This is a genomic window from Microcystis sp. CS-574, from assembly GCF_028329095.1.
Classification (GTDB): Bacteria; Cyanobacteriota; Cyanobacteriia; order Cyanobacteriales; family Microcystaceae; genus Microcystis; species Microcystis ichthyoblabe_A.
Window position 1 is genome coordinate 1 of the sequence record NZ_JAQMSY010000242.1, and the last position, 48,987, is coordinate 48,987.

Consider the following 48,987-nt stretch of genomic DNA (forward strand, 5'->3'; position numbering starts at 1 on the left):
CCCTAAATCCCCCTTGAATTGGGTTTGATCCCCCTAAATCCCCCTTGAATTGGGGGACTTGAATTGGGTTAGATCCCCCTAAATCCCCCTTGAATTGGGGGACTTGAATTGGGTTTGATCCCCCTAAATCCCCCTTGAATTGGGGGACTTGAATTGGGTTAGATCCCCCTAAATCCCCCTTGAATTGGTTTATATCCCCCTAAATCCCCCTTGATAAGGGGGACTTGAATTGGTTTAGATACCCCTAAATCCCCCTTGATAAGGGGGACTTAAGAAGGTTGAAATAGACCCAAGGAACAAATAATCTGAGGTTCTTGGGTGGATTCTTGTGGGTGAACAATACAGAGACGGTCATCTTGATATAAAGATACCAGTAAGTCTGCCAATTGTTGGTCACTGATGCCGGTTCTTAAACAACGATTTAAGCGATCGAGAGCCGACTGTCTAAGGGGATAATGATACAATTGGTCGAGAGCCTTGCATAAATCCTCATGAGCAAATAGATCATCCTTACTATCTTGAGAATACCTTTTTAAGCGCTCGTAGGTCTTAAATTTTGCTCCCGTCAATCGTCCCAATTTAGATCCGGAGTTGTTTTCCTCCTCCGCAATTAATTCTGTACCTTTTTGTACTAACTGATGGTGTTGGGGATGGGGGGGAATGGCCGGGGTTTGGGGATGACAGGCAGCCGACCGTAAAATAGTTAATTGGGATTGAGTCACACTATTTCCCTGCTTATCAATCCATGCTAAAGCATCATTCCCCCCGGCAGTTTTTAGATAAACCATGACTCCCTCTGGATGGGTTGCTGTCCCACTATGGCAACGGGTAGAATAAACCACCGGCGGCAGCTCCTCTATGGTATGTTTTAAACTAGGGTCAACTTCGATCGCATTTTTCCAAATTTGATACGCTTCCGAGGTTAAATCCACTTCTTGATCCTCCTCCTCATCGATAACCTCAGATTTTTCATGATACAGATCTAATAAAGTCTGGTTATCCATCTCCTCCTCAAAAAATACCTCATCGGTCCCCACCACGTCCGCATTCTCTCGCAGTCTTTGAGATAGTCTCGTCCGCAGTTTAATAATTCTCTCCACTCCCTCCGCAGGTAAAAAGGAATAACAGAGAATCTGACTTGCTTTTTGACCGATTCTATCTACCCTTCCGGCCCGTTGAATCAGGCGAATAATTGCCCAGGGTAGGTCATAATTAACGATAATGGCACAATCCTGTAAATTTAACCCTTCACTCAAGATATCCGTCGCAACCAAGACTCGTATTTCTTCCCCCACTTGCTGAGAATTACTGCGGGGACTAAAACGATGGACAATTTCCGCAGGATTAGCAGAGTTTCCCGTCACTCCCGCAATCTTATCCACTCCCCGATTTTGCAACTGAGTGACTAAATAACTGACTGTATCGGCAAATTGGCTAAAAATTAACACCTTTTCTCTGGGATGATTCTCCTCTAACAGCTGCCATAACTTCTCTAGCTTTTCGTCGGTCTCCGGCTGCCAGGTCCCACAGGTTTGCAATAATGCTATTAAAGCCAAGGCATCAGATTTTAGGTCTTTTTTCAATGCGGGTTTAAACACCTCGGGGTTAATCCACTGAAAGCGCTTGCGATAATCACCGCTATACTTTTGATACACTTGTTCGGCTCTTTTTTGATACTCTTTTTCTAACCCGGTTATCCCCCCAGTCTCCTCGGTTTCTATACTTTCATCTTCTCCCTGAGTGACTAAATCCTCATCCAGATAACGAGTGTCTAACAAAGCTGGATCCTGACTCCCGATGGGAAGGGGTAAATTCTTGGCCATGGCATGAAGGAAAATATAGTTACGGAGAATATGACGGTCAAGGGATTGCAGGAAAGCATACCCTCCACTCTCCAAACGTTTAAATAAATTCGTCCGACAAAAACCCATTAATCTTTTACCCGCACGGGATAGACTTTTTAAGATGGTTTCTTCCTCTCCTGTCCCTTGGCATCCTTTAATTAGATAATTTCCCAATCCGTAACGGGGTAACTTCAATCCGTTGAGAGTTATCACCACTGCTTCCGAATATAAACGCGCATAAACCGAGTCTTGCAGGTCAAACTTGATTGTCTTTAGTTGTCGTTGGGGAAGATAAACCCTCGACCCATCAGCAAATTTTAGATACCGACGACCCTGTTCGTCTTCTGTAGCATAATTATTTTTGATAAAACCGCGAGTCCGTCTAATCATATAGAGACGCATTAAGTCTCTCCAGTCGTCGGGAGAGTCACTTTTTTCAAAGGCTGCTAGGGACCTAACCGCAGATTGGTATCTGCGATTAAATTCGATTTCTCCTCCCAGAGATTCTAGTAGTCTTTCGGGACGAATTCCGAGATTAGTATCCTCTTGAATGAATAAACGCAGTTGATTGGACAGGTCAAGATAGTTTTTATTGTAGGGAGTCGCAGTCAAGAGAATACAGCGACTTTCATTGGTGTTAATGTACTCCTGTATCACCCGATAACGTTTACCCTCCCGATTGCGTAGGTTATGACTTTCATCGATAATTACTACCCGATAGCGCCGCAGATTGGGTAATTCCTGTATAACCTGACTTAAGGGGATAATTTTCGCTCTTAATTTGTATTTATAGCTGTAATCCTCCCACATGGTTAGGAGATTTTTCGGACAAATAATTAAGATTTCTAAATCGTAGTCTTCCTGCAAAATATATGCTAGAATGGAAGCGATGCGCGTTTTTCCTAACCCCACCACGTCGCCAATTAGTACCCCACCGCGTCTTTGCACATAACGAGCGGCAATTTTAATGGCCGATTTCTGAAAATCTAGTAAGTCTTGGTCAAACTGTCGGGGAATTTTGTATTCCGCTAAACCGGCTCTCGCTTCAAAGGAAAGATGGTAAGCTATTTTTAAATAGATATGATAGGGGGGAATAAGACTTTCTCGGGCCCAACTTTCGTTAATCACCTTGACAATATCCGAGGATATATCCCAACACCAAGCATCGAACCAACGATCATTAAACCACTTTTGTAATTTGGCACAAGCATCGTGGTCAAGGACATCAATATTTAATTCTCCCTGCTGTTGTAATCCCGCAAAAGTTAGATTACTACTACCCAAAAATCCCACCGTTGGGTTATTGACATCCTGTCGATGAATAAGGTATAATTTAGCATGGAGATTATAGCCCAAAAATAAGCGAATTACTAACTTACCCGCTTGAATTTGTTTTCCCAAACGTTGCAAAGCTGCCTGATCTCGATTACTAGGATTCCCCCAAGTTAATTGTTGGCAAAAATCCTGAACAATTTGTTTTCTTAAACGAGCGCAAGTAGCCTTATCTATATCATTTGAGCGCTTCAATAAAGACAGGGATTGCTGTAGTAATTCCTGGGGTGCTTGCTGCATACCAATCAGCAGACGACAACAGGACAAATCACCCCCGAGAAAGTGATCAATATAGGTATCAATGGACTGCCAACCGCGCAAATTAAAATAACCCACGCAAAAATCAGCGCGTTGGGATGCTAATAAACTTTCGCGTAAAATTGGCAATAAATGGGACTCAATATTATCAATAATACGCGGCATATTTTTATAAAAAGATTAAGTTAATATAAGGCTTTTCTAACTGATAACTGATAACTGATAACTGATAACTGATAACTGAATTACTTAATCCAAACAGTTTTAACGTTGACAAATTCGCGAATACCTTCCACACTTAATTCGCGACCAAAACCGGAACGTTTAATCCCCCCAAAGGGTAAACGAGGATCGGATTTAACCATACCGTTAATAAACACACAACCGGCCTCAATTTCGGTAATTAAACGCTCAATTTCTGCGGGGTTATTTGTCCAAGCACTAGAACCCAAACCAAAGGGACTATCATTAGCTAAAGCGATCGCTTCCTCGATATTTTTGACTCGAAATAGTAAAGCCACCGGTCCAAAAAATTCCTCTTTTTCCCCCGGAGAACCGACAGGAATATCGGTTAAAATCGTCGGTAGATAGAAGTTACCTTTTCCCTCTAAACGTTGACCCCCCACAAGAACTTTACCACCCATAGCGACGGTTTTTTCCACTTGAGCGGCAATTTCCGAGACGATCGATACCGTGGCCAAAGGACCAATATCAACAGTTTCATCGAGGGGATCACCAACTTTTAAAGCTTGGAATTTAGCCACCAATAACTGTTCAAATTGATCGGCGACAGTTTCCATAACAATAAACCGTTTGGCAGCGATACAAGTCTGACCATTATTTAACAATCTTGCCGTCACTGCCGTAGCCGCTGCCACCTCGATATCGGCACTATCTAAAACGATAAAAGGATCACTACCTCCCAACTCCAAAACCACCTTTTTGATCTGTTTTCCTGCGGCGGCTGCTAAACTGATCCCCGCCGGTTCACTACCGGTTAAAGTGGCAGCTTTTACCCGTTCATCGTTAATTAAATCACTAACGCGATCGGCCCCGATCAAAAGAGTTTGAAAAGTGCCTTCAGGAAAACCAGCTTCTAATAAAATTCTTTCCACCGCTAAAGCTGATTGGGGGACATTAGAAGCGTGTTTGAGTAGGCCGACATTTCCGGCCATCAAAGCGGGGGCAGCAAAGCGAAATACTTGCCATAAAGGGAAATTCCAGGGCATAACCGCTAAAATTACCCCTAAAGGTTGATAACGGACGAAACTGCGACTAGCATCGGTGGCAATCAACACATCTTCCAGATAACCGGCGGCATTATCGGCATAAAAACGACAAACCAAGGCACATTTGAGAACTTCTGCGATCGCTGATTTGATCGGTTTCCCCATTTCTAGAGTCATGGTTTTAGCCAATAGCACTTGATCCCGTTCCAAAATATCCGCTGCTTGCCGTAACCACTGTCCTCGTTGACTGATGGGGATCTGGCGATACTGCTGAAAAGTTGTCTCAGCTAGGGCCAATTTCGCCGCCAATTCCTCCGAGGTTAGAGGGGTAAAAGTCTTGAGAATTTCGCCAGTGGCAGGGTTAACTGAAGCGATACCCATATCCAATTGTCTCCTATCGAGCGCTATATCTCTAGTTTAGTTCTCTGGTTGTACCGCTGCTGACATAATTCGATCGCTAATTGGATCGCCGCTTGCATACTCTGGGCCCTAGCGATGCCAAGGCCGGCGATATCAAAAGCCGTCCCGTGGTCTGGAGAGGTGCGAACAAAAGGTAAACCGATGGTAGTATTAACAGCACAGTCAAAAGCCATTAATTTCACGGGAATTAGACCCTGATCGTGGTATAATGCCAGATATGCGTCGGCGGTTTGCCCTGCACCGCTAAACCAAGCGCGTCCCGGTTCCACCCAAAGGGTATCGGGGGGGACAGGGCCGATTAATTGGGTTTGTGGGTATTTTTGTCCCATTGACTGCAACCAAGGCTGTAACCAGTCCTTTTCTTCCCTTCCCAGTTTTCCCGCTTCGCCACTGTGGGGATTAAGGCCAGATATGGCGATTTTTGGGCGATCGATGCCGAAATCTAGCTTTAAAGACTCGATCAATAGGTCTAGTTTTCGGGTCATCAGATCGGGGTTAAGAGCATCAGGAACTGCTCGCAGGGGGATATGGGTAGTGGCGAGGAGAGTGCGTAAGTTATAGCCGGTGTGAGGGGATTTAGCGACGAATAGCATCCCATAACGGTTAATTCCCGCCATGGTAGCTAAAACCTCCGTTTGACCGGGGAAATCATAACCGGCCAACTGCCAACAGGATTTAGCGATCGGACCGGTGACAATACCGTCAAATTCGCCCTTGAGGGTGCGTTTTATGGCTTCTTGCAGGTAAAGAAAGCTAATTTCACCACTATGGGCATCCCCACGCCCGCAAACGATTTTTTCTTGATGGTAGGGCAAATCGATCAGAGAAAAGCGATCAAGAAGATGGGGATCGTGATAGGCTTTTTCGAGAAGCGTTCTGGTGCCAATTAGAGTAATCTGACAACCGGACGAGATTGGGGAATCGGCGATCGCTTTTAACACCACTTCAGGACCGATCCCGGCGGGATCACCGACGGGGATAACTAGACGGGGAATAAAAGAGGCGGATTCCATAAATTTTGGCCGTCAATATTGCTAATTCTCCCGATTAATCTCATCGTTGACAATTATCAGGAGGGAATAAATCAGTAAACAATCTTCAGTTTACCTAAAATGTCGGATGAATGCCCCCGCTAAATTTTTTGACAAGACATCAACCTTTGCGGGGGATGAAATCCGACCAGGATATTGACTGCGAAGCACGATTTTAATTCTACCATTTGTAGGTAAACTGTGTTATACTTAATTGATCCAGGGTCGAGGATTAATCAATGCTAGTCGTAGAAGCCAAGTTAAAAAACGGGACACCAGAACAATACCAAAGACTTGATGAAGCAATTAGAACATCTCAGTTTGTGCGTAACTCTTGTGTTCGTTATTGGATGGACAATAAGGGGACAACCCGGAATGATCTTCAAAAACTTTGTGCGATACTAGCTAACAATAAAGAGACACCATGGGTTAATAAATTAAACTCTCAAGCTCGTCAATCGGCTGCTGATAGAGCCTGGCAATCAATTAATAGGTTTTACCAGAATTGTCATGCTAAGATACCGGGGAAAAAGGGTTTTCCTAGGTTTAAAAAGCATAGCCGTTCGGTTGAGTATAAACTAACGGGTTACAAACTATCTGATGATAGACGTAAAATCAAGTTCACTGATGGTTTTAAAGCAGGAGAATTTGATTTATGGTGTAGTCAGAAAACCTTAGTTTATTATTCAGAGCAACAGATTAGACGGGTAAGAGTTGTGAGACGTGCCGATGGTTATTATTGCCAGTTTTTGATTGACGTAGAACGGCAAGAATACCATAAACCAACGGGACAAATAACAGGAATTGACTTAGGGTTAAAGGAATTTTATACCGACGCTCAAGGCAATATAGTAGAGAATCCACGTTATTTAAGAAAGTCAGAAAAACGACTAAAAAAAGCACAACGACGATTATCCAAAAAGTTTCGTAAAGGAAAGAAACAGTCTAAAAACTATCACAAGCAACGGGGAAAGGTTGCCAAGCTTCACCTTAAAGTATCAAGACAACGTAAAGACAAAGCAATTAAAGACGCTTTGGCGTTAGTCCAGTCTAATGATTTGGTAGTCTATGAAGCTTTAAAGGTAAGAAACTTAGTCAAAAACCGTAAACTTGCCAAGTCGATTAGTGATGCTTCTTGGTATCAATTCACTGAATGGTTGAATTATTTTGCCAAGATTTATCGGATTGTTTGTGTTGCTGTTCCTCCCCATTTTACTAGCCAAGATTGTTCAGTTTGTGGGACGAGAGTTCAAAAAACCTTAAGCACTAGAACTCATCAATGTCCCAATTGTAAAACAGTCTTAGATAGGGATCATAATGCAGCAATAAATATTCTTAAAAAAGGGTTGCAATATTTGGGAAATCATCTCAACGGTACTGTTGGGCAAACAGAAACCGACCCAAACGCCTTGGGAGAGTCCGACCTCTGGGTTTTCAGTGGAGACATTGAGAATCTAAGTTGTCTCGTTGAACAAGGAATTTCCGATAGTGATATGGAAAGAATCCCCCGTCACAGCGTAGCTTGACGGTGGGAGTATGTCAATGTAATCTCATGGCGATAGATAGTAACTTTAGGCAAATTAAATTTTTTAACTTTTCTGTTTTCTTATTGCCCAAACTAGCCAGATTGTTGTAAGCTTATGACCCAACTACAACCGGATATATTCGTTAACCACCGTCCTGATACCGATGGAGACGAGGAAGAAGACTACTTCGATTATTTTTATGATGAACCGGGTAGTGAACCAGGGACATTAATTATCGAACCGGATGCCAAACCCTCGCGGATTATTTTAATTGACTACGATGAAGATAACGCCGTTCGCAAGGTGGATATTACTCCCAATGCTTGCGCCCCCTATATTGGCACAAATACCGTGTCTTGGATGGATATTCAAGGGTTAGGGAGTGAGACGGTTTTAAAACAGGTGGGAGAAATTTTTAATCTGCATCCTTTGTTATTAGAAGATGTGGTTAATGTGCCGCAGCGTCCCAAGTTAGAGGACTATAACAATCAATTGTTAGTGATTTCTCAGATGGTGCGACTGAAAGAAGATGAAAGCGGTTTTGATACAGAACAGGTGAGTTTTGTACTAGGAAAACGCTATCTTTTAAGTTTTCAAGAGGAGGAATTACAGGACTGTTTTGAGATAGTCAGAGATCGAATTCGCACTTCCCAGGGACGAGTACGGAAATCGGGGGCGGATTATTTAACCTATTTATTATTAGACACGATTATCGATGGTTATTTTCCCGTGGTAGAACACTACGAAGATCGGATTGAGGCGTTGGAAGATATGATCATTAGTAATCCCGATCGAGATACAATGCAGGAAATCTATGATGTCCGTCGGGAATTATTGGCACTGCGTCGCTTAATTTGGCCGATGCGAAATGTCCTACATTTACTGATGCGTGACCATCATGGTATAGTCAGCGATGAAGTACAAATTTATTTTCGTGATTCCTACGACCACGTCATTCAAATTCTGGAAATTATCGAAGCTTATCGAGAATTAGCGGCGAGTTTGATGGATGTTTATATGTCCACTATGGGCAATAAATTAAACGAAATTATGAAGTTTTTAACCGTAATTTCGACGATTTTTATTCCCTTAACTTTTATCGTTGGTGTCTATGGCATGAACTTCGAGAATATGCCAGAATTAAAAGGAGAATGGAGTTATTTCCTGGTCTGGTTAGTCATGTTAGCCGTAGCGGGGGGCTTAATTTTCTACTTCTGGCGCAAAGGTTGGTTTAAACCAATTTATTCCCTGAAAGAGGAAGCAAAAACTTAGTTAACGAAGGCAGGAGTCAGGAGACTCCGAGACAGGAGACAGGAGATTATTTCTATTTATTCTTCCCACACCCCACACCCCACACCCCACCCCGACGACAAACTTTTTCAGCCAACCCTAATTATTCCACCACAAATGCGAGGATTTGGCCTTGGCAACTGCCGAAGCGAATCTGTAAACCGGACTCTAGGGGAACTTCTTGGTTATGTACCTGCTTCCAGTGGCCATCTTGGTAGATAAAAGTACCAAAACGGGAGAAATCTTCGAGAAAGTATTGATAGTCTGGATAATCGGCATTTTTACGGCAAATTATCCGACAATGGTTTTTACTAACCCATTTTTCAGTAATCTGTAGATCATTTTCCATGTCCCGTCCTATATTCATGGCACCACCACGGATTGACCATTTTCTTTCGGGACGATCAAGATAGTATAAGAAAGCGGCGGGCATGGTTCCGGAGATATTGGGCATAACCGTCGGTGATTGAGTCTCATCAAGGGTTTGCAGCAATTGCCCGTCGAATTCTGGGTGCATATAGAGAATCGGCAAAGTCCAAGCGGGTTGATTGTACTTGTAGAGGGTTAATAATTGCTGCCTGGCGATACGAACGGCCTGATCGATAGGGACTCTCGGACCGGGAAACAACTTGGACATCTGCGCTTCTTTGTCTTTGAACCCGAAGAGGGTGCGGGTAAAAACTTCGATAAAACTCAAGGCCTCTCGATCAGCGATCGCATCTCGCATGGCCAAAACTGCGGGAACGCCATGGTGAATCAAGACTTCCGCCAGACTGCTGCGGGGAATCATCTCCTGACCCGATTTAGCGGGATAAGCCCCCCAACAGGCATTAAAAACCGCTAAAATAACTTGATTTCTCACCAAAGCTTGGGCTAACTCCGTCCCGTTTAGCTGTTCCCCCGGCCGCAGAAATAGGGAACCGCCATTGGGGGCGGCGATTCCGTGACCAGCGTAGAAAAAAGCTTTATATTTACCCGTATCCAAGGCCTTGGTCAGTTCTTCGGCCCCCGGTCGAATTAGGGTATCGACTTTGACTTTCACTCCCCAATTCTGGAGGGAACCACTGCCCCCAGGGGAGATAGACCGGATGAGATTGGCGGCCTCGGATTCCAGTGCCTGGTCGGGATTAGTTTCTCCATCGGTATTAATGGCGGTGAGGTTGAGGGAACTAGCGGCGGTTTTAATCTGTTTTTCGCCGATAACTAAGAGAATATTGAGACTATTACTCGGTTTTATCGGTGGTAGTGGTTCCACATCGCTGGTGGTCCGGCTAAAGAGTATATTCGGATGCAGAGATATAGCCTGTTTACCCGCTTGCTGCATAATTTCCCAGGGCAGCAGAATTAAATAGGGATTGCGACATTCCAAGCGAATTCGCAGGGGCTGATTTTTGCCGAGAGCGATTCCCTGACTTTGGGCGAAACTTTGACCAATTGATGCTTGAAATAACCATTGCCAGAGACTAATACCTAGTTTCTGCATTAATCGACCTCCATAACTGCTGCCTTCTCCCGAAAGAGTCAGTTTAGGTCGGGAATTTCCCTCTAATTGCTCTAACATCGGCAAGGTCGGCATTTTTTCCAGACAGAACATTTCCTGCCATGCCATCCATTCCGTGGCTAGACTCTCGGTCCATTCACAGTCATGATGCACATATCCCCCCGGTAGGGGTGCTTTCGTCACCCAACGGGCGAAATTATTACTCGTGGCTAAACTAGAGATGGCTAAATTTAGACTAGGGATGGCATCATCGGTCATTGTGGTTCTTGAGAAGTCTCTAGAATCTTATTCTAGAGGATTTCTGAACAGCAAGGAAGAGTATTAAGTAGCTGGTTATAATTAAATCAAAAATAGATTTTAGGTTCGATCCCCCCTGCCCCCCTTGATAAGGGGGGTGCCGATAGGCGGGGGGATCTGAAAGTTTTTAATACCTACCTACTTAAGTCACCAATAAACAACAAAGTTCAATAATTTTTGTTTGCAAAGTTGCCAAAGGTTCTGCACCCCGCTTGAGACGATATTCTAATTCCAGAAGTATGGGCAAGGTGGCGAGAAGTTGCTTAGAAGAAAAGGATTGTATCTCTTTGCGAATGAAATATAGTCGCTTGGGATTGGCAATTTCGGCGGCGGCGGCGATATTTTTCTCGTCTTTTTCTCCTTCTTCAATTTTTAATTTTACTATTGCCCAAGTGCGAAATTGACCCCCTAGGGTGGCGGTGATAGCCAAGGGGTTCTCGTTACGATTTAATAATTCATTGACTAATTCGAGGGCCTTGCCTGTCTCCCGTTTTAAAATCGCACTAGCTAACTGTAGGCTGCTTTGATTGCTGGCATTGACTAAGCTTAAAATGTCCTTTTTGTCAATAGTTCCCGCCGAATTATTTTTAAATAAACGCAGTTTTTCTAACTCCATCCACAACAAGCGGCTGTTATTTCCCACTGATTCTGCTAAGAGTTCGATCGCATCGGGGGTTAATTTTACCCCCACTTCTTTGGCAATTTCCCTAACTCTTTGGGCAATTTCCTCGACTTTCCAAGGCGGAATTAGTTCAAATTCTTTAACCTCTGCCTGATTTTGGATAAACTTGCTCGATTTTAAGCGGGAGTCGGGTTTTTTGGCACTGGTTAATAACAGATAGGAATTTTCGGGTAAATTGGGCAAAGTGCGCTGTAATTCCTTAAAAATATCCTCGGAACATTGTTGACAAATAACCGTATCGGCTAACCAAACTAAACGATTTCCCATGCCGAAAACTGGAGTCATCGCTTGATTGAGGGCCTCGATAATTGCCTCATTGCGATCACCATTAATTTTATCATAATTAAACTGTATCCAATTGGGATCAAGAAGTTTTGCTTGCAGATTTTTCACCGCTTGGTTGATAGCAAATTCATCTTCTCCCCAATAAAATATTGTCGGCATGAGTTTCTAATTATAGCAGTTAAGTAGGTAGGTGTTAAAAGTTGTCAGACACCCCTCTGATCAAGGGGGGACTAAGGGGGAATCGGCACCCCCCTTATTAAGGGGGGCAGGGGGGATCAGAAGCGAAATTTATCTTCAATTTAATTATAACTACTTACTTATCTTGAGGTGTCACTATTACCCATTTTGCCAGATTTTTACAGTTTTGTCAGCACTACCAATAATTAAATATTTACCATCGGCACTAATTACTAAAGATAACAGTTTGTCTGTGGGTTGATCAAGAGTTGCTAATTTTGCTTTGCTTGTTAAAGACCAAAACTTAATCATTTGATCCGAAAGCTTGTTTAATCTGATCAGCACAAGCAGCAGAGGATAAACCCAGAATTTCCTAATATTAACGCTGGCTATTCATAAACACAGGTAAAGACTATCTGACTCGATAATTTCCCAAATTAATCAAAAAATAGACTCGATCGACCCCAAATAACGCACAATAAAAAAGGAAATGTCAAAGGAGAATCGCAAATGTTGCCCTATATCCTAGCGGTCGTGGTGGGATTAAGTAGTCTCTACCTCCTCACCACCGCTTTTATCGCCCCCGATCGCCACCGTCAAGATGATTTTCTCTGGAGTGCGGTAGGATTATTCTATGCCCTTGTCCTCTGGTTGTGCGCGGGAAGGATTACAGGCGCTATCCTCCTCGGACAAGCTGCCGCAGCCATATTATTTATTGCTTTTGCTTGGCAAACTCTCAAACTCAGACAAGCACTTTTTTATCCCGACAAACCGGTTAAATTATTTACTATTGTCGGTTGGTTAGGCAATCGTCTGGGGAAAGTTACTCCCTCTCAATCTCCTAAAACTAAAGCTAAACCTGAGAAAGTAGCAGCAAAAGTTAAAGAAAAGGTTAAAGAAACGGTTGATCCCGTTGTCGAAACAGCGGCAGCTATCGGGGAACCTATTACAGAATCAGTGACAGAAATTGCGGAAAAAGCTCAAGAAACGGTTGCCCCCGTTGCCGAAAAAGCCGCAGCTATCGGGGAAACTATTACAGAATCAGTGACAGAAATTGGGGAAAAAGCCGAAGAAATTATTGATGATGATGAAACTTTCGATGATTTCGATGATTTCGATGATTTTGATTTGGCAATAGAAGAGATCAACCCTTCCGAAAATGCCCAAGAAATTCCCCCGACTGAACCTGTCGCAACTGTTGAAGTCGAAACTATTGCCGTTAGCGAAACGGTGATTATTGAAGTTACCGAGGAAGACTTGTCTCCAGAAGAAAATATCGAAAAAGATACTCCCCCAGAAACTCGCTCAAAAAGTGAAGAAAATTCCCCCCCAGAGGAAGATTTGCCCCCAGAAAAAACTATCGGAGAAGATACTCCCCCAGAAACTCGATCGCCAAGCGCAGAAAATCCCCCTCCATCGGATTAAAAGTTAAGACTATTGAGCGGGTAGGTTAGGCAATAATTACCCAAGAAATGGTTCTTCGTTACTTGGTATGGTTTGATAGGGGGGCATAAATCGACTAAATCCTTATCTGGCAAGAGACTTAATTGATTAGTTCGTTCTAGATCGAAAACAATTGACAAAAATTGCCAAATGTCTTTCTATATAAGGGTTACATTTATTATAAACCCCGTCCATTGCATAACACAAACCGAAGAACCAAATTTTTATTAAAAAAATGTAATAGGAGTGAATTAATTATATTTACTTGAGCTATAAGAAAGAAGAATCATCTTCAAAAACATTCCATTTGCTTAAGTTACCCTAAAAAGGAGGAACAAGGTGAGTGACCTACTCAAATCTGGACAGACAGTCCATACAGAATCTTCTAAAACCCCTTGCACGGTAGAGCAATTACTTGGCGGTGGCGGTCAAGGAGAAGTCTATCGAGCTAATTTAGCCGGTCAGCCTGTAGCGCTGAAATGGTATTACTCCCACTCCATTCAGGCAGATCCTCGCCAGTACGAACGGCTTGAGGCGGCGATCCATTCTGGCGCACCGAGTGATCGCTTTCTGTGGCCTATAGATATTGTATCAGAGCCTGGCATAGAAGGGTTTGGCTATGTCATGCCATTGCGAGAACTTCAATATAAAGGCTTTGTCGATCTAATGAAACGGCGCATTAAACCAGAACCCACCTTCAGAGCTTTAACAACCGCAGGATTTGAACTGGCCGATGGCTTTTTTCAACTTCATACCAAAGGGTTATGTTACCGCGATATCTCTTTCGGTAATGTTTTCTTTAATCCCAACACTGGGGATGTTTTAATCTGTGATAACGATAACGTCACCATCAATGGGGATCAAGAAGGTGGTGTTATGGGAACACCACGCTTTATAGCACCAGAAATCATTACTGAACAAGCGAGACCGAGTACGCAAACGGATTTGTACTCTTTGGCAGTTTTACTGTTCTATATGTTAATGATCCATCACCCCTTGGAAGGAAAGAAAGAAACCGAAATCAAATGTCTGGACGCTCCAGCGATGAATAAGCTTTATGGGACTGAGGCGGTGTTCATTTTTGACCCCAAAGACAATTCCAATGCACCAGTACGTGGCTACCATGATAATGCCCTTGCCTTCTGGCCTATTTATCCACAATTTCTCCGCGAACTGTTTACCAAGGCATTTACCAAAGGTATTCAAGACCCAGAAAATGGCCGCGTCAGGGAGTCAGAGTGGCGGGGAGCAATGGTAAACTTGCGCGATTCTATCATCTACTGTCCTCACTGTGGTGCTGAGAACTTTTACGATCCTGATGTAATAAAAGCATCAGGCGGTAAACCTAACCCTTGTTGGTCATGTCAGAAAGAAATTCGCTTGCCCCCTCGAATTCGCATTGACAAAAATATCATTATGTTGAATCATGATACCAAGCTATTTCCCCATCATATTAATGTAAAATTGTTTGACTTTTCTCAACCAGTCGCTGAAGTCACTCGACATCCCAATGATCCTAATATTTGGGGAATTAAAAATCTTATGCAAGAAAAATGGCTCTGCACTACGGCTGATAATCAAGTTAAGGATGTCGAACCAGGACGCAGTGCAACTATGGCTGTAGGAACAAAGATCAACTTCGGCAAAGCAGAAGGTGAGATTCGTCTTTGAAATGTTATTCCCTGTTTAGAAATCCACTTTTTTTACTGAATCAAGGAGATATTGAATATGCCACTACCAGGTGAAGGGTTGTCAAGCCGCCCCTTACATTTTATCTGGATTTGTGATTGTTCTGGTTCTATGTCTGTAAACGGCAAAATCCAGGTTCTCAATACAGCCATTCGTGAAGCAATTCCCTTAATGCAAAAAGAAGCAAATGAGAATCCCAATGCACAAGTATTAGTTCGCGCCCTTAAATTTTCTAGTGGAGCGCAGTGGCACATAGCTCAACCTACACCAGTTGAAAATTTTAAGTGGACAGATTTGACCGCTGATGGTGTCACAGATATGGGTAAAGCCCTCTCTATGGTTGCAGACCAACTTAAAATACCGCCCATGACTGACCGGGCGCTTCCCCCTGTTTTAGTGCTGATTTCTGACGGTCAGCCGACTGACGACTTTAGCAGTGGACTGAGACACTTGATGGAACAGCCTTGGGGCAAGAAGGCTGTACGAATTGCAATCGCAGTTGGTGGAGATGCAGATCATGAACCATTGCAGAAGTTTATTGGACACTCAGAACTAAGGCCTCTTCAATCTAATAGTCCCGAAAATCTAGTCAAACAGATTAAATGGGTTTCTACTGTTGTTTTAAAAGCTGCGTCTTCTCCTAGCAGTCAAGCCAAAAACTCTAATTTGGGAGGCGGAAATGTCCCAATTCCAGTGCCTCAAAATGTTATCGATAGTGCATCTGATGTCTGGTGAAATGGAGGACTCATGAAAGAAAATATACCCCAACTAAAATGGCGGTGCATTGGTGAATCTGTCAAAGGAGCCTCTCATGTGCGTTCTGGATTGCCCAATCAGGATGCCATTCGCTGGTTTCCAGAATCAGGCATCGGTCTGCCATTGATTTTGGCTGTATCAGATGGCCATGGCAGTGCCAAAAGTTTTCGCAGCGATAGAGGCTCTTGTTTTGCTGTTGAAACGGCAATTAAAGTAATTCAAGAATTTTTCTTGAGCAGTCAATCGAGTGATCTTAATTTCTCAGCACTCAAAGATGCAGCCGAAAGACTTCTACCACCGAGACTTGTCAATGAGTGGAGAAAAGCTGTCAACAAAGATTTGGGTTTGTCAGAAAATGATGAAGAAAAATTAACTAATAAACCCAACTTTACTGATGAAGAGAAACAGATTCTTGTTGATAAAGATGGAGAAGCTGCTTGGCAAGCCGTTGAAAATAATTATTTTCTCGCTTATGGGGCCACCGTCTTGGCAGTTTTAGTGACCGAGTTTTTCATTGTCTATATTCAGTTAGGTGATGGGGACATTCTTGAGGTGGATTCTAAGGGAAATACGACTCGACCTTTGGAGCGGGATCCCAACCTAATTGCCAATGAGACAACTTCACTCTGTATGAATAAGGCATGGAATGAATTTCAGGTTCACCTAGAACAGTATCCGAAAGGTACGCCCAAACAAATGCCTGCTTTAATTCTGGTTTCTACTGATGGCTACTCCAATTCTTTTTCTACTGACGAAGGATTCTTCAAAATTGGTCAAGATTATCGACAGATGTTCAAGTCAAATCTGACTGAAGAAGTCCGACAAAAATTAGAAGGATTTCTTCAAGAGACTTCAGAAAAAGGCAGCGGAGATGACATCACTCTAGGCATGATTAAAAGACTTGAAACCGATGATCGGGATTATCTAACAGACCGTGTAGAAGATTTAGATAGGAAAGTTATATTAGTTGAGGAGTCCAACATGAGACAACAAGAGAATATCTCGGTATTTGAGAGTAAGGTAAATGATCTAAAACAACAACAATACACAATTCAAAAAGCCGTTTATTGGGGTTTTATATGGGGCTTTAGTTTAATAATGGGTACTTTTTTAATTAGTAATGCCTTCAGTAGTTACCTTTTTTTTCGTCTTAATAAGGTTGAGAAGATGTTGAATGAACTGAAAGAGCCAAAGAGCGGAGAGGAAGGTCAATCTCAACCTCTCAATAGTCCTTCCAATACCTCCTCTCCCCCACCAGAAACAACACCATCCCAAGTACCAACACCTATTCCACCGTAGTAAGCATAAATAAGTTTTACACTTAATCATGTTTCAGCTTTTCTCAAAAGGGTAGAAAGAGTTTTATCTGTAAAGTTTATTTATTCTTAAGGCCTAATGCTAGAGACTGAAAATGAGAGAAACCCCATGACTACTCCTAATATCGTGGTAGATGATACTTATCGGGTTTGTTCTTACTGCGAACAAAAGAGCTTTGTTAAATGCGGGAGTTCTTTATTCTCTCGCTGTAATAAAGTGTCTTGTGGAGGGGAACAGGATACTCATACCTGTCCTTGGTGTGGAACTAAAGCTCAAATTAGTTGTTACATCGAAAACCTGAGCGCAGGAAAAGACCTATGAACGAGTTACCTCGACAAAAGCTTTGTGAAATTATTACCGAGTACGGACAGGATGTTTCTGACAACCCTCAACGCTGTGAAGGATTACTAAGGGACTTTTGTGGGCAATATAGCAAGGAAGTCTTTCTTTTAGTGAATGCTCTTAAAAAAGGCGTGGCTACCGAGTTACTAAAATCCCAGAATCAGATTCCTCAAGCAGTTATTTTATCCAAGCTTACAAAGCGATTACAAGATGAGCTAGGAATAGCTGAGGAATCTGCTTACTGGGCTGTAGATTCTTGGGGATTAGCATTAGGGGTGATTTCCCAACCACGAACTAAAAATGACTTTCAGAGTCAACAACAATTAATTTTAGAACGACAACAACAAGCAGAAAAAGAGCAAAAACAAAGAGAAGAATATAAAAAAAAATTAGATCAATCTCAGCAAGAAATACAGCAATGGAAACAAGAAGTAGGCAAGCTAAATGAGGCAATAACAACAGCCAGACAACAGCAAAATATTAATCAGAAATCAGCCCATAAGTTTGCTGCCAATTTTGTTTCTATATTGGCTGGCATCTCAGCATTAGCAGCTTTTTTGCTTGGAATTTATGCTTATCAAAAAAATCAACAAATGGTCAATCTTACTGAAAATTTGAACAATCTTACAATTGAGTATAATCAAAAAAATGAAAATTTGATAACTGAACATAATAAAAAAATCAAGAATCTGACAACTGAACATGATCAAGAAGTTGAGAATATTATAACTGAACATAATCAAAAAGTTGAGAATATTACAAATAAGAGAAATTTGCTTTATAATCAAGTACAAAATTTTCAAAATACTCTAGAAAATGTTGAGAATAATCTGGAGAATAATCTTAATATATCTGGAGATACTTATTTAAACCTTTGCAATCAAACTTCTAATGACATAATTGATGCTGCAATTATGTATTGGGACGGAGACGGATGGAAATCAAGAGGATGGTGGAATATTAAAAAAGGAGAATGTACAAAAGTTTTGGTAGATTTTAACGAGCGAGGAGATATCTACATTCATGGACAAATAAACAATATTAAGTGGGAATCTGATGATTTTTCATTTTGTGCTACCAACACAAGATTTGAATTTGAAAAGTCTGATGAAATGGAATGCTCTGGTGATAATTATAAGGTTAATGCCATTAAGTTTTTGGTTTTCCCAGGAGTCAATGACTATAAGTTTAAAGATTATAAAAATTATACAGAATAATCTTCTATTTCACTATTTCACTAATCTTCAATTGAGTGTTAAAAAATATGAACAACTTACCAGGACAAAAAATCAAAGAAATCTTTACCCAGTACAGTCATTCAGTTTACTACGATCCTAAACTTTGTCAAGCTCTACTCAAGGTTTTTTGTGGGCAGTACCGGAAGGAAATTTCTGTCCTTAAATTAAATTGTCGGCTCTTCTGGTTTCTGTATGGAAACGAGGTCTATACTGATAGTCTCTTCGACAAAATAGTCCTAAAAGTGTTACCCGATAAGTATTTCACGATTCCATAAGCAAAAATTATCACACAAAGTCGAGAAGAGCCAATTGTCCTTTGCAGCCATTACCAATTTTTTATTTATAAAGAAATACCTCACTTACCTCAATGAAAATAGGCAAATCCAATGACACAACAACCTCAGTACAACGCTTATTTAAGACAAATTTACCCTAAAGCAGCCGCTCACACTGCCCCTACTCATCATCCCTTATTAACTAATCAATCTCTTGTCATTGGACGAGAGCCAAACTGTCAAATTGTTCTCAACTCCACCAATTATCCAGGAGTCTCTAACCGCCATCTAGAAATTCGTCCCGTCATGCCTTCAGGAAGTCCCCCTTCTTGGCAAATCTGTGATTTAGGGAGTTCCAATGGCACTTATATTAATAACCAGCGACTGCAAGGTTGTCGGACATTACAATTAGGCGATCGCATTTCTCTCGGTCAGCAGGGTGTAGAATTCGTCTTTGAATGTCAAGTTAGCAATCCAGGACTTCCTGGTCGTCCTTTAAATATCCAACCTGGCGACTCCCTTCATTTAAGTCAAATGCTGCCCATCATCGCAACAAGGCAGGATTTATTTAAAAAAGCTTACCTGATACCAGGTGTCCTTACCGTCTTATTAGTCGTCGGACTATTTGCTGCGATCGGTAATCCTGACCTATTCAATGCCCTATTAGCAGTCTATCTGATTGGGGCAGGCTACTACTTCGTCTATCAATTGGGCGGCAAACAAAAACCCTGGTGGTTGCTGATAGGATCGGCAATAACTACCGTTTTACTCTTGCTCAGTCCTATTTGGTCGCTATTTATCTTGGTTTTCCGTCAAATCCTGCCAGGAGAAATACCGACAGAAGGAACAGAAATAGGATTTCTTTCTTCGTTTATCCACTATTTTTTTGGTGCAGGCATGGCAGAAGAACTCCTCAAAGCCATACCTGTCTTCCTTGCGCTGGGGATAGGACGAATGCTCAGAACCCCTTGGCGAGAGCGAGTGGGTGTCTGGGAACCCCTTGATGGCATTCTCTTAGCAACTGCCTCTGCTGCTGGCTTTACCCTCCTAGAAACCCTGGGACAGTATGTGCCTGGAGCGATTCAGCAGGTAGCAACTCAGGCAGGGGAAGGCGCAGGAGAATTAATCGGGATACAATTACTCATTCCTCGAATTATTGGTTCTGTAGCCGGACACATGGCTTATAGCGGCTATTTTGGTTATTTCATTGGCTTAAGCGTCCTGAAACCGTCTAGACGTTGGTCAATCTTGGCTATAGGCTACTTGACAGCATCAGCACTGCACGCCCTTTGGAACGCTTCTGGTGCTATCAGCAATCTCGTCACTGCCTTTGCCGGAATTTTAGCTTATACCTTCTTAATGGCAGCCATTCTGAAAGCTCGGCAACTTTCACCAATTCGTTCTCAGAATTGGGCGACTCAGTATTACAATCCACCTATCCTACCTCAAGCTCCCTTTTCGCTGCGGATTCAGCAGAAGACAATTCCTTTAACTGTCGGGACTCGGTTGCAGGCAGGGGAAATTCCTGGGTTGGTGGCGCAAAGTGCTAATGGAATAGTCGCTGAAGTGAATGCTAATCCCAAAGATCCCAGCATTTTAGGGTTGCAAAACTGTTCCAATCAATTTTGGATAGCTACTTTACCTATCGGGCAGCAAAAGCAAATCGATCCTGGGCGCAGCATCAAGCTTGCGGTTGGCACGAAAATTAACTTTGGTTCAGTTCAAGGAGAGGTGCGATCATGAGACAATCATCAAGTTGGAAAAAGGTTCTCTTATTCGGCTTATTAGGGGCTTTTGGTTGCCTAATCGGATGGTTATTGGGTGAATGGTTCTTATCTTGGACAATGCTGCCACAAACACAACAAGAAGCCTCGACACCTGCACTTGTGTTTAATCCAGAACTGACTAAACGACTGCAAAGAGAGGGAGCTAAAACAGGGGATGTTCAGCTTTCTCTGTTATGGAATAACTACAACGATTTAGATATACATTGTATCGATCCATCAGGAGAGGAGATTTATTACTCGCACAAGCGATCGCAATCAGGAGGCGAACTTGACGTTGATATGAACGCAAGTGGACGGCAATCAAAAGAGCCAGTAGAAAACATTTACTGGCCTGCTGGAGGCGCACCAAAAGGAAAATATCAGGTGTTTGTCAATCATTATGCCAATCATGGCGATGCTGACCCAACTGCCTTTACGGTCGGTGTATTAGTAGAGGGGAATAGTCAAGAATTTTCTGGTTCTATTTCTCATGGTCAACCAAAGCGACCCATTTATGAATTCACCATTGAAGCAAAACCAGCACAACAGCAGCCTAACGCCCAGCAGTTTTGGTATATGGTGTTTATTGTCGGTCTATGGACAGCCTTGCTTGCCATTGGCTTATCTCTTGCCCTAGCAATCGGGCAAAACTTCTATCTTCATCGTCCGTTTTTATCCACTCGTCAAGGCACTATCTTACTTGCAGGAGGGCTATTAGCAGGCCTCGTTTCTGGTGGTTCTGCTCAAGCACTGTTGAGTTTAGTTGCCCAGTCAGAAATCCTCGCTAAAGCTGGCTGGATCGCTGGCTGGACGCTTTTGGGAGGGCTTTTGGGAAGGGGGATGGGCTTTTTCATCTCTAACCTACAAGCAAAACGAGCGACTATTGCTGGCGCGATCGGCGGTTTCTTTGGTGCTTTAGCCTTTTTGTTGGTTTCCCAGAGTGCCGGTGATGCCTCTGGTCGTTTAGTTGGAGCGGTTATTTTAGGCTTTTTTATCGGCTTAATGGTCGTTTTCGTTGAAGTCGCTTTTCGTACAGCTTGGCTGGAGATTCAATACAATCCCAAAGAGAGCCGCACAGTCAATCTGGGAGCCGAACCCGTCAGTATTGGTGGCGATGCCAAAGCTTGTACTATTTACGCCCCGAATGCGCCACCTGTTGCCCTGCGTTACCGACTCAGCCAAGGTCAAATCCTCTGCGAAGATATCGCCACTGGGGTAACTCAGCCACTCCAACCAGGGGATAATCAGCGAGTGGGCAATCTTACCGTCTTTGTTCGCAGTGCCGATGCACCAGATCAATTAGCCTACCGCGATCTTAATCGTGCTTCTCCAGAAGCTTATCAGGATAGGTCTTCCCCTTCCTATTCTCAACCTCAGACTCAATTTTCCTTGCACATTAAAAGACAAGTCATTTCTCTAACGAATGGAACTCGCTTAACTGCAAGAGAGATTCCGGGATTAGAACCTCAAGGTGCTGATGGTGTGGTAGCACAGGTGAATCCTAATCCTAAAGATCCTAGTGTATTGGGGCTACAGAACTGTTCCCATCGAGCTTGGACTGTAACTTTAGCTAACGGTGAGCAAAAGCAAATCGATCCTGGGCGCAGCATCAAGCTTACGGTTGGCACTAAAATTAACTTTGGTTCAGTTGAAGGAGAAATTTGCTGATGAATGATTTACCACGTCAAAAACTCAAGGAAATTATTATTCAATATGGTCGTTCTCTATGTGATGAACCACAACGCTGTGAGGGACTGCTACGAGACTTATGTGGAAAGTATCAGAAGGAAATTGCCGTTCTCGTAGGCGCACTGAAAGAACGAGTCCCCGCCGATTTACTGGCCTCGCAAAATAGTACGCCACCAGTGGTATTTTTAGCACGACTAACCAAAAAACTGCAAGATAATCTGGGGTTAGCTGAAGAGGCCGCTAGATGGGCAGTGGAATCCTGGGCTTTAGCTTTGGGGGTGATTTCAGAAGCAGATACCGCACCAGTTGACTTGTCTTCTCCACCTCCTCAAGTTCCTCCTCAATATCGGCAAGAAAATGTCAAACAAATACCTATAACTTCCAATAATTTGTCTTCTCTACCAAACAACATTGTTTCGAGGAAAGAAACAGATACAGCAGCAGAAAATACCTTAGGTTTAAAAAAAGCTAACAACCAAATTAAAACCGCTTGGATAACTGGCACTATTTCGGGAGTAATGACCTTGCTTGGAACTTTATTCTTGAACATTCCAGATCTGTTTATAGATGTTGTCTTAACTTTTGGACTTTCCTTCGGGATTTATAAAAAAAGTAGAATTTGTGCTGTTATTATGTTTGGTTATTTTATTTTTAGCAAAATACTTTTGTGGGAAATATTAAAAGGAGATCCGCTAGGTTTAATAGTATCTATTGCCTTTATTTATTTTTTCTGGCAAGGAGTTCAAGGAACTTTTGCTTATCACAAAATAACCAAAATGTAGTTTTGAATTAAATGAATTAGGAGGAAAGACAGCCATGAATAAAAATATCATAGCCGGATTCGGAAAAGCGATACAGTTTGCCATCTGGGGTGCAGGGGGCGGAGCTATTGGTGCTTTAATTGCTGAACCTTTTTTTGTTCTGATGATACAGCAAGCTTATAACTCCTTAAGCGCGAAAGTTTTTACATCCAGTATCTGGTTTGGACTGATTGGTGCGGGCATTGCTATTGCTTTACTGAGTGCCTCTTTTCAGTATCTCAAACGAGGACTACAACTAGGCAAGGCTATCCGAGATGGTATCTGGGTAGGTTTCCTAGCAGGAGCGATCGCAGGGGGAATCGCTGAATACCTCTACTCCAGTATTGGACCGACTGAATTCTTACGAATTATCTGTTGGGGCATCGCCGGAGTCTTACTAGGACTGGGTTTGAGTTTCCGCATCCCCAATTTAGGGCAAATTCGCGGCATGGGAGGCGGTTTAGCGGGCGGTATATTAGGTGGAGGTCTATTTGTCCTGTTAGCTGTCGTCAGTGGGAGTTCCGAGACAGCAGCCCGCTTGTTGGGCAGTGCTGCCATTGGCTTTTGCATTGGTTTGATGATTGCGATTATTGAGACAGCTTTCCGAGAAGTGTGGCTGGAAATCCGTTATAACCCCAAAGAAAGTCGAACAGTCAGCCTTGGCTCTGAGCCTGTCAGCATCGGTGGCGACCCCAATATCTGTACCGTTTACGCTCGCAATGCGCCACCTGTTGCCCTGCGTTACCAACTTACTCAGGGGCAAATTCTCTGTGAAGACATCCCTGCTGGGACTACCCACACAGTGCGACCGGGAGACCAACAAATGGTGGGAGCAATTGCCATTGTCGTTTGTGCTGCAGCTGCTTCACCCCAGCTTGCTAGCAGTTCCCCAGACTTAGCGTCTCAATATCCTTCCCAGACAGTCTTGCAATCTCAGAATCAATTTTCCCTACGCCTGAACCGCAGAGTTATTACCTTAACAGATGGGACTCGATTAAGCCCACAGGAAATTCCAGGATTAGAACCTCAGAACGCTGATAATATAGTGGCTGAAGTCAGTCATAATCCTAAAGACCCAACGATTTTAGGCTTAAAAAACTGTTCCTGTCGATCTTGGATAGCAACACTTCCAAGTGGAGAGCAAAAGCAGATCGATCCCGGACGCAACATTAAATTAGCGGCTGCAACAAAAATCAACTTTGGTTCAGTAGCAGGAGAAATTTGCTGATGAATGATTTACCCCGTCAAAAACTCAAGGAAATTATTATTCAATATGGTCGTTCTCTATGTGATGAACCACAACGCTGTGAGGGACTGCTACGAGACTTATGTGGACAGTATCAGAAGGAAATTGCCGTTCTCGTGGGCGCACTGAAAGAACGAGTCCCCGCCGATTTACTGGCCTCGCAAAATAGTACGCCACCAGTAGTATTTTTAGCACGACTAACCAAAAAACTGCAAGATAATCTGGGGTTAGCTGAAGAGGCCGCTAGATGGGCAGTGGAATCCTGGGCTTTAGCTTTGGGGGTGATTTCAAGCAATGACCTTAAAACCAACCCTTCATCGGATCCACCAATTCCTACGCCAGTTCCTACGCCAATCCCGACTCCTGTACCAGATTCTGCCGGGCAACCAACTTCCTCTTTCTCGGTTTCTTCAACTATCCCCGTGCAACTGCCTGTCAATCCCGTCACCATTCCTTCTCAGCCAGTACCCCCGCCAACGCCTCCTTCACCTTCAAACAATTGGACAAAGATTGCGATCGCTATTAGCTCAGTGGGAGTTTTGGCATTAGCGGGCAGTGTAGTGCATTTTCAAGAACAGCAAAAACAGGCGAGCGATCGAGAAATAGCCGAATTGAAAGCCAGAGAAGAACAACGTCTAGAAGCGGAACAGCGCCAACGAGAAGAGGCCGAACGTCGAAGAAAAGAGGCAGAACAACAACTTGCAGAAGAACAAAGAAGGAGACAAGAAGCAGAAGCCCGACTGGAAGCAGCGCGTCAGAAATCAGAAACTTTTGTTCCTAGTGAAAGTGTCAATCAAGATATCAACGAAGGCGAAGCGATATCCCTGATTGAAAATCTGTACTATGCGCTTTCAGAAAAAAACTTCGATCAGGCAAGGTCTTTATATAGCCCACAATTGGCAGAGTCATTTTCTTCTCCTAGCTTCTTCAGTCAATTTAAAAGAGTAACTGTCGAAGATTTACAAGTTACTTCGAGAACAGATACTTCGATAAACTTTATAGGACAAAATACTTATGTTTATCCCGATGGTTCAACCCAAAGAGAACTCAGATCGTACACCGTGAGAAACTTGGATGGAGAGTTAAAAATTACAGCATCTGAATTCATTAAAGTGACAAAGTTTAGATAAAATTCTAGCGTTAAAACCAAAAATGTTGGGTTCTTCGTTACTTGGTATGATTCTATATGGAGACATAAATCGACTAAATCCTGATCTAGCAAGAGATTTAATTGATTAGTTCGCTCCAGATTGCAAACAATTGACAAAAATTGCAGTAATGTCTGTTTCTATAAGGGTTTCATCCCTTATAACCCTGTCCGTTGCATAAGACAAACCGAAGAGATCAAGAAATTAACTAATTAATTTAACCTTCACCCCCCACCCAGTCAAACCAAGTTTAAAAGGTGAATGGTTTTATTTTCCCAGTACAGGGGGATAGAGCTTCTCGTTTTTCGGGACGAGTCCTGAGATAATCTTCTAACCAAAAACAACCTCGATCGAGCAATTTTTGTAAATAATTATATTCTGTTTCTAAGGGCCAGCGATGCTTTTGACCATCCCTAGAAATAATCACAATTTCTTGACCATCAGGACTAAAAGTGATCCCATAGACGATATCTTCTTCTATTTTAAACTCGGAGCGCAAATTTCCGTCAATGTCCCAGCGTCTAGCTGTACCATCCCTTGAAATAGCAGCGATTTTCTCACCATCGGGACTAAAACTAACTCCATAAACGGGAAAAGAATCGGTTTTAATCTCCTTTAAAAGATTGCCCTGCAAATCCCAAATTTTAATCTTTCCCCGAGTAGCGGTAGCAATTTTTTGATGATCGGGAGAAAACACCAAATCATAGATAATACTATCATCAACTGTCCAAGAATTAATTAATTGAGGCCGATAATTACCTAAATGCCAGTATTGAACTTTTCCCTCGCTTGTTCCCGTGATTATTGCTGTTCCCTCTCCATTAAAAGCAAGACTATAAATCGGTACTTGACTAGCAGTAAATTCTTGAAGCATTGTTCCTTTTTGACTCCAGATTTGTACTTTTCCATTTCTTCCTGTAATCGCTATCTGATTACCATCAGGATGAAAAGCAATACTATAGATTGAGCGCATTTTTGTGGCAAATTCTCTAATTTTTTTTCCCTGGGAATCGAGTAAAGTAATCTGACCATCTTTGTTAGCAATAGCGATAATATTGCCCTGGGAATTAATGCTAACGCTGGTATTATCGACCCTAGTTTTATTTAAATTGTTCAGCTGCCAAATTTTAGCCGTTTCATCACTCGATCCAGTTACCACCTCTTTTCCATCTTGACTAAATACAGCAGTAAAAACTGATTCTTGATGTCCTCTGAGAGTAGTTATTTCTTCCCCTTGCATTCCCCAAATTTTAGCACTACCGTCACTAGATGCAGTAATTATAAACTGTCCATCAGGACTAAAATTAACACTGTTGACAAAATCTTGATGTCCCCGGAAAGTAGCTATTAAATTTCCCTCTAAATCCCAGATTTTAGCAGTTTTATCGGCCGCTGCCCCGGCAATTTTTTGACCGTCGGGACTAAAATTAACACTATAAAAAGCCTCAATATTTTCTTGACCTAAACTCAAGATAATTTTACCTGATAAATCCCAGATTTTAATCGTACCATCCCGGGAAGCGGTGGCAATTTTTTGACCATCGGGACTAAAACTAGCTGCATCTATCGATCTTTTATGTCCCTTAAATACCTGTAAAGTTTCACCTGATAAATTCCATAATCTAGCGGTTTTATCCCTGGAAGTGGTGACAATTTTTTGACCATCGGGACTAAAACTAACACTATAAACTGATTCTTGATGGTCAGGATAGGTGACTAAATTTTGCCCTTGCAAGTTCCAAATTTTGGCGGTTTTATCTTCGGAAGCAGTGGCGATTTTTTGACCATCGGGACTAAAACTAACACTATAAACTGCTCCCTGATGACCTGTCAAAGTTTGAATATTCTCACCTTTTTGATTCCAAATTTTTACCGTCCCATCTTGGGAAGCAGTGGCTATTTTTTGACGATCAGGACTAATACTAACACTATAAATAGTTCCCCGGTGTCCTTGCAGTTGGTTTTTTTCTTGAATACGATCTAAAATTTGTTGTAGGGTAATAATTGGACTTGTAGCAGGATATTTACTCAAGGTTTGCCCATCAGTAACGATATTTTTTAAACTATTGACTGCTTGCATGGCCGCAATTAAAGATTCTAATTGTTCAAATTGAAATTGTTGCCAATCACTATCACCCTTGCGCTGTAATTGAATACCTAATTGAGCGGTTTCTACTTGCTGCCACGCTTGTTTTACCTGAATAAAAGCTAAGAGAGAACCCAAAAGAGAAGCAATTAAAATTACCGAGCCAATTTGAATTCTTTTCGTAGCTTTTTGGTGAGCAATTGCTAGAATTTTATTAGCTTGTCTCTGAGTTTCTAGACTAATTTCTGCCTCTCTTTTATCAAGATTTTGACTAGCAGTTAAAAACTGATAATCAAGATTACTTAAGCTTTTTCCCTGAGACCAATCGAGGGCATTATTTAAAGCTTTTCCGCGTAAAAGCCGCGATTCATCGGTATAATTAGACTGTTGCCAAGCGGCGATCGCTTCTGAGTAGGGACGCAATTGCTCTAATTGTTTTTCCACCCAATTGAGATTAAATATTTCTCGATAAATAGGATTATAAACTACTAATTTATTATCCTTTTTTACCACCAACCCCGATAACCTTAATTCCCCTTGTTCTGGACTATCATCGCACAGGATTGATCCCTTTTCTAAAATTTGTTGATAGATGCCTAACAAACGACCCGCTTTGTCTTGATTTCTTAACAAGCGATCGGCAATAGTTCGCAGATGCACTGGTTCATCTTGAGATTCCCAATTATTAATAATTCTTTCTTTGATCAGCGTCTCAATATCTAAATTACTTTCCCGCAATAGCTGACAGATTTTCTGGGTTAAAAATGGCTGTCCTCCCGTCCAAAAAATAATTTTTTCTAAGCAGTCGGGTTGATAATTACTTTGACCGGATAATCCCGCAGCTAGAGGAGCAATTTCTGCAAGATTAAATCCCGTTAATTCGATCGCTTGGCCGATATTAAAAGATGTTTGCGTCTTTTCGCGAATTAAATCTGCTGGGGTAGCCACACCGAATAAAGCAAAAGTAATTCTTTCATACTGGGAATTTTCCGCTCTTTGGTTATAACAATAACGAATCAGGGAAAAAAAGTCATCTAGAGAAAACTGTAAACTGAGAATTTTATCAATCTCGTCAATAAAAATATATATTTTCTCTCCCCGACAATAAACTAATAAAACTTCCTCAATAAATTGTCCCAAACGCTGCACGGGGGGTAAATCCTCTCGCTCGCGCAACCAGGATTTAAGATTAATTTTTCCCGTCAGATTAAATCCTAAAAACAAACGGGTGATCACGCCGTTATACCATTGGGATAAATTATCATTGCTACCAATACTGGTTATATCTACGGACGCGCAATCCCTGCCCAATTGCTGTAAAATATGAGTTACTCGTACCCTTAAACTGGATTTGCCCATCTGACGACAGTTAAAAACGTAGCAAAATTGACCATTTTTCAACGCCGTTAACAGTTCTTGATCGGCATTTCTCTCGATATAGGTAGGATGGTTATAAGCAAGACTACCCCCGACACGATATTGATAATTCATGATTCTTAAACAAAATTATTTCAATGTCACCAAAAGAAATAAAATAGACAATTGTGATTTAGATATCTATAATGCAAGGATAATCGCTATTGACAACCTATCCCCAAGGCAATTATGAAGAAAACTTTTTTCACCTCCATCGCCGTCAGTGCCACCCTCGTCAGTGGTATTGTTTTAGGTACTCTTGATGCCGGCAGCGCCTCCGCTTGTGCTTTCTCTCAAGCTAAAGGCATTTTGGGCAGCAATACCACCTTCCATGTGGATCCTAACAAACTTATTTTAGGGGTTGCCGCCGCTACAGGAGCAATCACCCTAGCTGGTGTTTTAAGCTACCGTCGTTTTCACTCTGCGCAGCCTCCTGAAGATACCACCGGTAACCTGCCGGCGGTATTTCCTATCCCCATTCCCCCCGCAGCTTTAAATCAGGCAGTGGAAGTGGAAGAAGCGGCAGAAACCAGCAAAATCTCCTAAAAATCCGCTAGATTTCCTCAAAAAAGGTGTTGGCATCCCCGCAGCTTTCCCGCTAGGCAACACCTTTTTCTGGCTAATTGTGTCCCAGTTATCAGAATTTCCAGCCATTTTTAAGTTATGTTAAAAGGTGCAACCCTACCACCAGAGGTAAAGATGGGCAACTCCACCACATTTTCCGACACCCCACTTCACAAAGATCATCACACTTGGGAGCATTTAAAACAAGCCATCGCCGCTAGTTCCGGTTTTCGGCGTTGGCAGCAAGAACAACTAGAATCAGGTAAAAATAGAGACGATGCTGATGCTCGCATTTGTTCCTATCTACGCGAAACTTTAGAAACTTTAGCCTACTAGATTGATGCTCCCCAGCTATGACGGCATGGGGACTTTTTTTGTCCGTTTAAGCTAATTTGCGGGTCTTATTTTCTGCGAGCTTCGTAACCCAATAACCAGACAAAAGCGACAATTAAAGGCAGGAAATAATAAATAGCTCGATAGGCGATTAAAGAACCGAAAAGCTCGGCATTAGATACATATTCGGGGCGTAATCTCAGCATGATAAACTCAAAAACACCTATTCCCCCCGGCACATTGCTTAATACCCCTGCTGTCATGGCAAATACATAGAGACCGAAAAATCCTAAAAACGAAGTATTATGGTTGTCTGGGAGTAGAAGATATAGAACTCTAGCGGCTAATATCCAATCAATAAAAGTCAACAAAATCAAAGCCAAGGAAAGAGTCCAAGAGGGTAAATAGATATTTTCTTTGCCGATTTTTATCGGTTTTTTATAAGTGAGAGTCAAGAAAAAATAGCCCGTAACCAGCAATAAAAAAATTACTCCTAAAGGTTTAGTAGTTAAAAAAGGTAATTTTAAAAGTTGAGGAATCCGTTGGGGATCAACGAGGAAACTTACACCACCAATCCCTAACATTCCTAACCAAAAGCTTAAATGGGTAAAAGTGATGACTTTGGCAATATCCACCACCCCCACCCCCGCAGGAGTATAGAAACGATAACGGATCGCTGTCCCAGAAAATAAGGTTAAACCAATGGTATTACCAAGGGCATAACTGATAAAAGCAGTACGGATAATAGTGCCTAAAGCTAAGGGATGATTGATATAATAAAAACCTAGGCGATCATAACCCGTCATCGACAAATAACCCAAAGCCATCCAAAAAACAGCTTCTAGCTTACGACTTGTGGTAATATGATCCAAACTAGCCAAGAGTTGGGCAAAAGTGTAGTGTTTAAATTCTTGACTAATTGCCCAGACCGCTAGAATAAACAAACTCAAGGACAGGATAATCGGAGCAAAACGCAGGATTTTTTTATACATCTTATTTTTTACTAATTAAAATGAGAAAATCAAAGCTAGATTTAGCTAACCATTTAAATCGATCCCGAAAAAGGAAATATAATAAATTCTTGACTTCCTCCTTATATTTAACAACTATTCTGGTTTTATGTTATCTAGTTTATCTCAATCTTCCTTGGTCTTTCCATCTTTTTGTGCGTTGGGCGACTAAAGGGGGTGATTTAGACAAAATTCCTGCCAAATTTTATGCAGAACTTAATCAATTATGTTTGAGGGCAGATAGTAGGGGCGAAGTAAGAACGAGAAACTATACAGAATATACAGAAATTGCCGAATCTCTTGGTACATTTAGATGTACTTTAGTTAATGGTGGTCAAGAGTGGTTAATAAAAGATTATTACTCTTTTGATTCTGTTGATGAAGCAACTTTAGGCACTCAGTTGGCGGTTTTTATCGTCGAGATTTTAGGAACGGATTATGGTTATAGAATCCGCGCTCGTATTCCCAGATACTAAGGAGCAAATAACTCCTGAAAAAAAACCTGTAAACCTAGGGATGGGTTCTGCACCCATCCTTAGAAAAAATTAGTTTTCCGATAGGGGTTTGGATCGGGAAGGCCGAGGGATAGGGGATTGTCCGGGGGCAAAAGGTCGCTTTTCTCCTTCCCCTTCCGGTCGAGAATATCTATCGGCCGAGGGATGACGATTTTTATCAAAAGGCTTTTTAAAACCTCCCTTACCCATCGGTTTTTTCTTACTGGCAAAACCGAGGTCTAAACCTTCCAAAATGGTTAAGGCATCTCCTTTCAGTTGTATCTGAAAATCCCAAAAACGACCGATCGGTTTACCTGGTAAAGTGCCGCGCAATTTTAGTTTAAAAAACTTGGGTTTGTCCGCTTCAGTTTTGGGCATTTGTCGGATTTTGACCACTACCGCTTGATTTTCCCGTTCAGTAAAGATGACTTCGCCTCGAATCGAAAAATAACCCGGGGTAGAAGCGGGTAGAGGCTCTATCTCCTGATCATCCTCTTTTTTCAGGGTTTCTGGTTCCCAAACACCGACAATCTGAACATGAAGGGCATCATTTTCCTGACGGGTGCGGGGATAAACCACCCAAAGATGGGGTTTTTCCAGATCGAGATGATTTTTAACCAAACTGATCACCCGACCGAGAATCACAGAATCGATCAGAGTACCATCGGCAGTTAAAATATTGCCTTTAGTTAATTGTTCCTCCGATCGCTGATAATGGCCATAGACGAGACCGATCGCCCGATACTGCCGCAGATGACTGGGAGGGGGGATCGGTTGTTGACGTTTGACTTCTTCGGGGGTGGCTGACTCTACGGCTGAGTCAGCCTCAGTATGGGGGGACTCAAGGGGGACTTCCTGAAATTCCACTTCAGGAGTCGGGGGGGTTTTCGGTGATTCGGTAAACCGATTCCCAGGACGATTCATATCACACTCCTAGCGGCGGAGACACATAGTAAATTAGTAATCAAGCAAGTCAAAAGCGCGATCTGGGGGGTTGCAATAACCCTCTAGGGCGAATCTACTGGCATCTAATATATTAAGAACCATGATCTTCTGACTGTCAACCTTATCAAAACCCTTTTGAGTCTTGACTGTCTGCCCATTGTACTCATTGACACTCCCATCGCGCTCATGCGAGGGATTCTTGGTTCAACGAGTCCACTTAAACTAGATACCTTGCGTTATCCAACCCAGAGGTGGTTCTCTCCCCAAGCATTACTTTTCGTATGCCCTACGATAGTCCCCCCTTGCCTCCCCCCCCTGCCCCCGACATCGGGGGGGGGTTGGGGGGGCAAGGGGGGTACAAAATTTGCTTGAATTGAAACGTTAGCTTCAAATACTGCTTTGTCTAGTTCCTGTAAAGATTTTACCTACTCACGGGTGAGAAACTAGAACTATTGAGTAGAACCCCATATCTTTAATTGTCAAGGTGCAGATAGCGTAGTGATTAGACTACATGGGTTTTTAAAGCGGTTGATTACCCTATCCGCTATACTCATATAGTAGCTATTTAGCCTAAGTAGGTCAAGACCCTTAAAAGAAGAAGTTATTCGAGATTTTTTCAGGAGACTGGACGCTTATTTTTAACCGTGCTTCGTATTATTGAGCCTTGACATTGAAGCCCCTCGAAATGTGTCGAAGTGCTGTTTTGTATTGGCGCTTGGTTTCATCCCGTCGCACTAAGCGCTTCGGGTCTTCACCCCGACATTTGAGATAAAGAGCGGCGAATTCGATCGATCCCCTGATCAAATCTCCAGATTTCCATAACATTTTCCTGTCTGTCCCCTCGCACCCCAGTGTATGAAAGCCTCTCTCTCTAACCGTCGTTGGCTGTCCATCGGTCTCATCCTGATGTTATTTGCCTTGCTGTCTTTCTCAATCATGCCGCTATTGGCTTCTATTCTCCAGAGTCAGCACTCCTCGGGCCAGAGTCATCTGTCCGCAGTGAAACAAGAGGAATTAGCCAGTCAAGCACTGGGTTATCAGATGGTTTTAGAGCGTGAACCCGATAATCAGACGGCTTTGCGGGGATTATTAGATATTCGCCTACAGCAGGGCGATTTAAAGCAAGCGATCGAACCTTTAGAAAAATTAGCGCAACTTAACCCCCAACAATCCGATTATCTACTACTTTTAGCGGAAGCAAAACAGCAAATAGAGGACTATGCAGGAGCCACAGCCAGTTATCGCAGCCTTTTGGCCTCCCATCCCCAAAATCTACGGGCCTTAACTGGATTAACTAATTTGTTTCTCAGCCAAAACCGCCATACCGAGGCGATTAGTCTAGTCAAAGACACGATTGATCGTGCTTTAAAAGCCGCTGCCGATCCCAATAATCCCGCTAGTTTAATCGATATCGTTTCCGTTCAGTTACTTTTAGGCAAAATCTATTTCGAGCAGCAAAATTATCCGGAAGCTTTAAACACCTATAAACAAGCTCAACAGATGGATGTTAACGATTTCCGACCGATTTTAGCGACGGCGATCGTACTAAAAGAACAGGGCAAAAATCAAGAGGCTCAACCCCTCTTTCAAGAGGCTCTCAGTCGCGCTCCTTTTGCCTACAGAGAGGAGATTCAGTCCCTAATCAGGAGTCAGGAGATAGGAGTCAGGAGATAGGAGTCAGGAGATAGGAGTCAGGAGATAGGAGATTATTTTATTTATTCTCCCCATACCCCACACCCCACTTCCCATAGTTTTGTAACGGCAATTTTTGCTAAAAATCAATAAATGTAAACTTTAATCACAAGCTCGATCGAGTCCCGACAAAGGTGTTATATTAAAAACATAAAGGCACAAGGGAAGCGACTCAACTTCCTTTCAGGCAAAAAGACCTAGAGCCTGTGCCACCTGCTCTAGCTCAACGCAACAGCTAAATCGGACGCAGATTCTCAAAGTTTGTAAAGTAAAGTATGGTTTCGCCTCTGTTGCTCGATATAGGACAGATGGAGTGAGCCGTAATCAGCACCTGAGTCGGTAAACTGAGAAATCTTGATAGTTGACAGATAGACTGTTGTGGTTTCCGTAAACCTCTATTATTTTGAGTCCGTTAATTTTTTAGGAGTCCATATCGTTTGTACAAGATAAAGCCCGCCTCCCTAGGCGGGCCTATTGTGTTTTTAGAAAACCGCCACGAGATATTCCTGTAACTGCAATTGATAACCTGCCTGTCGCTGACAGGGATAATCAAGGGAAAACTCAGGTAAAGCTAATAGAGAACTTTTTTGACAACTAACTAAAGCCACATCGAAACGACAGGTTAAATCGGACCATTGGGGATAAAAGGAGAGAAATATCTGGGCAGCCTCGTAAATTCTCCCCTGTTTACGGTCATCGATTGCTAATTTGCCCCCTAAATCCCAATTGCCGGCGCTGCGGGTTTTCACCTCGACAAAAGCGAGAATCGCCTGAGATTTAGATAAGACGATTAAATCGATTTCACCGCCGCCACTACGCCAACGACGCTGGAGGATATGCCATTGCTGTAATTGCAACCAATCCGCCACCAAATTTTCGCCCAATTCCCCCACGGTTGTCATATTCAGTGAACAGTTATCAGTAAACAGTTATCAGTGAACAGGGAACAATATTGATTTATTGTCCTGTCTTCTGACTCTGAACTCCTGACTACTGGCTACTGTCTCCTGTCTCCTAACCAAGCAGGACAATTTTCGATTTTTACAAGAGGTTTATTACAAAAGTCCTTCTAGACGACGACGGATGCTGTCTAACTCCGCATCGGGAATCTCGGAAAACTCCTCCTCGGCGGGGGGGACTTCCTCTTTTTGCCAATCCAACTCCTCGGCATTGCTTTCGGGGGGAATTACCAACATACCCGCTTCAATCATTTCCGCTTGATAGCCAGCGCTGCGACAAAATTCTGCCACTTCCTCCGAATCAATTTTCTCTACCGTGGGAGTCGGAAAATCCTGGGCCTCTAACAACAGCGCATAACGGGTGGCATCATCTTCCGATTCAAACATCAACACCTTATTGATAGCTCCCATTTGAATGGTGTGGATACCTTCGTTTTCTGTGCCTGCGTTAAAAAGTAGTACAAATACACGCATAATTACTATTAGCGATCGATAAGCAGTGGTCGTCTATGCTCATTTTACCCCCCTTCTCGATCGCTAATCCTCAGCAATTTTAGTTTCTTGTCAACCACTTTTGACCGTTAAGCCGTTGCAGGGTGTAAAACAACAGTAAATCAAGACTAACTTTCCTTTCATCGATCATAAATGATTCAAGTGTACTAGGTTTAGCACCGCCCTCAGCTTGAGAAAAAGCTTTTTTGCCATTGATGTCTTCTTCTAAAAAATAAATGCTAAATTGACGCATTCCCCCGAGCCAATTGCCAGTTAACTGCCAACAGGGAGAGCTAGAAAAGCCCTGCACGGGAATTTTATCCTGTTTAAAGGACAGCTTTATATCAGTTATACCCAGCTTTTGCAAGGCGGCAGCCAATGCGGGCTGAAAATGCTGCTCGATAAATTCAGCAAAGGGTTTTTCCTCAACGGTAGGCTCCTTGGGTTTTTTAGCAGCCGCAGGTTGAGCCAGTTTTGCTGCTTCTGCTGCCGGAGTTGCTGGGGTGGTGGTTTCTTCTGCCATAGGAATTAATCAGGAATGGGTAGGTAGCTACAATTATATTTTCTCCCGGGTTATCAGTTATCAGTTTTTTTAGCTAAGTAGTGTAGTTGGGTGCTAAAAACTATCATATCCCCCCGCCTAAGCTGTATTGAATTTAAACTGCGTATTGGAAATTTTAGTACAAATGCTCAAACTAATTCTCCCGTTAACGCTTATATTCAGCAATATTACTGATTTTTTGGTATTCTTCCTCCGAGTATAAATCCGCCGGAGAAGCAAGGCGATCAAGAAAGAGGATTCCCTCCAGATGATCGTATTCGTGTTGAAAGATGCGTGCGACAAAATCCCTGAAAACTTGACGGATTTCCCGACCATTGCGACCAGAATAGGACACCTCAATCCACTGATGACGGGGGACAAAACCGCGCCAATTGGGGACACTGAGACAACCTTCCCAACCCTTGACCATTTCCTCGCTCACCTGCAAAATACGCGGATTAATCATGGCAGTGGGTGACATGATCGGAGCGTCGGGATAACGAGGATTGGGACCAGAAGCAACGATAAACAGACGCAGAGACCGAGCAACTTGGGGCGCGGCGATTCCCACCCCGTGGGCAGCTTGCACCGTGGTAATCAGGGAATCGATCAAATTTTGACAGTCAGAATCGAGAAGATTATCGATCTCCGGTGCTTTTTGCTGTAGAATTGGGTTTCCTAATTGGGTGATTGTTAAAACTTGTGTCATCTGTATAAGGATTAATTGTTTCGCTCTGAAAATCATTTTATCGTCAACGGCAAAATCTCGCTAAACTGATAAGGTTTCCCCGCAGCAGCACTAGAGCAACTTTGTTAATCAAAATTAACCGTGGATAGCAGCACCCAACAACTTTGGCATAATCTCCTAGAGCGTCTAAAATTACTATTAACCCGTCCCGCTTTTGAGACTTGGTTTCAAACGGCAACGGTTAAAGAATGGCAAAACGATCGCTTAGTAATTCAGGCTGCCAATCCCTTTATTCTTAACCATCTTCAGAAAAATTATCTGTCAACAATTGCCGAAGTAGTGGAGGATATCGTCGGTTATCCCGTCGAGATTCAACTAACGGCACAACAGGGGGATTCGATCGCTATTTTCCAGCCTAACAGTAGCTTAGAATCAGAATTACCGCCCAGTAATCAACTTAACCCTAAATATAATTTTTCCCGTTTTGTTGTCGGTCCAACTAACCGCATGGCCCACGCGGCTGCTTTAGCGGTGGCGGAATTACCCGGACGCGAATTTAACCCGCTTTTTCTCTGTGGTGGTGTGGGATTAGGTAAAACCCATTTAATGCAGGCCATCGGTCATTATCGTCTGGAATTATATCCCCAATCCAAGGTTTTTTATGTATCGACGGAACAATTCACGAATGATTTAATCACCGCTATCCGTCAAGATAGTATGGAAAGTTTTCGTAATCATTATCGTCATGCTGACATATTATTAGTGGATGATCTGCAATTTATTGAAGGAAAAGAATACACTCAAGAAGAATTTTTTCATACCTTTAATACCCTGCACGAAGCGGGAAAACAGGTAGTTTTAGCCTCCGATCGCCTCCCCAAACAGATTCCCAGTTTACAGGATCGTTTAATTTCTCGCTTTTCTATGGGATTAGTCGCCGATATCCAAGCACCAGATATCGAAACTCGCATGGCAATTTTACAAAAAAAGGCCGAGTACGAAAATCTGCGTCTCCCAAGAGAAGTTATCGAATATATTGCCGTTAATTATACTTCTAATATTCGCGAATTAGAGGGGGCATTAATCCGGGCTACTACTTATATTTCTATCTCCGGATTGCCGATGACGGTAGAAAATATCGCGCCGGTTTTAAATCCACCAATGGCCAAAATTGCCACTTCTCCTGAGATTATTATGGCGGTAGTAGCGGAAAAATTTCAACTCTCGATCGCTGATCTAAAGGGAAATTCCCGCCGACGAGAAATTAGTTTTGCTCGACAGATTGGGATGTATTTGATGCGTCAACACACGGATTTAAGTTTACCGCGCATTGGCGAAGAATTTGGCGGCAAAGATCACACCACCGTTATTTATAGCTGTGATAAAATCAACCTTTCCCAACATCAAGATCGACAATTACAAGAAATCTTAGCGCAACTAATCGAGCGAATTAACTCCCTCAGTCGCAATCAGTAGTCGGAGGGAATTATGAATTATGAATTGGGGAGATGGGGTTTTTCAGTAAACAGTAATCAGTGAACTGAAAACTCACATCTGATAACTGATAACTGATAACTGATAACTGAGATTAACTACAGGGGAATAAACTGGCAATTGTAGCGAGGAGACGAGAGGTCATGGGTAAACTATCGATCACCATAGCTGTACATAATAACATCATGTAAAGAATGGAATATTTAAACAGCGATCGAGCCATGTCTCGATCAAAAGGATTCTGTTTTAATTGCCAAGCTTTTTTCAGGAAAACAAACCCTAAAACCGAAGCCGCTAGACCATAAACCACACCACAGGCAGCCAAGGGATAAATCAGGAGGAAAGTGAAAGGAACGACGATTAAAGTATAGAGCCAAATCTGTTCGCTAGTGGCTTCTTCTCCTTTAACTACGGGCATCATCGGGATATCCACTTCTGCATAATCATCCTTGATCATTAAAGCTAAAGCCCAAAAATGGGGAGGAGTCCAAAGAAAAATAATGGCGAATAAAATCCAGGGAATCCAACCGAGATCGCCCGTTACTGCCGCCCAACCGACGAGAGGAGGAATCGAGCCGGCTGCGCCGCCGATAACAATATTTTGGACACTATGACGCTTGAGCAGATGGGTATAAATCAGCATATAAAATGCGATACCGGTCATTGCTAAAAATCCGCTCAAAGTATTGACAAAAAAGACAAAAAGTGCTAGGGAAAGGGAAGCTAAAACGAGGGCAAAAATGAGGGCGTGGAGGGGTTGCACGCGGCCGGAGGGAATAGGACGGGCGCGGGTGCGAAGCATGGTGTGATCGATGTCGCGATCATAGATGCAGTTTAAGGTTTGAGCGGCGGCGGCGGCGAGAGTGCCACCGAGGAGGGTAAGAAAGAGTAATAGGGGGGAAACCTGACCTTTAGAGGCGATTTCCATGGCAGCGGCCGTGGTAATCAGCAGTAGAGGAATAATTCGCGGTTTAGTGAGTTGATAATAACTTTTAGCGACTTGTAAAAAATTATCGTGGTGGCGAAGGGCTTGAGTTCCAGTCATCGTGATTAAATCCTTAGAGATGGCTTATAGGCGCGAAAGAACGATCGCGAAGGGCAAAAGTGGTAAAAGCGACGAGGGTTCCCACCAATAGCGCACCGATGCTGTGGTGGGTAATGGTTAAGGGTTCCACCTGGAGATGTAGTTTCAGGGTGGCAACGCCTAAAAACACCTGTAGGGCGACTAATCCCCCGGCGCTAAAAGCTAGTTTTTTGAGGAGAGGATGGATAGCGGCAGCTCGCCAAGCGAAGAAAACTAGGGTTAACACCGAGATAGTGGCGGGAAAAACCCCGATAATGTGGCTATTCATCACCGTGCAGAGTTGGGAAACCGTTAAACACTGATGGGCTGCCCAACGGGAACCGACGAGACCGCCGAGGAGACATTGCAGATAAACTAGACTGGTGGCGACCATTCCCATCCCGGTTAGTTTTCCGACCGTACCTGTGCCACGGTAGGGAGTCAGACAAATAGCAATGACGATTAAGGTGGCAAAAAAGAGCAAAGCTGTGGCTAAATGGGCGGTTACGATGTCAAATCGCAGTAATTGGGTGACGGTTAATCCTCCCAGGACTCCTTGCAGGAGAATTAAAGCCAAGGCGGCGATCGCAGATGGCAACAGCCAAGTAGGAAGATGGCGACGATACCACCAAGACAGACCGACGAGAGCGATCGTACTAAACCCGATCAAAGAGGCATCGAGACGATGAAACCACTCCAGAAATACCTGTAGATTCATCTGCTGACTGGGAATCCATTGACCGTAACAGAGAGGCCAATCGGGACAAGCTAAACCGGCGTTCATAACTCTGGTGGCAGCGCCCACCACCATGAGGGCGAAAGTAGCGATCGCAATTTTCCAGACTAAGCGGCGCATCCACACCTGAATATTGCCGGTTTCTCTTAGGGGTGTCGGGTTAAAAACAGATTCGGTCATCGGTTTGCCTGTTCTCAAGGAGTCTGTCATCAAAGATCCTGGCTTTGTTTGCCAGTCAGTTATCACTGTGAATGAGTTTTTTTACGACTGGTAAAACCTTTTAGATATTCTTTAGATTTCTGGCCATTTCCGTTACATTTGTTTACATAAACTCAGAATAAAACATAAAAATTAGTTATTTTAAATACTTTCCCCGAAAACGATCCCAAAGAAAAGATAAAATTCTCAGAAGATGCTGGTTAAATTTCCCATCTATAGGGGAATCATGTTTTAGCCTTGAATAAGTAGCCACTATTAAAAATATTGAAAAGACCGTGAAAATTCCCAGCAGTATCCTGACGCTCGTACTCGGGATCACCTTAACCTTAATTAGTCTCTGGTATGGCCAAAATCATGGCTTAATGCCTGTGGCCGCTTCTGAAGATGCTCAGGAGATAGATAATATCTTTAATCTGATGATGACCATCGCCACGGGACTATTTTTAATAGTTGAAGGCGTGATTATCTATATAGTGATTCGCTTTCGCCGTAAACCGGGGGATCAAACCGACGGGCCGGCAGTGGAGGGCAATGTCCCCCTAGAAATCTTCTGGACAGCCATCCCGACGGTAATCGTTTTTATCCTTGCCGTCTATAGCTTCGAGATTTATAACAATATCGGCGGTCTCGATCCCTTGATTTCCAAGGGTGGCAAAGGAGAAATCGCCCACCACGGTCATCACCACGGCACGATGATGGCCCTGGGCGGCGATCGCAGAGTAGCCCTAGGTATCGGCAATTCCTACGATGGTGAAGGAGTTCCCCCCCTAGTGGTCAATGTTAAAGGTATTCAATACGCTTGGATCTTCACCTATCCCGAAACCGGCATTGTTTCCGGAGAACTGCACGCTCCCGTCAATCGTCCCGTGCAACTGAATATGGAAGCAGGGGATGTGATCCATGCTTTCTGGGTTCCCCAATTGCGTCTAAAACAGGACGTTATCCCCGGACAGGAAACGGTGTTATCGTTCACATCCAACCAAATTGGTCAATATCCGATCATTTGTGCGGAACTTTGCGGGGCCTATCACGGCGGCATGAAATCTAGCTTTGTAGTTCACTCCCAAGCCGATTACGACCAATGGGTGCAGGATAACACGATCGCCGAAGTTGACAGCGATCGAACCGTAGCTATGACCGCTAAAGATCGCTCTGATAGTCAATATTTGACCCCCTACACCGAAGAAATGGGCATAAACGGTGAAATCCTCGCCCAAGTTGCCCATCAGCAGCAAATGTAATTTTTCTTGTCATCTAAAATCTTGGCCTTATGACAGCATCAACGGAAATAACCACCCCAGCAACCGTTCCCGAGGTGATCCATCACCGCAAGTGGACAGATTACTTTACTTTCTGCACCGATCATAAAGTCATCGGTATTCAATATCTGGTGACTGCCTTTCTTTTCTTCTTTATTGGCGGTGCTTTCGCGGAAGTGCTGCGGACAGAATTAGCCACTCCCGACCCCGATTTCGTCTCCCCAGAACTATATAACCAATTCATGACCATGCACGGAACGATCATGATCTTTCTTTGGATCGTTCCGGTTGGGGCGGGTTTTGCCAATTATCTCATTCCCCTGATGATTGGGGCCGAAGATATGGCTTTTCCTCGTCTTAACGCTGTGGCTTTCTGGCTTAACCCCCCCGGCGGGCTGCTATTATTATCCAGTTTCTTTGTCGGCGCACCCCAGTCCGGTTGGACTTCCTACCCACCTTTAAGCTTAATTAGCGGCAAATGGGGGGAAGAATTGTGGATTTTGAGCCTTTTATTGATCGGGACTTCTTCGATTTTAGGCTCGATTAATTTCATCACCACGATCCTGAAAATGCGGATTCCTGAGATGGATTTGTACAGTATGCCGCTATTTTGTTGGGCAATGCTGGCCACCTCGACTCTGGTACTGCTTTCCACCCCCGTTCTCGCTTCTGCTCTCGTTCTCTTGTCCTTTGATTTAATCGCCGGCACGAGCTTTTTTAACCCTGCCGGCGGCGGCGATCCGGTGGTTTATCAGCATATGTTCTGGTTTTACTCCCATCCTGCCGTTTATATCATGATCTTGCCCTTTTTCGGCACGATATCGGAGATATTACCGGTTCACGCGCGTAAACCGATTTTTGGTTATCGAGCGATCGCCTATTCCAGTCTCACCATCTGTTTCTTGGGTTTAATCGTCTGGGCCCACCATATGTTCACCAGCGGCACCCCCGGTTGGTTACGGATGTTTTTCATGGCGGCAACCATGTTAATCGCCGTTCCCACGGGCATTAAAATCTTTAGTTGGTGTGCCACTCTTTGGGGCGGTAAACTTAGTCTCAATACGTCTTTATTATTTGGGATCGGTTTCCTGTCTTCCTTCCTCATCGGTGGTTTGACTGGGATTATGTTGGCTTCTGTTCCCTTCGATATCCACGTCCACGATACCTATTTTGTCGTCGGTCACTTCCATTATGTACTATTTGGTGGTACGGCAATGGCCCTGTTTGCTGCCGTTTACCATTGGTTCCCGAAAATGACCGGACGGATGTATAACGAGACTCTCGGTCGTATCCACTTTGTTCTCAGTTTTATCGGTTTGAATTTAACTTTCATGCCGATGCACGAATTGGGATTATTGGGTATGAACCGTCGTATTGCCCTGTATGATGTGCAGTTTCAGGATTTAAATGTTCTTAGTACCGCAGGGGCTTATATTCTCGGTATATCGAGTATTCCCTTTGCTATTAATATGGTCTGGAGTGCCTTTAAAGGTCAACCCGCCGGTCGTAATCCTTGGCGCGCTTTAACCCTAGAATGGCAAACCTCCTCCCCCCCAATTATCGAGAATTTTGAGGAAATGCCGATTCTTTGGTCTGGCCCCTACGATTACGGTATTGATATGGAAGAATCGGAAGCAGCGGAATCAGTACAAGATCTCCTCGCTGAAGTGGGTGCTGAATCCCAATAATCAGTTATCAGTTATCAGTTATCAGTTATCAGTTCACTGATTGCTGTTTACCGAAAAAAAGCTTCCCACTTCCCACTTCCCACTGACAAAAAGCTCCCCGTCTCCTGTGTAAACTAAGGACATTCAATCATGCAAGGTTCAACGCTCGAAGATTCTCAACTCTCTGTCAATTATCATCAGGAAACAGTGGAACACGGACATCATGGCCACCCGGATCATCGCTTATTCGGTGTGGTTTTGTTTCTAGTGGCGGAAAGTTCCATCTTTTTAGGCTTATTTGCCGCTTTCTTGTTCTACCGTACCATGTTACCCGTTTGGCCCCCCGCCGGCACGCCAGAATTAGAATTAACCCTACCGACAATTAACACGATTATTCTGGTGTCCAGTAGTTTTGTTATGCACATAGGACAAAAGGCGATTAAACAAAATAATAACGCCGGTTTACAATTGTGGTTCGGTATTACTGCCCTAATGGGAATTATCTTCCTTTGTGGTCAAGGATACGAATATTATCACGCTGAATTCGGTCTGACAACTAATGTTTTCACCAGCGCTTTTTATGCCTTAACCGGATTCCACGGTCTCCACGTTACCTTCGGTTTAGTGCTAATTCTATCTGTCCTCTGGCGTTCTCGTCAAAAAGACCACTATTCTAGTCAATCTCATTTTGGTGTGGAAGCGGCAGAATTATACTGGCATTTCGTCGATGTGGTCTGGATTATCCTGTTTTTACTGGTGTATATCTTGAGATAATTTTTGTTATTTAGTAGGAGAAAAGGGCGATCAAGCGATCGCCTTTTTTTATATATTTTAACTTACCGCAGTTATCCTATAAGTTATCCTAAATCCAGTTATTACAAACTGATTATTTATTCCCCCTGTTGCCTTTTGACTCTTGCCTTTTGCCTTCAGAAGCTGATAACTGATAACCGAGTAACTGATAACTGATAACTGATAACCGATAACCGATAATTAACGACGACCGAATAAACTCCAACCTTTGCCACCACTAGCGGCCGGTTCGGCTTTTTCAGCGACGGGAGCAACTTCTGCGGGGTTTTCCTCACCGGAAAGATTAGAAAGATCGTAGTTTTCTACTAGGAAAAGAGACGCTTTTTCAATAGTAGAATAATCCCAGAAAAGCGTAGAAGGTAACTCTTGACCGACCCAATCTTCTAGATCACCCACCATCGTTACTGCATCGATCGAATCTAAACCATAACGGGTTAAAGGTTCAGTCACATTAATTGTTTTAGCATCCAAAGATAACTGATCAGCTAACTGTTTAACTAACCAATTTTGTACGAGATTATTAAGATTGGAGCTGGAGTTCATGGGTTTTTTCCTCGGTAGTTTGTGAATGGGCTAATTGAAAAGGCACAATCGAAAAATGTTGATTTTCTTGATATAATTTCAGCAGTTCTTGGGCAACATTTTCTACATACACCTCAGATAGAGTGTAAGGCAGCGGCCGCAGAGTTCGCAGTAATCGGTGTAAACTCAACACCAACCATTCCCCCCGGGCAAAAAATTCCCCCAAGATAGAACGATTATAAAGCCAAGTGTGTAAACAAGCAGAAGCGGCGTGTAAAGTGCAGTATTTCTTGGCAATCTCGAACAATTCGGGTGATTGGTCGTGACCATACTCGAATTTCGATTGACTAATCTTTTCATCGTGAGCATTTAGTTCCTCTAAAACTAAATTACCCAACATCAATAGATTTTCTAATATCTCTGGGTCCACTTCGTCAGAATTTTTCAATCCTTCGAGCATATCAAGGGCAATTTCTAAACCTTGCAGGGAATCATCCATTCCCCGGCCAAATAATTCTAAATTATTGGGTTCAAAGGGAGGAACCGACTTTTCTAGGCTAAAAATCGCCTCTAAACGGGTTTTTAACGCCGACATGGTGCGCGAGTTGCGTTTAGCCCGATATTTGGTTAAAGGACGCAATTGTAGGATTAAAGCATGAAGATTGACGATCGAACTGCCGTCAAACATACTGATAATCGAATTATCCCGCAGTAGCTTCTGGAAGATGCCGAATTCGTGTTCTTCTCGCATATAAAAACGCGATCCCAAGACCACATAAACACTATTAACCATCTCCTCCAGACGGACAGTAACAAAATATTTTACCACCGAAGCCCAGACGCTAAACTGTTCGGGGATAATATGAAAACCTCTCGCGGCCGGAATCGTCTCGCAATCACAAATAAGGATGTCAAGGAAAGCATCCACGAGAGTGCGCCGGGGTTGGGGCAAATCCATCACATTTTTGTTATAAATTACCCGATTAACGGCAAAACCGAGGGTAGTTCTTAAAGCGGTATCGGCTGCCCCGTGGGAAAAAGCAGCGCACAACATTCGGGTGATTTGGAAACCTTTCAGGGCTAATTCTAAACCGTCTCCCTCCTCGCGTAAACGCATGGAATCAGGGACGAAACAATCCTTAAAACCAATGCCACTCATATCCGAGGCCCGCACACCATGGGTGTATATTTTCGGTAAATTATAGTATTTTTCGGGGTCTAATTGCCGTTTATCGACCATAAATAGGGTTAAACACTTTGGCCCGCCGTTAGCATCGGTTTTCGCCAAAATAAAGGAAACTCCAGAGATAGTCGCCCGGTTAATCGGCCATTTCTCACCATTGAGAATATAACCTCCTTCCACCTTCGTCGCAGTCAGATCACCATTGATCAGATCGCTGCCGTGTTCCTTTTCCGAGTAACCCAGACACATCGCCCCATAGTCATCCATGATAAAACGGGCGAGCTTCTGTTTCTGTTCTGGGGTTCCCGCCATCCAGTTTAAAAACGACCAGAATAGGGTAGTAAAAGCGATGCCGATAGTTTGATCCCGTCGAGACAGTACGCGCACAAAAGCGACAAATTCCTCAAAAGAGGTGAACTCACCGCCGCAATCCGTGGGAATGTAGTAGTGTTGGAGTTTCCAGTCGTATAACCAGCGAATTTCCTCGTGGGGAAATTCTTCGCTCTCATCAATTTCGATCACCCGCTTGTAGGATAGAGGGTTATCGGGATTGAGAGGATCGCCTAAGTCTTTTTCCAGTGCCTCAGCAGTCCAGTATTGCTTAAGCTTTTTCATAGTGCCTCTAGGACAGATACGATGTGCTTTTCGTCAATGCCTTCGGTTAGAAGACCCGACCATGCACAAAAATTAATGACCATTCTAGACTTTTGGCCGTACAATGGCAACAATTACGCAATGTGCAACTAAAAACGACAGAATCAGGGTTCCAGAGGATACTTTATCTCTGCCGATTTCTGAAAGCCTTGGCAATCAAGACTAAAAATACAGTGGCACAGGGTGTAAATTATGTAATTTTAAGAAGGACTAAATTATGCCCCTAGTTACGGGAAATGGCTCTAATAACATCATTACTCCATCTTCTGCATCAGCAGGAGTCACTGGATGGTATTCGGGACTCTGGGGGGATGATACCATTTATGGCTATGATGGCAACGATACCATCAATGGTGGCGATGGCAACGACAAATTATTTGGCGGCGCTGGTGATGACTTTATAGACGGCGGATTTGGTTTTGATACCATTGATGGAGGTCTGGGAAATGACACAACATCCTATGCTTTCTATTGGGGACCAATCAATGCTAATTTATCAACGGGTGTAGTTAGTTTCCCCGGTAATTCTCTCCTTACAGACACATTGGTCAGCATCGAAAATCTAATTGGCACTGCTGGCAATGACACCATCATCGGGAACACTGCGGATAATTCCCTCTTCGGTGAAGCTGGTAACGACAGTATCAATGGTGGCGATGGCAACGACAAATTATTTGGCGGCACTGGTGATGACTTGATAGACGGTGGATTTGGTTTTGATACCATTGATGGGGGTCTGGGAAATGACACGACATCCTATGCTTTCTATTCGGGACCGATCGATGCTAATTTAGCAACGGGTGTAGTGAGTTTCCCCGGTAATTCTCTCCTTACAGACACATTGGTCAGCATCGAAAATCTAATTGGCACTGCTGGCAATGACACAATCATCGGGAACACTGCGGATAATTCCCTCAATGGTGGTGCTGGCAACGATACCATCAATGGTGGCGATGGCAACGACAAATTATTTGGCGGCACTGGTGATGACTTGATAGACGGTGGATTTGGTTTTGATACCATTGATGGAGGTCTGGGAAATGACACGACATCCTATGCTTTCTATTCGGGACCGATCAATGCTAATTTAGCAACGGGTTTAGTGAGTTTCCCTGGTAATTCTGTCTTTACAGACAGATTGATCAGTATTGAAAATCTAATTGGCACTGCTGGCAATGACACAATCATCGGGAACACTGCGGATAATTCCCTCTTCGGTGAAGCTGGCAACGATACCATCAATGGTGGCGATGGTAACGACAAATTATTTGGCGGCGCTGGTAATGACTGGATAGACGGTGGATTTGGTTTTGATACCATTGATGGGGGTCTGGGAAATGACACGACATCCTATGCTTTCTATTGGGGACCAATCAATGCTAATTTATCAACGGGTGTAGTTAGTTTCCCCGGTAATTCTCTCCTTACAGACACATTGGTCAGCATCGAAAATCTAATTGGCACTGCTGGCAATGACACAATCATCGGGAACACTGCGGATAATTCCCTCAATGGTGGTGCTGGCAACGACAGCATCAATGGTGGTGATGGTGTTGACACCCTGATTGGCGGCGCTGGCAATGACACCCTGACTGGTGGTGCTGGTGCCGATAAGTTCCGGTTCAATTTCCTCTCCGAGAAAGTTGATACTATCCAAGACTTTTTCTGGACACAAGGAGACAAAATTGAAGTTAGCGCATCGGGTTTTGGAGCCACTTCTCTGAGTCAGATCAGTTACAACGCAGGGAGTGGATCACTTTCATTTTTAGGGACCCATTTTGCCACGATAGCAAACCTTCCAGCTGGTTTTGTGGTTTCTCTTGACGTAGTTCTTATTTAGTCAACCTAGAAACGCTATATATCAAAATTGAGTCATGGATGGAGTCGAAACTTCGTCGCATGACTCAATTTCTTTTTCAACCAGATTTTGGAATACCAGCTATTAGTTGTTGAGCAACTGAAGTAAGGTGGGTATTGCCCACCCTATTGTTGTATGGATGTAAGTTGGATTGCAAGCTCCAGTTTTTAACCAGGTAACGAATCCTCATCAAGAATTTTCTCAATTGTCCAAGGACAATCCACTGGTAAAGTTAATCCACTTTTGCGGCTCGCTTTTCCCAGAGCTTTTTGATAACAATAACCAAACCGTTCTAAGGCATGATTGTAGATTACCTGAGAGCGAAACAGCAAGCTCAATTCTAATCTGAAATTATCTATCTCGTCTGTCCAGTGGGGTAGGTAGTAAGGATGATTCCAGTAGGCGTAAAGTAGCAGGTGACTGAGGAGTTGAATAAGAAAGCTTTCTGCTTTGTATTTGCGTTCATCCACCATTTCCTCTAATTCCTCGGCTAAAGTTTGCCAATCTAAAGTATTGCGATCAGGCGATCGCAGTTTTGCTGCTTGGTCTTGCAGCCAAGCTACATAGGGTTTGCGGCAAAAAGTCATTGAAAAGTACAGGTCTCTTAATCAATGATTTCACTTAGCTACAAGCATAAGCTTTAGTTGTTGATTAATTTTTTAAATTATAACTTATCCTAATCATTGACCGAGAAAAAGTGCTGTTTTTCCATTTCAGA

Annotated in this window: 40 protein-coding genes; 22 read left to right on the plus strand and 18 right to left on the minus strand. The window is 43.2% G+C overall.

Features of this window, described 5'->3' with window-relative positions; genetic code table 11:
• Positions 1 to 269: 269 nt before the first annotated feature.
• The 3 genes from PN470_RS19620 to pdxA all read right to left on the minus strand — a co-directional run bounded on the left by PN470_RS19620 (position 270) and on the right by pdxA (position 6,096).
• Complete coding sequence (locus PN470_RS19620) at positions 270 to 3,599, minus strand: helicase-related protein (protein ID WP_271935102.1); 3,330 nt, start codon at positions 3,597 to 3,599, stop codon at positions 270 to 272.
• Positions 3,600 to 3,679: 80 nt separating this feature from the next.
• The gene (locus PN470_RS19625; protein WP_271935103.1) at positions 3,680 to 5,044 is read right to left on the minus strand and encodes an NAD-dependent succinate-semialdehyde dehydrogenase; all 1,365 of its coding nucleotides are present in this window, start codon (positions 5,042 to 5,044) and stop codon (positions 3,680 to 3,682) included.
• Positions 5,045 to 5,067: 23 nt separating this feature from the next.
• Positions 5,068 to 6,096 (minus strand): 4-hydroxythreonine-4-phosphate dehydrogenase PdxA, encoded by a 1,029-nt coding sequence (pdxA, locus tag PN470_RS19630; protein WP_271935104.1) that lies wholly within the window; start codon positions 6,094 to 6,096, stop codon positions 5,068 to 5,070.
• 257 nt (positions 6,097 to 6,353) lie between these two features.
• Between pdxA and PN470_RS19635 the strand changes: the two genes are divergently transcribed.
• Positions 6,354 to 7,640, plus strand: a complete 1,287-nt coding sequence (locus PN470_RS19635) for an RNA-guided endonuclease InsQ/TnpB family protein (protein ID WP_271935105.1) — start codon at positions 6,354 to 6,356, stop codon at positions 7,638 to 7,640.
• Positions 7,641 to 7,754: 114 nt separating this feature from the next.
• Positions 7,755 to 8,912, plus strand: a complete 1,158-nt coding sequence (corA, locus tag PN470_RS19640) for a magnesium/cobalt transporter CorA (RefSeq protein WP_002755447.1) — start codon at positions 7,755 to 7,757, stop codon at positions 8,910 to 8,912.
• 121 nt (positions 8,913 to 9,033) lie between these two features.
• Here corA and PN470_RS19645 read toward each other — a convergent pair whose 3' ends face one another.
• The 3 genes from PN470_RS19645 to PN470_RS19655 form a co-directional block, all read right to left on the minus strand.
• Positions 9,034 to 10,689, minus strand: a complete 1,656-nt coding sequence (locus PN470_RS19645) for a CHAT domain-containing protein (RefSeq protein WP_271935106.1) — start codon at positions 10,687 to 10,689, stop codon at positions 9,034 to 9,036.
• Positions 10,690 to 10,870: 181 nt separating this feature from the next.
• Positions 10,871 to 11,854, minus strand: a complete 984-nt coding sequence (holA, locus tag PN470_RS19650; protein ID WP_002738836.1) for a DNA polymerase III subunit delta — start codon at positions 11,852 to 11,854, stop codon at positions 10,871 to 10,873.
• Positions 11,855 to 12,031: 177 nt separating this feature from the next.
• On the minus strand, positions 12,032 to 12,184 hold the full coding sequence (locus PN470_RS19655; RefSeq protein WP_199309417.1) for a WD40 repeat domain-containing protein: 153 nt from the start codon (positions 12,182 to 12,184) through the stop codon (positions 12,032 to 12,034).
• A gap of 198 nt (positions 12,185 to 12,382) precedes the next feature.
• On the opposite strand from PN470_RS19655, the gene PN470_RS19660 reads away from it, so the two are divergent.
• From PN470_RS19660 to PN470_RS19710, 11 genes are all read left to right on the plus strand, one after another.
• Positions 12,383 to 13,297 carry a Ycf66 family protein gene (locus PN470_RS19660; RefSeq protein ID WP_123230964.1) on the plus strand — a complete coding sequence of 305 codons (915 nt, stop codon included), beginning with the start codon at positions 12,383 to 12,385 and terminating at the stop codon, positions 13,295 to 13,297.
• A gap of 357 nt (positions 13,298 to 13,654) precedes the next feature.
• Complete coding sequence (locus tag PN470_RS19665; protein ID WP_002738846.1) at positions 13,655 to 14,986, plus strand: protein kinase domain-containing protein; 1,332 nt, start codon at positions 13,655 to 13,657, stop codon at positions 14,984 to 14,986.
• A 57-nt stretch (positions 14,987 to 15,043) separates the two neighbouring features.
• The gene (locus PN470_RS19670) at positions 15,044 to 15,739 is read left to right on the plus strand and encodes a vWA domain-containing protein (RefSeq protein ID WP_002799071.1); all 696 of its coding nucleotides are present in this window, start codon (positions 15,044 to 15,046) and stop codon (positions 15,737 to 15,739) included.
• Between the two features lie 12 nt (positions 15,740 to 15,751).
• Positions 15,752 to 17,059 (plus strand): PP2C family serine/threonine-protein phosphatase, encoded by a 1,308-nt coding sequence (locus PN470_RS19675; RefSeq protein WP_272104969.1) that lies wholly within the window; start codon positions 15,752 to 15,754, stop codon positions 17,057 to 17,059.
• Positions 17,060 to 17,185: 126 nt separating this feature from the next.
• On the plus strand, positions 17,186 to 17,398 hold the full coding sequence (locus tag PN470_RS19680; protein WP_272104970.1) for a hypothetical protein: 213 nt from the start codon (positions 17,186 to 17,188) through the stop codon (positions 17,396 to 17,398).
• Positions 17,395 to 18,636, plus strand: coding sequence for a DUF1036 domain-containing protein (locus tag PN470_RS19685; protein ID WP_272104971.1), 1,242 nt, complete (start codon positions 17,395 to 17,397; stop codon positions 18,634 to 18,636). Before PN470_RS19680 ends, PN470_RS19685 begins: the two co-directional genes overlap by 4 nt.
• Before the next feature lie 407 nt (positions 18,637 to 19,043).
• On the plus strand, positions 19,044 to 20,675 hold the full coding sequence (locus PN470_RS19690; RefSeq protein WP_130757361.1) for a PrsW family glutamic-type intramembrane protease: 1,632 nt from the start codon (positions 19,044 to 19,046) through the stop codon (positions 20,673 to 20,675).
• Positions 20,672 to 22,366, plus strand: a complete 1,695-nt coding sequence (locus PN470_RS19695) for a YfaP family protein (protein ID WP_002755465.1) — start codon at positions 20,672 to 20,674, stop codon at positions 22,364 to 22,366. Before PN470_RS19690 ends, PN470_RS19695 begins: the two co-directional genes overlap by 4 nt.
• Positions 22,366 to 23,169 carry a hypothetical protein gene (locus PN470_RS22435; RefSeq protein ID WP_271935114.1) on the plus strand — a complete coding sequence of 268 codons (804 nt, stop codon included), beginning with the start codon at positions 22,366 to 22,368 and terminating at the stop codon, positions 23,167 to 23,169. The genes PN470_RS19695 and PN470_RS22435 overlap by 1 nt, the downstream gene beginning before the upstream one ends.
• A gap of 34 nt (positions 23,170 to 23,203) precedes the next feature.
• Complete coding sequence (locus tag PN470_RS19705; protein WP_002739093.1) at positions 23,204 to 24,415, plus strand: hypothetical protein; 1,212 nt, start codon at positions 23,204 to 23,206, stop codon at positions 24,413 to 24,415.
• Entirely contained in the window at positions 24,415 to 25,563 is a 1,149-nt protein-coding gene (locus tag PN470_RS19710) for a hypothetical protein (protein WP_272104972.1), read from the plus strand. The genes PN470_RS19705 and PN470_RS19710 overlap by 1 nt, the downstream gene beginning before the upstream one ends.
• 268 nt (positions 25,564 to 25,831) lie before the next feature.
• Here the strand turns inward: PN470_RS19710 and PN470_RS19715 are convergent, their stop codons facing one another.
• Positions 25,832 to 29,158, minus strand: a complete 3,327-nt coding sequence (locus PN470_RS19715) for an AAA-like domain-containing protein (RefSeq protein WP_272104973.1) — start codon at positions 29,156 to 29,158, stop codon at positions 25,832 to 25,834.
• Positions 29,159 to 29,272: 114 nt separating this feature from the next.
• Between PN470_RS19715 and PN470_RS19720 the strand changes: the two genes are divergently transcribed.
• Both PN470_RS19720 and PN470_RS19725 read left to right on the plus strand, forming a co-directional pair.
• Positions 29,273 to 29,629: a hypothetical protein gene (locus tag PN470_RS19720; protein WP_272104974.1), complete on the plus strand. Its 357-nt coding sequence runs from the start codon at positions 29,273 to 29,275 to the stop codon at positions 29,627 to 29,629.
• A gap of 117 nt (positions 29,630 to 29,746) precedes the next feature.
• Positions 29,747 to 29,983, plus strand: coding sequence for a hypothetical protein (locus tag PN470_RS19725; RefSeq protein WP_002738997.1), 237 nt, complete (start codon positions 29,747 to 29,749; stop codon positions 29,981 to 29,983).
• Between the two features lie 65 nt (positions 29,984 to 30,048).
• Here PN470_RS19725 and PN470_RS19730 read toward each other — a convergent pair whose 3' ends face one another.
• Positions 30,049 to 30,972, minus strand: a complete 924-nt coding sequence (locus tag PN470_RS19730; RefSeq protein WP_002739398.1) for a lysylphosphatidylglycerol synthase domain-containing protein — start codon at positions 30,970 to 30,972, stop codon at positions 30,049 to 30,051.
• 89 nt (positions 30,973 to 31,061) lie between these two features.
• Here PN470_RS19730 and PN470_RS19735 point away from each other — a divergent pair, with 89 nt between their 5' ends.
• Positions 31,062 to 31,466 carry a hypothetical protein gene (locus PN470_RS19735; RefSeq protein ID WP_272104975.1) on the plus strand — a complete coding sequence of 135 codons (405 nt, stop codon included), beginning with the start codon at positions 31,062 to 31,064 and terminating at the stop codon, positions 31,464 to 31,466.
• Between the two features lie 69 nt (positions 31,467 to 31,535).
• Here PN470_RS19735 and PN470_RS19740 read toward each other — a convergent pair whose 3' ends face one another.
• Entirely contained in the window at positions 31,536 to 32,408 is an 873-nt protein-coding gene (locus PN470_RS19740) for a hypothetical protein (protein ID WP_271935121.1), read from the minus strand.
• 876 nt (positions 32,409 to 33,284) lie between these two features.
• Here PN470_RS19740 and PN470_RS19745 point away from each other — a divergent pair.
• Positions 33,285 to 34,103: a tetratricopeptide repeat protein gene (locus PN470_RS19745; protein WP_272104976.1), complete on the plus strand. Its 819-nt coding sequence runs from the start codon at positions 33,285 to 33,287 to the stop codon at positions 34,101 to 34,103.
• Between the two features lie 500 nt (positions 34,104 to 34,603).
• Here the strand turns inward: PN470_RS19745 and PN470_RS19750 are convergent, their stop codons facing one another.
• The 4 genes from PN470_RS19750 to def form a co-directional block, all read right to left on the minus strand.
• Positions 34,604 to 35,023, minus strand: a complete 420-nt coding sequence (locus tag PN470_RS19750; protein WP_002739402.1) for a YraN family protein — start codon at positions 35,021 to 35,023, stop codon at positions 34,604 to 34,606.
• 153 nt (positions 35,024 to 35,176) lie between these two features.
• Positions 35,177 to 35,554, minus strand: coding sequence for a DUF3110 domain-containing protein (locus PN470_RS19755; protein WP_002755488.1), 378 nt, complete (start codon positions 35,552 to 35,554; stop codon positions 35,177 to 35,179).
• Between the two features lie 79 nt (positions 35,555 to 35,633).
• On the minus strand, positions 35,634 to 36,095 hold the full coding sequence (locus PN470_RS19760; RefSeq protein WP_103111757.1) for a DUF2996 domain-containing protein: 462 nt from the start codon (positions 36,093 to 36,095) through the stop codon (positions 35,634 to 35,636).
• A gap of 184 nt (positions 36,096 to 36,279) precedes the next feature.
• A complete protein-coding gene (gene def / locus PN470_RS19765) occupies positions 36,280 to 36,858 on the minus strand; it encodes a peptide deformylase (protein ID WP_002778184.1) in 579 nt (192 codons plus the stop codon).
• An 84-nt stretch (positions 36,859 to 36,942) separates the two neighbouring features.
• Here def and dnaA point away from each other — a divergent pair, with 84 nt between their 5' ends.
• The gene (dnaA, locus tag PN470_RS19770; protein ID WP_002792753.1) at positions 36,943 to 38,277 is read left to right on the plus strand and encodes a chromosomal replication initiator protein DnaA; all 1,335 of its coding nucleotides are present in this window, start codon (positions 36,943 to 36,945) and stop codon (positions 38,275 to 38,277) included.
• A gap of 112 nt (positions 38,278 to 38,389) precedes the next feature.
• Here the strand turns inward: dnaA and PN470_RS19775 are convergent, their stop codons facing one another.
• Both PN470_RS19775 and PN470_RS19780 read right to left on the minus strand, forming a co-directional pair.
• The gene (locus tag PN470_RS19775; protein ID WP_272104977.1) at positions 38,390 to 39,340 is read right to left on the minus strand and encodes a heme o synthase; all 951 of its coding nucleotides are present in this window, start codon (positions 39,338 to 39,340) and stop codon (positions 38,390 to 38,392) included.
• Between the two features lie 13 nt (positions 39,341 to 39,353).
• Positions 39,354 to 40,274 carry a COX15/CtaA family protein gene (locus PN470_RS19780; protein WP_130757373.1) on the minus strand — a complete coding sequence of 307 codons (921 nt, stop codon included), beginning with the start codon at positions 40,272 to 40,274 and terminating at the stop codon, positions 39,354 to 39,356.
• A gap of 314 nt (positions 40,275 to 40,588) precedes the next feature.
• Between PN470_RS19780 and PN470_RS19785 the strand changes: the two genes are divergently transcribed.
• From PN470_RS19785 to PN470_RS19795, 3 genes are all read left to right on the plus strand, one after another.
• Entirely contained in the window at positions 40,589 to 41,554 is a 966-nt protein-coding gene (locus PN470_RS19785; RefSeq protein ID WP_002738474.1) for a cytochrome c oxidase subunit II, read from the plus strand.
• Between the two features lie 29 nt (positions 41,555 to 41,583).
• On the plus strand, positions 41,584 to 43,260 hold the full coding sequence (gene ctaD / locus PN470_RS19790; protein WP_002738565.1) for a cytochrome c oxidase subunit I: 1,677 nt from the start codon (positions 41,584 to 41,586) through the stop codon (positions 43,258 to 43,260).
• Positions 43,261 to 43,389: 129 nt separating this feature from the next.
• Complete coding sequence (locus PN470_RS19795) at positions 43,390 to 44,013, plus strand: cytochrome c oxidase subunit 3 (RefSeq protein WP_002738397.1); 624 nt, start codon at positions 43,390 to 43,392, stop codon at positions 44,011 to 44,013.
• Positions 44,014 to 44,232: 219 nt separating this feature from the next.
• Here PN470_RS19795 and PN470_RS19800 read toward each other — a convergent pair whose 3' ends face one another.
• Together PN470_RS19800 and PN470_RS19805 are read right to left on the minus strand one after the other, a co-directional pair.
• Complete coding sequence (locus PN470_RS19800; RefSeq protein ID WP_002738809.1) at positions 44,233 to 44,595, minus strand: acyl carrier protein; 363 nt, start codon at positions 44,593 to 44,595, stop codon at positions 44,233 to 44,235.
• On the minus strand, positions 44,573 to 46,372 hold the full coding sequence (locus PN470_RS19805; protein ID WP_272104978.1) for an acyl-CoA dehydrogenase family protein: 1,800 nt from the start codon (positions 46,370 to 46,372) through the stop codon (positions 44,573 to 44,575). The genes PN470_RS19800 and PN470_RS19805 overlap by 23 nt, the downstream gene beginning before the upstream one ends.
• Positions 46,373 to 46,628: 256 nt before the next feature.
• Here PN470_RS19805 and PN470_RS19810 point away from each other — a divergent pair, with 256 nt between their 5' ends.
• Positions 46,629 to 48,251, plus strand: a complete 1,623-nt coding sequence (locus tag PN470_RS19810) for a calcium-binding protein (RefSeq protein WP_272104979.1) — start codon at positions 46,629 to 46,631, stop codon at positions 48,249 to 48,251.
• Between the two features lie 185 nt (positions 48,252 to 48,436).
• Here PN470_RS19810 and PN470_RS19815 read toward each other — a convergent pair whose 3' ends face one another.
• Complete coding sequence (locus tag PN470_RS19815; protein ID WP_103111760.1) at positions 48,437 to 48,856, minus strand: DUF29 domain-containing protein; 420 nt, start codon at positions 48,854 to 48,856, stop codon at positions 48,437 to 48,439.
• Between the last annotated feature and the right edge of the window lie 131 nt (positions 48,857 to 48,987).

Excerpts from the sequence above, each read along its gene's own strand:
- PN470_RS19815 (WP_103111760.1), bottom strand. The coding sequence starts at position 48,856 with ATGACTTTTTGCCGCAAACCCTATGTAGCTTGGCTGCAAGACCAAGCA.
- holA (WP_002738836.1), bottom strand. The coding sequence starts at position 11,854 with ATGCCGACAATATTTTATTGGGGAGAAGATGAATTTGCTATCAACCAA.
- ctaD (WP_002738565.1), top strand. The coding sequence starts at position 41,584 with ATGACAGCATCAACGGAAATAACCACCCCAGCAACCGTTCCCGAGGTG.
- PN470_RS19675 (WP_272104969.1), top strand. The coding sequence starts at position 15,752 with ATGAAAGAAAATATACCCCAACTAAAATGGCGGTGCATTGGTGAATCT.
- PN470_RS19635 (WP_271935105.1), top strand. The coding sequence starts at position 6,354 with ATGCTAGTCGTAGAAGCCAAGTTAAAAAACGGGACACCAGAACAATAC.
- PN470_RS19780 (WP_130757373.1), bottom strand. The coding sequence starts at position 40,274 with ATGACCGAATCTGTTTTTAACCCGACACCCCTAAGAGAAACCGGCAAT.
- PN470_RS19670 (WP_002799071.1), top strand. The coding sequence starts at position 15,044 with ATGCCACTACCAGGTGAAGGGTTGTCAAGCCGCCCCTTACATTTTATC.
- PN470_RS19810 (WP_272104979.1), top strand. The coding sequence starts at position 46,629 with ATGCCCCTAGTTACGGGAAATGGCTCTAATAACATCATTACTCCATCT.
- PN470_RS19760 (WP_103111757.1), bottom strand. The coding sequence starts at position 36,095 with ATGGCAGAAGAAACCACCACCCCAGCAACTCCGGCAGCAGAAGCAGCA.
- PN470_RS22435 (WP_271935114.1), top strand. The coding sequence starts at position 22,366 with ATGAATGATTTACCACGTCAAAAACTCAAGGAAATTATTATTCAATAT.
- PN470_RS19645 (WP_271935106.1), bottom strand. The coding sequence starts at position 10,689 with ATGACCGATGATGCCATCCCTAGTCTAAATTTAGCCATCTCTAGTTTA.
- PN470_RS19745 (WP_272104976.1), top strand. The coding sequence starts at position 33,285 with ATGAAAGCCTCTCTCTCTAACCGTCGTTGGCTGTCCATCGGTCTCATC.
- PN470_RS19660 (WP_123230964.1), top strand. The coding sequence starts at position 12,383 with ATGTTGCCCTATATCCTAGCGGTCGTGGTGGGATTAAGTAGTCTCTAC.
- PN470_RS19740 (WP_271935121.1), bottom strand. The coding sequence starts at position 32,408 with ATGAATCGTCCTGGGAATCGGTTTACCGAATCACCGAAAACCCCCCCG.
- PN470_RS19795 (WP_002738397.1), top strand. The coding sequence starts at position 43,390 with ATGCAAGGTTCAACGCTCGAAGATTCTCAACTCTCTGTCAATTATCAT.
- pdxA (WP_271935104.1), bottom strand. The coding sequence starts at position 6,096 with ATGGAATCCGCCTCTTTTATTCCCCGTCTAGTTATCCCCGTCGGTGAT.
- PN470_RS19775 (WP_272104977.1), bottom strand. The coding sequence starts at position 39,340 with ATGACTGGAACTCAAGCCCTTCGCCACCACGATAATTTTTTACAAGTC.
- PN470_RS19690 (WP_130757361.1), top strand. The coding sequence starts at position 19,044 with ATGACACAACAACCTCAGTACAACGCTTATTTAAGACAAATTTACCCT.
- PN470_RS19730 (WP_002739398.1), bottom strand. The coding sequence starts at position 30,972 with ATGTATAAAAAAATCCTGCGTTTTGCTCCGATTATCCTGTCCTTGAGT.
- corA (WP_002755447.1), top strand. The coding sequence starts at position 7,755 with ATGACCCAACTACAACCGGATATATTCGTTAACCACCGTCCTGATACC.
- PN470_RS19620 (WP_271935102.1), bottom strand. The coding sequence starts at position 3,599 with ATGCCGCGTATTATTGATAATATTGAGTCCCATTTATTGCCAATTTTA.
- PN470_RS19625 (WP_271935103.1), bottom strand. The coding sequence starts at position 5,044 with ATGGGTATCGCTTCAGTTAACCCTGCCACTGGCGAAATTCTCAAGACT.
- PN470_RS19720 (WP_272104974.1), top strand. The coding sequence starts at position 29,273 with ATGAAGAAAACTTTTTTCACCTCCATCGCCGTCAGTGCCACCCTCGTC.
- PN470_RS19805 (WP_272104978.1), bottom strand. The coding sequence starts at position 46,372 with ATGAAAAAGCTTAAGCAATACTGGACTGCTGAGGCACTGGAAAAAGAC.
- PN470_RS19725 (WP_002738997.1), top strand. The coding sequence starts at position 29,747 with ATGTTAAAAGGTGCAACCCTACCACCAGAGGTAAAGATGGGCAACTCC.
- PN470_RS19755 (WP_002755488.1), bottom strand. The coding sequence starts at position 35,554 with ATGCGTGTATTTGTACTACTTTTTAACGCAGGCACAGAAAACGAAGGT.
- PN470_RS19800 (WP_002738809.1), bottom strand. The coding sequence starts at position 44,595 with ATGAACTCCAGCTCCAATCTTAATAATCTCGTACAAAATTGGTTAGTT.
- PN470_RS19695 (WP_002755465.1), top strand. The coding sequence starts at position 20,672 with ATGAGACAATCATCAAGTTGGAAAAAGGTTCTCTTATTCGGCTTATTA.
- PN470_RS19705 (WP_002739093.1), top strand. The coding sequence starts at position 23,204 with ATGAATAAAAATATCATAGCCGGATTCGGAAAAGCGATACAGTTTGCC.
- PN470_RS19750 (WP_002739402.1), bottom strand. The coding sequence starts at position 35,023 with ATGACAACCGTGGGGGAATTGGGCGAAAATTTGGTGGCGGATTGGTTG.
- def (WP_002778184.1), bottom strand. The coding sequence starts at position 36,858 with ATGATTTTCAGAGCGAAACAATTAATCCTTATACAGATGACACAAGTT.
- PN470_RS19715 (WP_272104973.1), bottom strand. The coding sequence starts at position 29,158 with ATGAATTATCAATATCGTGTCGGGGGTAGTCTTGCTTATAACCATCCT.
- PN470_RS19680 (WP_272104970.1), top strand. The coding sequence starts at position 17,186 with ATGACTACTCCTAATATCGTGGTAGATGATACTTATCGGGTTTGTTCT.
- PN470_RS19685 (WP_272104971.1), top strand. The coding sequence starts at position 17,395 with ATGAACGAGTTACCTCGACAAAAGCTTTGTGAAATTATTACCGAGTAC.
- PN470_RS19655 (WP_199309417.1), bottom strand. The coding sequence starts at position 12,184 with ATGATTAAGTTTTGGTCTTTAACAAGCAAAGCAAAATTAGCAACTCTT.
- PN470_RS19710 (WP_272104972.1), top strand. The coding sequence starts at position 24,415 with ATGAATGATTTACCCCGTCAAAAACTCAAGGAAATTATTATTCAATAT.